This window comes from Pontibacter qinzhouensis, from assembly GCF_008017455.1.
GTDB lineage: Bacteria > Bacteroidota > Bacteroidia > Cytophagales > Hymenobacteraceae > Pontibacter > Pontibacter qinzhouensis.
In genome coordinates, this window is sequence record NZ_VRTY01000031.1 from 1 (window position 1) to 57671 (window position 57671).

At 41.1% G+C, this 57671-nt stretch carries 52 protein-coding genes; 41 read left to right on the forward strand and 11 right to left on the reverse strand.

What is annotated here, in order from left to right:
* From FVR03_RS09940 to FVR03_RS09965, 6 genes are all read left to right on the forward strand, one after another.
* Positions 1–1336, forward strand: a 1336-nt coding sequence (locus tag FVR03_RS09940; RefSeq protein WP_255474154.1) for a glycoside hydrolase family 2 TIM barrel-domain containing protein, incomplete at its 5' end; no start/stop codon positions are given.
* Positions 1337–1860: 524 nt separating this feature from the next.
* Positions 1861–2622: a nucleotidyltransferase gene (locus tag FVR03_RS09945; protein WP_147921598.1), complete on the forward strand. Its 762-nt coding sequence runs from the start codon at positions 1861–1863 to the stop codon at positions 2620–2622.
* A 4-nt stretch (positions 2623–2626) separates the two neighbouring features.
* On the forward strand, positions 2627–3376 hold the full coding sequence (locus FVR03_RS09950; protein ID WP_147921599.1) for a metallophosphoesterase family protein: 750 nt from the start codon (positions 2627–2629) through the stop codon (positions 3374–3376).
* 418 nt (positions 3377–3794) lie between these two features.
* Positions 3795–4871: a cytochrome-c peroxidase gene (locus FVR03_RS09955; protein WP_147921600.1), complete on the forward strand. Its 1077-nt coding sequence runs from the start codon at positions 3795–3797 to the stop codon at positions 4869–4871.
* Positions 4872–4957: 86 nt separating this feature from the next.
* Complete coding sequence (locus tag FVR03_RS09960) at positions 4958–6064, forward strand: cytochrome-c peroxidase (RefSeq protein WP_147921601.1); 1107 nt, start codon at positions 4958–4960, stop codon at positions 6062–6064.
* Positions 6065–6177: 113 nt separating this feature from the next.
* Positions 6178–6915: an MbnP family protein gene (locus FVR03_RS09965; RefSeq protein ID WP_147921602.1), complete on the forward strand. Its 738-nt coding sequence runs from the start codon at positions 6178–6180 to the stop codon at positions 6913–6915.
* Positions 6916–7241: 326 nt separating this feature from the next.
* Here the strand turns inward: FVR03_RS09965 and FVR03_RS09970 are convergent, their stop codons facing one another.
* The 3 genes from FVR03_RS09970 to FVR03_RS09980 form a co-directional block, all read right to left on the reverse strand.
* Complete coding sequence (locus FVR03_RS09970; RefSeq protein ID WP_147921603.1) at positions 7242–7520, reverse strand: GNAT family N-acetyltransferase; 279 nt, start codon at positions 7518–7520, stop codon at positions 7242–7244.
* 174 nt (positions 7521–7694) lie between these two features.
* On the reverse strand, positions 7695–8441 hold the full coding sequence (locus FVR03_RS09975) for an EcsC family protein (RefSeq protein WP_147921604.1): 747 nt from the start codon (positions 8439–8441) through the stop codon (positions 7695–7697).
* Positions 8442–8817: 376 nt separating this feature from the next.
* Positions 8818–10614, reverse strand: a complete 1797-nt coding sequence (locus FVR03_RS09980; RefSeq protein WP_255474155.1) for a M1 family metallopeptidase — start codon at positions 10612–10614, stop codon at positions 8818–8820.
* 822 nt (positions 10615–11436) lie between these two features.
* Here FVR03_RS09980 and FVR03_RS09985 point away from each other — a divergent pair.
* The 3 genes from FVR03_RS09985 (at position 11437) to FVR03_RS09995 (ending at position 14880) form a co-directional block, all read left to right on the forward strand.
* Positions 11437–13155 (forward strand): L,D-transpeptidase family protein, encoded by a 1719-nt coding sequence (locus FVR03_RS09985; protein WP_147921606.1) that lies wholly within the window; start codon positions 11437–11439, stop codon positions 13153–13155.
* Complete coding sequence (locus FVR03_RS09990) at positions 13139–13702, forward strand: plastocyanin/azurin family copper-binding protein (RefSeq protein WP_187270107.1); 564 nt, start codon at positions 13139–13141, stop codon at positions 13700–13702. Before FVR03_RS09985 ends, FVR03_RS09990 begins: the two co-directional genes overlap by 17 nt.
* Before the next feature lie 746 nt (positions 13703–14448).
* Positions 14449–14880, forward strand: coding sequence for a helix-turn-helix domain-containing protein (locus FVR03_RS09995; RefSeq protein ID WP_147921608.1), 432 nt, complete (start codon positions 14449–14451; stop codon positions 14878–14880).
* A 1058-nt stretch (positions 14881–15938) separates the two neighbouring features.
* On the opposite strand, the gene FVR03_RS10000 is transcribed toward FVR03_RS09995, so the two are convergent.
* The 3 genes from FVR03_RS10000 to FVR03_RS10010 form a co-directional block, all read right to left on the reverse strand.
* Positions 15939–16319, reverse strand: coding sequence for an Hpt domain-containing protein (locus FVR03_RS10000; RefSeq protein WP_147921609.1), 381 nt, complete (start codon positions 16317–16319; stop codon positions 15939–15941).
* 99 nt (positions 16320–16418) lie between these two features.
* Positions 16419–17783, reverse strand: a complete 1365-nt coding sequence (locus FVR03_RS10005; RefSeq protein ID WP_147921610.1) for a sigma-54-dependent transcriptional regulator — start codon at positions 17781–17783, stop codon at positions 16419–16421.
* Between the two features lie 629 nt (positions 17784–18412).
* Complete coding sequence (locus FVR03_RS10010; protein WP_147921611.1) at positions 18413–19258, reverse strand: DUF1206 domain-containing protein; 846 nt, start codon at positions 19256–19258, stop codon at positions 18413–18415.
* A 412-nt stretch (positions 19259–19670) separates the two neighbouring features.
* On the opposite strand from FVR03_RS10010, the gene FVR03_RS10015 reads away from it, so the two are divergent.
* Positions 19671–20258 carry a DUF4136 domain-containing protein gene (locus tag FVR03_RS10015; protein WP_147921612.1) on the forward strand — a complete coding sequence of 196 codons (588 nt, stop codon included), beginning with the start codon at positions 19671–19673 and terminating at the stop codon, positions 20256–20258.
* Between the two features lie 137 nt (positions 20259–20395).
* Here the strand turns inward: FVR03_RS10015 and FVR03_RS10020 are convergent, their stop codons facing one another.
* The 4 genes from FVR03_RS10020 to FVR03_RS24720 form a co-directional block, all read right to left on the reverse strand.
* Positions 20396–21046, reverse strand: a complete 651-nt coding sequence (locus FVR03_RS10020) for an HD domain-containing protein (RefSeq protein WP_147921613.1) — start codon at positions 21044–21046, stop codon at positions 20396–20398.
* Between the two features lie 115 nt (positions 21047–21161).
* Positions 21162–21746, reverse strand: coding sequence for a hypothetical protein (locus FVR03_RS24710; RefSeq protein WP_222707201.1), 585 nt, complete (start codon positions 21744–21746; stop codon positions 21162–21164).
* Complete coding sequence (locus FVR03_RS24715) at positions 21740–22108, reverse strand: hypothetical protein (protein WP_222707202.1); 369 nt, start codon at positions 22106–22108, stop codon at positions 21740–21742. The genes FVR03_RS24710 and FVR03_RS24715 overlap by 7 nt, the downstream gene beginning before the upstream one ends.
* Before the next feature lies 1 nt (position 22109).
* Positions 22110–22421, reverse strand: a complete 312-nt coding sequence (locus FVR03_RS24720; RefSeq protein ID WP_222707203.1) for a transposase — start codon at positions 22419–22421, stop codon at positions 22110–22112.
* A gap of 968 nt (positions 22422–23389) precedes the next feature.
* Between FVR03_RS24720 and FVR03_RS24355 the strand changes: the two genes are divergently transcribed.
* Positions 23390–23539 (forward strand): hypothetical protein, encoded by a 150-nt coding sequence (locus tag FVR03_RS24355; RefSeq protein WP_187270109.1) that lies wholly within the window; start codon positions 23390–23392, stop codon positions 23537–23539.
* 335 nt (positions 23540–23874) lie between these two features.
* Here FVR03_RS24355 and FVR03_RS10030 read toward each other — a convergent pair whose 3' ends face one another.
* Positions 23875–24678 carry an IS5 family transposase gene (locus tag FVR03_RS10030; protein ID WP_147921614.1) on the reverse strand — a complete coding sequence of 268 codons (804 nt, stop codon included), beginning with the start codon at positions 24676–24678 and terminating at the stop codon, positions 23875–23877.
* A 200-nt stretch (positions 24679–24878) separates the two neighbouring features.
* On the opposite strand from FVR03_RS10030, the gene FVR03_RS10035 reads away from it, so the two are divergent.
* The 30 genes from FVR03_RS10035 to FVR03_RS10175 all read left to right on the forward strand — a co-directional run bounded on the left by FVR03_RS10035 (position 24879) and on the right by FVR03_RS10175 (position 57232).
* On the forward strand, positions 24879–25682 hold the full coding sequence (locus FVR03_RS10035) for a polysaccharide biosynthesis/export family protein (protein ID WP_147921615.1): 804 nt from the start codon (positions 24879–24881) through the stop codon (positions 25680–25682).
* A 55-nt stretch (positions 25683–25737) separates the two neighbouring features.
* Positions 25738–28101: a GumC family protein gene (locus tag FVR03_RS10040; protein WP_187270110.1), complete on the forward strand. Its 2364-nt coding sequence runs from the start codon at positions 25738–25740 to the stop codon at positions 28099–28101.
* Between the two features lie 116 nt (positions 28102–28217).
* Positions 28218–28568: a transposase gene (locus tag FVR03_RS10045; RefSeq protein WP_147921617.1), complete on the forward strand. Its 351-nt coding sequence runs from the start codon at positions 28218–28220 to the stop codon at positions 28566–28568.
* Positions 28569–28643: 75 nt separating this feature from the next.
* Positions 28644–29015, forward strand: a complete 372-nt coding sequence (locus FVR03_RS10050) for a hypothetical protein (protein WP_147921618.1) — start codon at positions 28644–28646, stop codon at positions 29013–29015.
* A gap of 157 nt (positions 29016–29172) precedes the next feature.
* The gene (locus FVR03_RS10055) at positions 29173–29463 is read left to right on the forward strand and encodes a transposase (protein ID WP_147921619.1); all 291 of its coding nucleotides are present in this window, start codon (positions 29173–29175) and stop codon (positions 29461–29463) included.
* Between the two features lie 32 nt (positions 29464–29495).
* The gene (locus tag FVR03_RS24360) at positions 29496–29657 is read left to right on the forward strand and encodes a hypothetical protein (RefSeq protein WP_187270111.1); all 162 of its coding nucleotides are present in this window, start codon (positions 29496–29498) and stop codon (positions 29655–29657) included.
* Positions 29608–30330 carry an IS3 family transposase gene (locus FVR03_RS10060; protein ID WP_255474158.1) on the forward strand — a complete coding sequence of 241 codons (723 nt, stop codon included), beginning with the start codon at positions 29608–29610 and terminating at the stop codon, positions 30328–30330. The genes FVR03_RS24360 and FVR03_RS10060 overlap by 50 nt, the downstream gene beginning before the upstream one ends.
* A 148-nt stretch (positions 30331–30478) precedes the next feature.
* Positions 30479–31417 (forward strand): GDP-L-fucose synthase, encoded by a 939-nt coding sequence (fcl, locus tag FVR03_RS10065; protein ID WP_147921621.1) that lies wholly within the window; start codon positions 30479–30481, stop codon positions 31415–31417.
* Between the two features lie 331 nt (positions 31418–31748).
* Positions 31749–32861, forward strand: coding sequence for a GDP-mannose 4,6-dehydratase (gene gmd, locus FVR03_RS10070; protein WP_147921622.1), 1113 nt, complete (start codon positions 31749–31751; stop codon positions 32859–32861).
* 112 nt (positions 32862–32973) lie between these two features.
* Positions 32974–33840, forward strand: coding sequence for an ABC transporter permease (locus FVR03_RS10075; protein ID WP_255474157.1), 867 nt, complete (start codon positions 32974–32976; stop codon positions 33838–33840).
* A 9-nt stretch (positions 33841–33849) separates the two neighbouring features.
* The gene (locus tag FVR03_RS10080) at positions 33850–35139 is read left to right on the forward strand and encodes an ABC transporter ATP-binding protein (protein ID WP_147921623.1); all 1290 of its coding nucleotides are present in this window, start codon (positions 33850–33852) and stop codon (positions 35137–35139) included.
* Positions 35112–36341 (forward strand): glycosyltransferase, encoded by a 1230-nt coding sequence (locus FVR03_RS10085; RefSeq protein ID WP_147921624.1) that lies wholly within the window; start codon positions 35112–35114, stop codon positions 36339–36341. The genes FVR03_RS10080 and FVR03_RS10085 overlap by 28 nt, the downstream gene beginning before the upstream one ends.
* Positions 36338–37417, forward strand: coding sequence for a DegT/DnrJ/EryC1/StrS family aminotransferase (locus FVR03_RS10090; protein WP_147921625.1), 1080 nt, complete (start codon positions 36338–36340; stop codon positions 37415–37417). Before FVR03_RS10085 ends, FVR03_RS10090 begins: the two co-directional genes overlap by 4 nt.
* 5 nt (positions 37418–37422) lie before the next feature.
* A complete protein-coding gene (locus FVR03_RS10095) occupies positions 37423–38055 on the forward strand; it encodes an acetyltransferase (protein WP_147921626.1) in 633 nt (210 codons plus the stop codon).
* 5 nt (positions 38056–38060) lie between these two features.
* A complete protein-coding gene (locus FVR03_RS10100) occupies positions 38061–38963 on the forward strand; it encodes a glycosyltransferase (protein ID WP_222707204.1) in 903 nt (300 codons plus the stop codon).
* Between the two features lie 237 nt (positions 38964–39200).
* Positions 39201–40097, forward strand: a complete 897-nt coding sequence (locus FVR03_RS10105) for a glycosyltransferase family 2 protein (protein WP_147921628.1) — start codon at positions 39201–39203, stop codon at positions 40095–40097.
* A gap of 17 nt (positions 40098–40114) precedes the next feature.
* On the forward strand, positions 40115–41137 hold the full coding sequence (locus FVR03_RS10110) for a glycosyltransferase family 2 protein (protein WP_187270112.1): 1023 nt from the start codon (positions 40115–40117) through the stop codon (positions 41135–41137).
* A 28-nt stretch (positions 41138–41165) separates the two neighbouring features.
* Entirely contained in the window at positions 41166–42074 is a 909-nt protein-coding gene (locus FVR03_RS10115; RefSeq protein WP_147921630.1) for a glycosyltransferase family 2 protein, read from the forward strand.
* Between the two features lie 7 nt (positions 42075–42081).
* Positions 42082–43203 carry a glycosyltransferase family 4 protein gene (locus FVR03_RS10120; protein WP_147921631.1) on the forward strand — a complete coding sequence of 374 codons (1122 nt, stop codon included), beginning with the start codon at positions 42082–42084 and terminating at the stop codon, positions 43201–43203.
* Positions 43200–44345 carry a glycosyltransferase family 4 protein gene (locus FVR03_RS10125; RefSeq protein ID WP_147921632.1) on the forward strand — a complete coding sequence of 382 codons (1146 nt, stop codon included), beginning with the start codon at positions 43200–43202 and terminating at the stop codon, positions 44343–44345. The genes FVR03_RS10120 and FVR03_RS10125 overlap by 4 nt, the downstream gene beginning before the upstream one ends.
* A 1-nt stretch (position 44346) precedes the next feature.
* On the forward strand, positions 44347–45300 hold the full coding sequence (locus tag FVR03_RS10130; RefSeq protein WP_147921633.1) for a glycosyltransferase family 2 protein: 954 nt from the start codon (positions 44347–44349) through the stop codon (positions 45298–45300).
* Positions 45297–46241 (forward strand): glycosyltransferase family 2 protein, encoded by a 945-nt coding sequence (locus tag FVR03_RS10135; RefSeq protein ID WP_147921634.1) that lies wholly within the window; start codon positions 45297–45299, stop codon positions 46239–46241. The genes FVR03_RS10130 and FVR03_RS10135 overlap by 4 nt, the downstream gene beginning before the upstream one ends.
* Complete coding sequence (locus tag FVR03_RS10140) at positions 46241–47347, forward strand: glycosyltransferase family 4 protein (protein ID WP_147921635.1); 1107 nt, start codon at positions 46241–46243, stop codon at positions 47345–47347. Before FVR03_RS10135 ends, FVR03_RS10140 begins: the two co-directional genes overlap by 1 nt.
* Positions 47347–48354, forward strand: coding sequence for a CgeB family protein (locus tag FVR03_RS10145; protein ID WP_147921636.1), 1008 nt, complete (start codon positions 47347–47349; stop codon positions 48352–48354). The genes FVR03_RS10140 and FVR03_RS10145 overlap by 1 nt, the downstream gene beginning before the upstream one ends.
* Complete coding sequence (locus FVR03_RS10150) at positions 48351–49484, forward strand: glycosyltransferase family protein (RefSeq protein WP_147921637.1); 1134 nt, start codon at positions 48351–48353, stop codon at positions 49482–49484. Before FVR03_RS10145 ends, FVR03_RS10150 begins: the two co-directional genes overlap by 4 nt.
* 146 nt (positions 49485–49630) lie before the next feature.
* Positions 49631–50893, forward strand: a complete 1263-nt coding sequence (locus FVR03_RS10155; protein WP_147921638.1) for a hypothetical protein — start codon at positions 49631–49633, stop codon at positions 50891–50893.
* Positions 50894–51405: 512 nt separating this feature from the next.
* A complete protein-coding gene (locus FVR03_RS10160) occupies positions 51406–53178 on the forward strand; it encodes an ABC transporter ATP-binding protein (protein ID WP_147921639.1) in 1773 nt (590 codons plus the stop codon).
* Positions 53179–53475: 297 nt separating this feature from the next.
* Positions 53476–54468, forward strand: a complete 993-nt coding sequence (locus FVR03_RS10165) for a glycosyltransferase (protein ID WP_147921640.1) — start codon at positions 53476–53478, stop codon at positions 54466–54468.
* Positions 54465–55622, forward strand: coding sequence for a glycosyltransferase family 4 protein (locus FVR03_RS10170; protein WP_147921641.1), 1158 nt, complete (start codon positions 54465–54467; stop codon positions 55620–55622). The genes FVR03_RS10165 and FVR03_RS10170 overlap by 4 nt, the downstream gene beginning before the upstream one ends.
* 290 nt (positions 55623–55912) lie before the next feature.
* Positions 55913–57232 (forward strand): nucleotide sugar dehydrogenase, encoded by a 1320-nt coding sequence (locus FVR03_RS10175; protein WP_147921642.1) that lies wholly within the window; start codon positions 55913–55915, stop codon positions 57230–57232.
* Positions 57233–57671: the final 439 nt, after the last annotated feature.

Genomic DNA, 57671 nt, shown 5'->3' on the forward strand with positions numbered 1-57671 from the left:
TATGCCCTCCAGAGGAAGCTTTTTCTCCAGGTGCAGCGGGAATTCATTTATAACTATGCGTAACTCCTATCTTATTCTATGTAGCTGCGGCCAAACCGATATGCCCGAGACCAAATATACCAGCATGGGCAGAAAAGTCGAGATTGTGGAGCACGAGGGGCAGTTTACACTGTACCGAAACGGTGAGCCTTATTACATTAAAGGGGCCGCTGGTTATGAACATTACGATAGGGTACAGGCTTACGGTGGTAATTCTATAAGAGTATGGCATGCCGACAATGCGCAGCAAATACTGGACGAGGCGCATGCACTGGGCTTAACCGTTTCGTTGGGGCTATGGGTGGCCAGAGAGCGCGACGGCTTTAACTACTACGATAAAAAAGAAGTGATCAGGCAGGTGGAGTCGCTCAGAGAGGTGGTGCTAAAATTTAAAGACCACCCGGCACTGCTAATGTGGGGCGTAGGAAATGAGTTGTATGCCGAAAGCTCCAATGTTAAAGTGTGGGATGCTGTTAACCTGATTGCGGAGATGATTCATGAAGTAGACCCGAACCACCCCACCACCACAACTGTCATGAACGTTCCGCATAAAGTAATCGATTTAATAGTAGAAAAAGCCCCTGCTCTTGATGTACTCTCTATCAACTCTTTTGCCGCCATGCATAACCTGCACGAGGAGCTTTACAAAAGTAGCTGGAAAGGACCTTACATTGTGTCGGAGTTTGGACCACGTGGTTACTGGGAAGCCTTTACTACCGAATGGCTGGCACCGATAGAACAAACCAGTACCGAGAAGGCAGCTTATACCTTGCAACGCTACAAACGTGCCATCGAAGTGGATACCATTCGTTGCCTGGGCTCTTATGTATTTATGTGGGGCAACAAGCAGGAAACTACCCCAACCTGGTTCAGTATGATGTCGGAGCAGGGCGAGGAGACAGAATCGGTGCATCTGGTAAGGAAAATCTGGTCAGGGCAGGAGCCGGTGAACGCTGCCCCGTATATTGCCCCACTCATGCTCGATAACAAATATGCCGAAGACAACATTTACCTGGAGCCTGGCCAGCCGTATGTGGCTAAAGTAAATACATTCGACCATGATGGCGATTCGCTTCAACTGCACTGGGAAGTGCTGCCTGAGTCGGAGAAGAAAGACGGCAACAGCGATAAGCAGGTAAAGCCAACGCCACTGCCTGGATTGTTAAACCTGGCCGAAGCGCACAAGCCAACGCTTACTGCTCCCACAAAAGAAGGAGCTTACAGGCTGTTTGTTTACGTCTACGATGGCAAAGGAAACCTCGCCACAGCCAATGTACCTTTCTATGTCAGGAAGTAATCTGGAAGAAAATCTCTTCGTACCCTTGGTAAAAAAAAGGTCTTTTGGCTTCTGAAGGGCATTTTTATTTGAATAATTCCTGTTTAAAAACTAGTGAAAAGCTAAAAGGTAATGGCAGCCAGCTGCAATTAATATATTATCGCCAAGTGTTAGGTGCAGCCTCTCTATACAGCGCCTAAAATGTTAGGCGCTGTATAGAGAGGCCTCTGTTAGAGTAACAAACTAATATCAGCCGAATTAAAAATGTATAGTTTAATTAACCATTTCGGATAATTAACCCTGCATTAGCGAAGCTCTAAACAAACTTGAAGAAACAGCTATAGATAAACCTTTTAACTTCTGTTAGTTCAGAAAATTCTTCTTTAAAAATACTGCCTTCAGGAGCCACAGTATAACCAAATTAAGAATTTGGCAGTAAATGCTTCTACTTCAACTCGCAATTAATTTCAGTTTTAGTTGTAGCATCACATCAAAACACTTAACTGCAAGTGCTGAAGGATAAGTATGTATGGAACAGAAGCGAAATGGGAAAAAATAATAATAAAACGAAAAAACCTACTGAAAAGCAAATAGCTGCAGAGGCATTTTATAAAGAAGCCTTAGAAATATTAAATACCTCAGGGGTACCGTACCTGGTGGGTGGTGGATTTGCTCATAAAGAATATACCGGTATTTTCAGAGATACCAAAGACCTCGATATTTTCTGCAAGTCTGGCGACTATCCGCGCATTTTAAAAACGCTTGCCGAAAATGGCTACGAACTCGAAGTGACCGACGCACGCTGGCTGGCGAAAGTCAAGAAAGGGGAGCACTTCATCGACATCATCTTCAGTAATCCGGGAGGTTTATGTGCCGTAGACGATACCTGGTTTGAGCATGCGGTAAAAGGCGAGGTATGGGGTTTGCCCGTGCTGTACATGGCACCAGAAGAACTTATCTGGTGCAAAATTTATGTGCAGAACCGGGAGCGTTACGATGGCTCCGATATAAACCACGTAATGCTGCGGTACGGCGACAAAATTGACTGGAAACGGCTCTGGCTGCACCTGGAGCAGCATTGGCAACTACTGTTGGCGCAGTTCCTGAACTTCCAGTTCGTTTACCCCTCCGACAGAGATATTATTCCGCGCTGGCTGTTCGATGAGCTGCTGAAACGGGCGCAGGAGCAGTTCGATATGCCTACCTCGCTGGAGCGTGTTTGCCGCGGACCTTTAATTGATCAGACACAATACGCAACCGATAGCACCGAATGGGACTATAAGGTAGTAACCATGAGATCAGTTTAACACTATGGAGAAACAAAAAAAACAAGAAACCAAAACCCGGATCGCTGCCATTGGCGACATACATGTGCGTGAAACAGACGCTGGTAAATGGACCGACTTCTTTAAAGAGGTATCGTCGCAGGCTGATGTGCTACTGCTTTGCGGCGACCTGACCGACACAGGCCGGGAAGCCGAAGCAGAAATTCTGGCCAAAGAACTGAAAGCCTGTTCAATACCTGTAATTGGAGTGCTCGGCAACCACGACTACGATAAAGATGAACAGGAAGCTATCAGGAAAGCCCTTATCAGTGAAGATGTTCATATTCTGGATGGTTCGAGTGTGGTGATAGGCGATGTCGGTTTTGCCGGTGTAAAAGGTTTTGGAGGCGGTTTCGATAAAGGCATGCTCTCGATGTTCGGAGAACCCATGATGAAAGCCTTTGTGCAGGAGGCGGTAGACGAATCGCTGAAGCTGGATGGTGCCCTCGCCCGCCTCGATAGCGACTACAACGACCTGAAGAAAATTGTGCTGCTGCATTACGCGCCAATAAAAGCAACTGTTGTGGGCGAGCCGGAGCAGATCTTTCCTTTTTTAGGTTCGTCGCGTTTGGCAGAACCTCTGAACAGGCGAGGTGTTATTGCTGCCTTTCATGGGCATGCGCACATCGGCAGCCTGGAGAGCGAAACTTCTTATGGCGTTAAAGTTTTTAATGTTTCAAAACCAGTGCTGATACAGGAAGGTTATGATCCTTGTTTTTACCTGTTAGAAGTTTAAGGCCACCAGCCTTAGCTATAAGACTTCGTAAAACCTAACGTAGTTTGCAACGACACAACCACCTTTTACAGGACCTCAAATACAAGACATAAGACTGATATTTAATTATCCTGATGTCGAGCAAATTTGTAAAGTAGAGGCGCTGATTTTTGACGCTGATTATAGTTGGCGCAAATTATTCGAATGAAAAGGGCCTTCAGAAGCTTTCTTGTTTAAAAAGAGTCAAGGGTCAGTTAGCATTTGCCTTTACCTACAGCAGTTCCGGGCTGTACCTGACGAACAGGTGCCGCCCGGAATTTGTTTTTTTAGCCGCTACCAGCGTTCTTTATAAAAGGGTTTACCTGGCAGGTACAGGCTGAAGGGCAGGTACTGTGGCAGTTGCCTGCTTAAAATGTATTTGCTCTAAGTTGAAACTGGCATGTCGGTAGGTAGTATTGGTAAGTGGCTTTGGGTGGCGTTGCTCCTGGTTGCCTGCACACCGCAGCAGGAGCCAGAGGAGCAAGTCCGGGCGAAGCGGTACGACTTACAGGTGCCTGCCAACTTTCCGTTGCCGGAGTATTCTGCGTATAATCCACTTTCAGAAGAAGGTGTAGAGCTGGGTCGTATGTTGTTTTATGACAAGAGGTTATCGGGCAATAACCAGCTGTCCTGTGCCAGCTGCCACCACCAGGAGCTTGCTTTTACCGATGGGCATAGTTCAAGTAAACGCGGGGCAACCGGGGAGCAGTTGTTGCGGCACTCACCTGGGCTGGCCAACATGGCCTGGATGGAAGGCTTGTTTTGGGATGGCGGCTCCAAAAACCTGGAATCTCAAGCTTTTGGACCTATAACAGCTCCTGACGAAATGAACCAGAACCTGCAGGAACTGGTAAGCGAACTTCAGGCAGTGCCCGCCTATGTCGATAAATTCAGGGAGGTCTTTAACGACGATATTAAATCAGCTTACATTGGGAGGGCGCTGGCGCAGTTTCAACGAACCCTTGTCTCCGCCAACTCCCGCTACGACAAGTATATGCGGCAGGAGCCCGGTGGCCAGTTATCCGATCTGGAACTTCAGGGGCTACACGTGGTAGAGCAGAAGTGCGGCAGCTGCCACACAGCTCCCTTATTCACCGATAACCACTACCACAACAATGGACTCGATTCAGATTTCAGCCGCGACGATTTTGAAAGAATTTACCAGGGCCGCTTCCGCATTACGCACAACCCCGCTGATGTAGGTAAATTTAAAACACCTACGCTACGCAACATTCTGCTAACGGCACCTTATATGCACGACGGACGGTTCAAAACAATAGAGGAGGTGCTGGAGCATTACACGAAAGGTGTGCAGCAGTCGCCAACCTTAGATGCAGCTTTTAAGAACACAGCTACACGCGAAACGGGCCTAACGCTAACCCCTTCAGAAAAAAAAGCTATACTTGCCTTTCTGGAAACGCTGACGGATGATGAGTTTATTCAAGACAAAAAATTTGCTTCTCCCTTTGTTGATTAAAAAAGTTTGCCCAATTTTCTTATGTTTAAACAAGCATATATACCAGTTGCCAGGCTACAGCGTTACGTAAGGGAGGAGGAGAACACATGAATAAAAAATTACATAGCATTTATCTGAGTGTGCTGCTGGCTGCTCTTTTTTCCTGCTCTCCTGAGGCTAAGGAAGAACCAGAACCTACTACTCCCACACATCCCACTCCCTTTGAATTGGTGCGGCCCAGTATCTTTCCCAGAATTGAGAACATGCCCCCCGACAACCCGCTAACGGTAGAGGGCATTGAACTGGGGCGGCACCTATTTTACGAAAAACGGCTGAGCGGCAACAACACCATGTCGTGTGGCAGCTGCCATATGCAGGAAAAAGCCTTTACCGACGGAAAAGCACTGGCCATTGGTGAGCTTGGGCTGGCACACACCCGAAACACCATGTCAATTGCTAACCTTGCCTGGTTTAACCGCTTTAACTGGGACGGAAGCGCTTTTGTGCTGGAGGAGCAGGCAAGAGGGCCAATCGAGAACCATATAGAGATGAACCAGAACCTGGCAGAGGCAGTGCATGAACTCCAGGCCACTACGCGTTACCCCGGCATGTTCGAAAAGGCCTTTGGCTCCGCTACCATCACAGAACAGAATATATTAAAAGCACTGGCGCAGTTTCAGCGAACGCTGGTATCGGCCAATTCCCGCTACGACCAGCACATGATGGGTACTAAAAAGCTATCGGTGTTCGAAGAGGAGGGCATGGAACTGTTCATGACCCACCCGGAGCCAAGCATCAGCCTGCGCGGCGGTAACTGCGGCGATTGTCATGGCGGTACCCTCATCTCGCTCAAAACATTTCATAACAATGGCCTCGATGTTACTTTTGCTGATAAAGGCCTGGGCGCTGTAACGGGTAATCCGCGCCACGAAGGCATATTTAAAGCACCATCGTTACGGAACATTGCCTTAACCGCACCGTACATGCACGACGGCCGTTTTAAAACGCTGGAAGAAGTGCTGGACCATTACAACGACCACATGCGCTACGACAGCCCTGGTATTGATCCGCTCATAACAGAGGCATCGAACGAGGTAAACGGTAAAACGTTGCTGATTACAGAAGAGGAGAAACGGAAAATTATCGCTTTTCTGCATGCCCTCACCGATTCCAGTTTTATAACAAACCCTAATTTCTCCGATCCTTTTAAATAAGCTCAACGGCACTTTTAGCTGCACAATTAAATGCTGATTTCCTTTATTATGATGTAAAGCTGCTACTGTGCTCTGTAAATAAGATTCTGTTCACCTATTCAACCATGATTCACATGACCATTCCTTTTCGATTACTGTGTTTTGTCCTTTTCATAGCCCTTATTTCTGCGTGTAACGACAAAAAAGAAGAGCCGGAAGCAGCAGCCAGTGTACAGGTGAACTTTAGCCATGTGGTAGGCACCGAGCCGCTGCAGCTAGATGAAGTAGCCTATACCAGCCCTGCCGGCGACAGCTACCGGGTGAGCAATTTTAAGTACTACATCAGCAATGTGCAGCTGGTAGGAGCAGCAGGAGAGAAGGTTTATGTGGAGCCAGAAAGTTACCACCTGATGGCGCAAGGCGGCAAAGTTTCTTTCGAGTTAAAGGAAGTGCCTGTTGGAACGTATGAGAAACTGGTGCTAGCTATTGGCATTGACGAAGAGTTGAATCACCGCATCGATCACCAGGGAGACCTGGACCCCAGCAACGACATGGTGTGGGACTGGGACACCGGCTATAAATTTGTAAGCCTGGTAGGTACCTATACCGGCCAAACCAAGAGCGGAGGCCTGGTGTTTCATATCGGAGGCGACACCAATTACCGTACCCTGACTTTAGACTTGCCTCAGCCTCTCAACCTACAGCAGGACGGTACCAAGCAGCTGCAACTGCAAACCGATGTAAACCAGCTCTTTCAAGGGCCAAACCTGATCGATTTCGATACAATGAACTCCTCCGGACATGGCTCTTCTCCCAGCCTGATTGCTGCCAATTATGCACAGGGCTTTTTAAAAGTGGTGGCCGTGCAATAGCATTCTAATAGGCACTTTTATTAACTGATGTTACGCACATTTACTTAAGAGGTATGTCTAAGCTTTTTCCCAACTCTCTTAGCTGCTGCTTTTTCCGGTGCCCTTAAGCATTATTGTTTTATTAGTAGAGGTCTTAGCGCTCAACCCAAGAACTGGGATTTGTGCTATTAACTACTGTTACTGGGCCAGCCATAGTCTTTGGGTGTGCTACAAATGCAGTTGCTTTGTAAAGGGCAGTAGTGAGTAACATCAGTTATTAAACACAAAGCGAGGCTGACCAGATATGGCAGCCCCGGTTTGTGTTTAAGGTGGTAGCAACCAGGCTACTACACCTCTTCCATGTAAGAGTTGTATTCGGGGTGGCGTTTTACAAAAGCCTCTACCACAGGGCAAGACGGAATGAATTTGTAGTTTTTGCTTTTCACAAACTCCAGCCCCGATTTCACCAGCTCGTCTGCAATGCCCTGGCCGCGGTCCTTTTTTGGCACAAACGTATGATCAAAGTCTACAAGAGTATCTTCAGGGTAGGTGTAGGTAAGTTCTGCTTCTTCGCCATCTAAATCGGCATAAAACCGCAGGTCGTCTTCATCATGTATAACAGTCATGGTAATTGCTTTTAGAGTTGCTGTAGATGTACGGTTTCAGGTGGCAGGAGTTCTATCGAAGTAGCTGCCAGCGCTGCAACCCTTGGCCTCTAAAAGCCTTATTTGCCTTCTGAAGGCTGTTTTGATTTGAATAATTTAGTTCTTCAAGTAGGTCTGTCTGCCTGATCAGGAGCTTCAGGATGATGGTGCATTCAGCCGTTTATCTTCGTCGTGCCAGCGCAGGCGGTAGGCATTCATGGCGGTGGTGCCGAGTTTCTGCAGCAGGCGGTAATTCACCACGGCACCAATGGGGGCACCCACAATCGGAATCATCTGGGCCAGCTTCGGAATATCGATGTAGTCGCGGTATTCCTGCTGGAAGTTTCGCCAGTCGAATTGATGGATGTCGGAGGGGAGAAAATGCTTTTGTTCTTCCCAGTTCACCATTTTCAGGTACACGCCACGGCGTTGCTCCTGGCTGCTAAAGGCCAGCTGGAAAATGTAGAGCAAATAAATCCGTTCGCGGTAATCCTGCACATCGTAACCGTAATAGGTGGCAATATCGAACAGCATCTTTAGCTTCAGGCTCAGCAGCAACGGGAAATCGGCCAGCCCCAGCAAGATGCCGCCCACGCCGGTAACGCCACCCTCTGCAGCGGCGGCTTTCTTATAAAAATCAATCCGTTCCCGAATAACAGCCTCTTTCAGCTCCATGGTTATGTGCAGGAAAGGCTGTTGCGTGGTTTTTTCTGCACCGAAAAGCACTGCCCGAATCATTTGTTTTACAGCAGCAGTTACGGCCTGGTGTATTTTCTCCGGAATATAGCTGTTGAGCTTGTGCTGCACCTTCCGGGCCATTATACTCGCCAACGATGGCTCCTGCAGCATCTCGTGTTGCCAGCTTTGTAGCTCCTGCAACATCATTTCTTCATAGGGTGTCATGGGGTTCGAGAATTTAAGGTACTGCTCCTGCCTTTGCCATGGAAGCCTTCAAAAAAACAATATAAAACTTCCGCTGCCTCTATGGCTACCAGCTCATGAAAGAATCGTTTAGAGGTGAAGCGCTGAAATCAGAACTGTTTATTTACCTTTTTAGAAAAGATAACTGTACCTCAGCTTCAACATAACACTTAAACCATGTAGCAATCCATCCAACTAACAACCAGCAACCACCGATTATTCTAATGAAAATGACCTTCAGAAGCAAATTCTGCCCAAAATTGTCAAGGGGCTGCCTATAGGTTAAGTTTAAACCTCCTGAGCATAGCAGCCCGGCCTATAACTGGCGGGGCTGCTATGCTCAGGAGGTTTAAAAGTTTCATTTCAGCATCTCGTCTATGGTGCCAGTCGAAACGGCGTGGTAGTTAGGTCGTGCTTTGGCGTAAATGGCCTGGGCTTTTTTCTTGCCTTGCGGTGTTTTCAGAAGTTCTTTGTAGAGCGGTACCAAAAACTTGCGGCGACCTACTGTCGTCAGGAAGTTATCCAGGGCCTGATCGGCGGCGGTGTAGTTATTCCGGATGGCATGCAAAAACCAGGCGGCCAGTACTTCGGAGTTACCGGAGTTGGTAAAACCAAACGCCTTGTCTAGTTCTGTCAGTTGCTGCTGCGTTAATTTTTCCGGCATCATTCTGATAAAGTGCAGCCACTCATGGCTCGACCAGTCTTTGGTGGTTAAGGCAGTAGCAGGAGTGCCGCCTTCCCAGGACTTATACGTCTGCTCTACTTGTGCAAAGCGCGCAGAGGAGGGTACTACATGCTCCTCCGGCAGACCAGGCGAGTAAACCCAGCCATCTATGTTAATTTTTCCAGCAATCTGCTCATCGCCTTTTATAAGTTCTGTGCGCAGAAACTCCAGGAAACGATCTGTGTTGGTGCTCTTAAAGGCGAAGGTCTGAAAGTATTTGTTCAGGAACTGATCGAACCGCTCGCGGCCAACCGTTTTCTCGATGTTGAGCAGAAAAGCATTTCCTTTTTCGTAGGCTATTTCAGTTAAACCATCGTCCGGGTCACGGCCTTCCAGGTCCAGCTTCAGGCGGGTATCGTCCTTCTTCTCCATATCATCGAGGGTGTGCTGCAAGTCCTGAAAGCCGAGTACCTGTAGCATGTCAGCGTATTCCTTTCCGTAGAGCTCCTCCATAATGCGGCGCTCAAAATAAACAGTAAAGCCTTCGTTCAGCCAGAAATCGTTCCAGGTGCCGTTGGTTACCAGGTTCCCGCTCCAGCTGTGGGCAAGTTCATGGGCAATCAGGCTGGTTAGGGAGCGGTCTTTCGCTAAAACAGTAGGAGTCACAAACGTTAAGCGCGGGTTCTCCATGCCACCAAACGGGAAAGAAGGCGGCAGCACCAGCAGGTCGTAACGGTCCCAGCGGTAGCGGCCATACAAACTCTCTGCTGCAGTCAGCATCTGGTCCATTTCGGCAAACTCGTAGGCTGCCGCTTTAATGGTGGCAGGTTCGGCATAAATACCTGTTTTTTCGCCGATTGGCTCAAATACCAGATCGCCCACAGAAAGAGCCATTAGGTAAGACGGAATCGGCTGGCGCATAAAAAACTTGTATTCGCCGGTGTTGTTCTTTTCCTGCGGATTTTCGGCACTCATAACGGCCAGCAGCTCTTTGGGCACTTTAATAGTGGCGCTGTAAGTAATCCGGATGCCGGGGCTGTCCTGAATCGGGATCCAGGTGCGGGCCAGTATGGCTTGCGATTGCGTGAAGAGGAAAGGGTGCTTTTTACCGGCGGTCTGCTGTGGGGTCAGCCATTGTAAGGCAGCAGCTTCTGGCGTAGTGCGGTATTGTATTGTAACCGATTTTGTTTCAGGCCGGATGTCGATGAGCAGGGGCTGGCCCAGAAACTTTTCTTCCTTGCCTAGCCTAAAGTTAGTTTCGGTGAGACTGTCGCCCAGAAACACCTTTTCAATTTGCAGTCCTTTAGCATCGAATACAATCTGATCCGTCTGCGTCAGGTTCTCTATCTGGTAAGTGGCACGCCCGGAGATAATCTTCTGATCAAAGTTAACGGCAATATCAAGGTCCAGGTGTTTTGCTACGGCCTCGGTTGGGCGGGCAAAGCTATGCACATCGATAGATTCTCTCCCGATTTCGTTCTCAGTTTTCATAGTCTGATTCTCTTTTGAAGACTTGCTGTTGCAGGAAGCCAGTTGTAAGGCTCCGGCAAGGCTCAATCCAATGAATAAGGTGTGATAAGTTTTCATGTACGAAAAGTAGTTCCGGTGGTAAGTTAGGTTTTTTATGCCTATCGGGGCAACTACAGCTCTGGAGGAAATGTGCAGGAAAGGTAGCGGTGCGTTTAGATGTATTCCAGTAGAACTTTAAAAGTGATTTTGCAAAATGGTTACTTATAGATTATTGTGAGTAAATATAAGGTGAGGTAGTAGCATTGTACCCGATTGACTAACCCTTGAGGTCTTTTGATCAAAAGCGCTTTGGAAGGGCCATTTCATTAGAAAAATTGCTAAAGCCCTGGCAAAGTTTGTAGCTCCGGTAATTCAGGCTAACCATACAGTATGTAATTTTTAGAAAAGGGAGCGCCCAAGACCTTGCAGCATGCGCAGCTATTGCAAGCGTCTGAGGGAAAGGTAGCAGCAGCTCTCCCCAACGCCAAGCCCAGGAGCTGCAAGAGCTACCTTCGGAAGAATGATGAAGTAGCGACCACATCTGATAATTAATTAGTGCTTTAATTATGTAAAATAGAAGAGGTGGAAATTATCTGTTGAACCAGCTTCTCCTGAATCATAACAGAGGATAGGGCTGCCATAACATTTTTACTTAGAATGAAGTACAATGAACATTAATTCCCTTCCAGCCCTTTGGCAAATGATCTCCTGATGACAGTACATCGGGCTATTTTCTACTGCTTTTAGAAGGTTAAACCCTAAGGAGGAGCCCGGGAGGGAATACTACAAAACTTAAAGAAACAAATGAACCCAGCTTACTTAATCACCCGAATAACCTATGCCTTAGGAGCGGCTTGCCTGCTGCTTGCCTTTGGTTGTAACACTGGCTCCCGAGACGGGCAGGCAGGCAGCGCAGATAAAGACCAGATTCACACCGATAGTGTGTATGTTTTAAACTTTATGAATCAGAAACCTGTCCTGAAAGAGCATGCAGACCTGATGTTCCTGTTTTATGGCGAGCGCGACTACCGCCTGGCCTGGTTCCGCGACGACAAGTTAGTACCCGAAACAGAGAAATTTCTGGAGACCATCAATCAATCGAGTAAAGAAGGCCTGGACCCGGCCAACTATAAGCTCGTGGATCTGAGTGGTATGATCAGCAGGTTCAACGAAATGAAAAGCAAGGATACCGCGCGCGTGGAGCTGCAAAAGCAGATCGACCTGGCCTTATCGGCTACTTATTTTAAATACGCCTCCGACTTCTACACCGGCCGCCTCGACCCGGCCGGTGAAACGAAGCTGGACTGGAACGTGAAGCAGAACAATATAAAGCTCCATAAGGTCCTCCAGACGATTTTAAAGGAGCGGGAGAGTACTTACCCTTATTATGAGTTCGAAGCGCTACACGATGGCTATGTGCAGCTGCGCAACGTGCTGCAGAAGTATAGAGCACTGCAACAGCAGGGCGGTTGGCAGAAGGTGGAGCTTGGCAACCTGAAATCAATTAAGAGAGGCGATACGGCGCAGGCAGTGCTTTCGCTCCGGAAACGGCTAAACCCGGAAATGACCGCCAATGCAAACGACCCGAACCAGCGGCTCTACGATGAGAAGCTCGAGCAGCAGGTAAAAACATTTCAGCAGCTACATGGCCTGGAGCCGGACGGTGTAGTAGGCGGCAAAACCCTTGAGACGCTAAATGTGCCTGTAGAGAGCCGTATAGATCAGATTATGGTAAACATGGAGCGCTGGCGCTGGATACCCAAAAGACTTGTACCTAAAAGCATGGACCAGAAATTTATCTGGGTGAACATTCCGGAATATAAGTTGTACATCTACGAAGACCCGGATAATGACCCGGAGGCGGAGCGCAAGTACAAGAAAACGATGGAGATGCGCGTAATTGTAGGAAAGACCATGCACTCAACTCCGATTTTCAGTGATAAGCTGGAGTACGTGGTGGTGGCGCCGTACTGGAATGTGCCTAACAGCATTGTAGCCAACGAAATAAAACCTGCCATGCTGCGTAACCAAGGCTACCTGGAGGCGCAGAACATGGAGATTGTGACAAAGGAAAAAGATCCTAAGCTAATTGAAGCGTCGTCTATTGATTGGGAAAACGTGACGGAGAAAGATTTCCCGTATATGGTACGGCAGAAGCCGGGGCCGCGAAATGCCTTAGGCACCATTAAGTTCCTGTTTCCGAACGAATATGCAGTTTATTTGCACGATACACCAACCGGACAGCTGTTTAACCAGACATCGCGGGGCTTTAGCCACGGGTGCGTTCGGGTAGAAAAACCGATGAACCTGGCCACCTACCTGCTGCAGGATATGCCAGAGTGGAATGAGAGCAAAATTCAGGAAACCATCGAAAATGGAGAGGAAACCTGGGTTACGCTTCCTAAAAAGGTACAGGTATACCTGGTGTACTTCACCAGCTGGGTCGACGAGAATGGTAATGTGCACTTCAGAGAGGACATTTACGGGCATGACAAAAAACTGGAGAATGAGTTATTCAGCTAAGGCGAAAGGTAGTGCCATGTTCTCATTTGTGGCTGCCGGTGTAGCTTTGGCGCTTACTGCTTGTTCTTCTGGCTCCGGAGAGGAAAAGAATAGCCTGGAATCGGCTGCCCTCAACAATGACACAGCCCGAACAGAAGAGGTTGGTAACAAAAAAGCCATGCAGCCAGTGGTAGAAGTTACCATCAGGACGGTAGGCGATGAAAAGACAGGTAAGCACTACGACACCGATACCATAGAAGCAAAAGCAGGAGAGCTGTTAAAGATTTCGCTTGTAAACGAAGGTTCAGAGCAATCCATGATTCATAATATCGTTTTTACCAGGGCCGGAAAATCTACAGAAGTAGCCTTAGCAGGTGCAAAAGTAGGTGCACCTGGCAACTATGTTCCTGATGATACACTGCGGGTATTAGCAGCATCTCCTCTGGCTTTACCCGGGCAAACCGTAGTGCTGGAATTTCAAGTGCCCAAGGAGCCGGGACAGTACGACTATGTCTGCACTTATCCGGAGCATTACAAATTTATGAAGGGGGTGCTGCTTGTAAAATAAGCTTTCTCTTTGAGCAATAAGTCATCTTAAGAGGCATGTAACGTTTGTTATATGCCTCTTTTTTTTGTTTCGCGGACTCACGCTATTCTTAAAAACTCTCCCAAATTCATTCTTTCCTATAGCCAGCATCTTCCTAGCCAGTTAAAGTTGCCAGCTGACAGAGCTTGCCTTTCAGGGAGTTACTGTGTGCTGCAGGGAGCAAAATTTTCCTCTTATCTATTTTGTGATATTAGAATAATCTTATTTTCTAGTTAACTGGCAAAATATGTCATAGTACTACTGCTTTTTCTGTGGAAGATGTATGCAGGAGCCCCTATATTATGATTGTTATATCTACTTCAGCTACACCTGTACCGCTTTAAAACCATGATTTTGAAGGATATGTGGATAACTCGACTTATCCACATTCGCATCTTTGCTTTATGTCATTATGGCAGAGAACAGAATAAAGCCTGCTTTAACAACCGATTTGTAGCTTGTAAAGCATGCAAAAAAGGGTCTTTCATGTACCCATTTATAAACCTTAGATATATAACCTGCAACTGTTTACAATTGTATTTACATTTGTAAACAGTTGCAGGTGCGTTTAATTTCGCTGGTAATTAACTCATTCATAAACTGATTTATACGAACATAAATTAAACTTCTTGTTTAGTTTACCTTTTACTATAATGGATTTGTAAATTAGTTCAAATGTAAATACCTTGGGCCATGTGTTACATTTCTACTTACACTACCAGGCCGTTATGATAGACAGAATTAAAGAACTAATGGAGGCTAAAGGTTTGACTTCTACACAGCTGGCAGATGGCGTGGATGTGCCTCGGGCAGTAGTAAGTCATATACTAAGCGGTCGGAATAAGCCTAGTCTTGATGTGATGGTGAAAATCTTATCTGTGCACCGGGATGTGAATACGGAGTGGCTATTATTAGGTGAAGGCAGCATGTATGCTAAAAATTTTAGCAGCCAAATAACATCATCTAACTCCGAAAAAGCAGCTGCGGAGGCCGAAAATCTAATCGACACTATTCCAAGAGCTTCTCCTTCTCTTGAAAATATACCATCTGGGAAAGTGGTGCCTAACGTTCAACCTGCTGCAGCACAAGCTTCTAAAACATTAGAGCGAATCGTATACTTCTACAGCGACAAAACTTTCGAAGCTTATATGCCAGGGTAAAGGCTGCAGGAAGTTCTGAAGCTTTTAAACTTTGTATAGTGCCGCTGGATGTGGAAGCGTGATTCGGTGCAGGTAGTTTCCTGGTTTCTGTAACCTGAACCTTTACGTTTCAGATTGTCATCACTTATTGCGCTACTGGAAATTATTCTAATTAAAATGGTCTTCCAAAGGAATTTAGCTTCGTTATATTCAAGGGTTAGGTTAATAACTGATATTACGAACATTTATCAGGAAGTCTCTTTTAAGTTGGTTCTAATGCATTTGGTAATAGTTTCTTCCGGTGCCTTAGGCTTTACTGTTGCATTGTAGAAGTCTTAGCGCTCACGGCTGGGGAAGGAGCCCTATATTAGCGGGCCTCGTTCTTAGGCATCGCGCTGCTGCATTTTCCTGTCAGGGGTGCAGGGCCCCTTTTAGGCTCGCTCTCGCTCAGGCTGCCTGCGGCACCGGAAACCTGCAAAGGCGCTCAACCCAAGAACTGGGATTTGCACTACAAGCCTCAGCTACACCGCCAGCAAAATAATTTGTTGGATTCGGAAAATAAAATTTAATTGTATATCGCTAGTGCGTAACATCGGTTAATTAATTGCAAGTACAAAAGATAATAGCCTAACCACTGCCTTACACCTCTAATTTCCTTCGAAATTAAAACCAAGGACATTGCTGCAACGCCAGATATACCAGGTCATTTTTGAGGTAGAGACTCCGGGAGGCAGGGTAATTCGATGTGCTGTTGCTGGTCCTGCTTAGCGTGCTGGTGGTAACGCTGGAGAGTGTGGTGGCCTTGCACCGCGACTATTAAAATTACTTCAGGGTGCTGGAGTGGTTTTTTGCAATCATTTTTACCGTAGAGTACCTCCTTCGAATTTATTCTTCTCCCAAGTCCTTTCAGTATATATTTTTTCCTTTTGGAGTTGTCGACTTTTTGGCCCTTGTGCCTACTTAGCTGAGCTTATTTATTGTTGGCTTCCAGTATTTTGCAGTAGTAAGGGTGTTGCGGCTATTATGTGCCGCCTGCATAGTAAAGCTAGTGCTTCATTAACGAGGTTATCTAAACAGGCTTAAACAGCAGCTGCCAGTTCTTCTTTAAAGCTGTCGGTTACCTGGCTCATTACAGCCACGATCAGTTCCAGGTTGCTACCCATCAGGTGCAGGTTGGTTTGTTCTTTTGCGTCCTGCTCCACCTGCCTGATGATTGTTTTCAGCGATTCTATACGCAGGGCATCGATGGTGGCTTTAAGCTTATGTGCCGAGGCACTTACTGTCGACCAGTCAGCTGTATCGAAACTACTCTGTATTTCTTGCAGAGTCTGCGGCACCGTGTCCACAAACAGTTGCTTCGTTCTTCTCAGAAATGCTTCGTTGCCGCGCGACATTTTATGAATCATGGTCAGGTCGTAAAGCGGCTGAGGGAGAGTGGCTAAAGTCGAAGGCGCAGTCATAAACGTAAACGATTGATGTTGTAAGGCGAGGCTGTAAAATACTTGTTAAACTATTGGTTATGTTTTTGATTATAAAATTTTGAAATGCAGGCTGTTATTCTACATTTTAACATAGAGCTCCTTGTTCTGAATCATGCGGTAAACCGTTGATTTTCCGATGTCCAGTTTATCGGCTACAAGAATAACATTATAATCGTATTTATCAAGATAATGCTGTATAATATCTTTGTTGTAATCTTTCAGCGATCGCTCCCTTGTCAGAAAATCTTTGTCGGAATTGCTGTTGGCCTGGAAGTTAATGTGGTACTCCTGTATGGCCTCATCATCAGACAGCACCACAGCCAGTTCTACCACCGCCTTTAGTTCCCGCACGTTACCCGGGAAGGAATAGGAGAGAAGCTTTTCCTGTGCCTCCGATGACAGCTTTTTGCGACCAAGCCCGTTTTCTTTGGCAAAGCCTTCGATAAAATGTTTGGCAAGCACCAGAATGTCGCCGCCACGCTCCCGTAGAGGTGGCAGGTTAAGTGGCAGGCCCAGTAATCTGTAGTACAAATCTTCCCGAAAGGTTCCTTTTCTTACTTCTTCTGCCAGGTTTTTATGCGTAGCGACAATTATCCGAACATCTACGGGCACAATGGAGTTGCCGCCAACACGGGCAATTTCCTTTTCCTGAAGCACGCGGAGCAACTTTGCCTGCAGGCTAATGTCGAACTCCCCGATTTCATCCAGAAAAATGGTGCCTTTGTTAGCTTCTTCAAACTTACCGAGCCGACGGGCCATGGCACCAGTAAAAGCACCTTTCTCGTGCCCAAAAAGTTCGCTTTCGATAAGTTCTTTCGGAATAGCGGCCACGTTAACGGCCACATAAGGCTGCTTTTTGCGCGGGCTGTTGTAATGAATGGCTTTTGCAACCAGCTCCTTACCAGTTCCTGTTTCGCCGGTAATAGATACGGTTATGTTGGTTTTGGCAGCTTTGTCCATCATGGCAAACAGGCGCTTTATGGCTTCGCTGTTGCCGATTATAACATTGCCGAAATCGTATTTCTGTCCAATCTCTTCGCGTAGCTGCTTTATTTCTTCGCGGAGCGAGGCATTTTCCCGAATTTTTTGGATGGTGTTCCAGAGTCTTTCGGGTGTGTCTTCGTCTTTTACAATGTAATCGTAAGCGCCTTTTTTAAGCAAGTCTACAGCGGTAGCCACATCCTCCTGACCAGATATTACCACCACCTGCGTATCCGGGCTCTGCTCTTTTATCTGTTTTAGGACCTCCGAGCCATTTTTATCGGGCAAGCTATAATCGAGGGTAAGGGCATCGGGGCGTTCGTGCAGGGCAGCCAGGCAATCTTTAGCCGCATGAAATTTCCGGATCTCGTAATCGGGGTTCAGCGATAAGTGGTACTCTAAAAGATCGCTGTACCAGATATCATCGTCAAGAATAAAGATTTTAAAGGTCGTATTTTTCATGAAGGCCTGCAAGCACTAACATTTCTCAAACATCAAAGTTACTATAATTTAGTTGTGTTAAAACAACATTTTAATTGGAAACTTTTTGAATTGTAATGAAAGCTATCTCTGGCCTGAGTACTGGGCTATAAGGATGCCTTTCCTGGAGAGGCTTTCAGAAAGCTCTACAGAAAGAGGAAGTTAAATGGTAAGTGTTTCTGCTTGATTGTTCGTTTTAAGAGAAATTTTGTTGGCTGTTTCGGCCATAAAATTCCAGTTTAAGCTGGTTACGTGGTTTAGTAGCCAGTGTACAAAAACTGACCCTTGGATAGAATTTGATGAAAACTCTTCTGAAGGCCTAAATCATTTAAATAATTTGAGTAGATACCTTTGAAGGGGGATACATGCAGGCGTTCCGAACAAATAAGTGTAATCCTGCCGCAATTTTAAAGATGCGCAGCTAACGATTTAGTCTGCCAATAAGGTTTAAACTGCCATAAATTACCTGCTATTCATACTTCGCAAGTTCAAAACTTGTTTCCTTATTCCGCAAGTTACGGCTGCGCCAAAACTCCTGAAATAATAAGTTTAAATTAGATGTCCTCTAAGGTATGTTTTGCACTAGATTGAATTCAGTTAGCCTATAATGTTTAGGCTGCTTTAATGATTTCGTATTTTGCTCTCACAAACATAAAAACACCGTAGCAGAGCAGGCCTAGTGCTACAGCACCAAGTAAAAAAGATCCATAAGCCGAACTTTCCAGGAACTGGAAGGCACTTTGGCTGCCTCCGGCCTCGCGGGAGTTAGCCTCCAAAGCCGCTCGCAGAAACATGTAGCCGATGATGAGCCACACCACGCCTCGCGCAACATAACCCACTTTGCCGGCCCTTACCAACAAGCCCTTTACTTCCTGCCGTATTTCGCTTTCTTTTATTTTTTTCTTGTAGCTGCCGGAAAATGCGCGGTAAAACTGGTAGATGCCCATGCCCATCATGCCTAAGGCGACGGCTCCTGCCAGCCACTGGCCAAAGGGCTGCGACAAAAGTTCGCGGGCCAGCGTTTGCCTGGAGTCTTCGCCCTGACCACTGCCACCGCCGGAGCCAATAACCAACTTGGCCGCATAAAATGCAAAGGAGCCGTACACCACGCCGCTGGAGGCATAGCCAATGCGGGAGCCTAGCCCTTTGGCATCAGAGCCTCTGTTGTCGGTGTCTTTTATGGCCTGTATAAGGCGCCAGAGGGTATAGCAGAGCATACCGACCACCACCACTGCCAGCAGCGCTTTTCCGAACGGCTGCTTCAGTATAAACCTGAACACATCCTGCTTTCCTGCCTGCTGATCGCTGCTATCGCCCAACTCAAAGGCAGCCATAAAGGCCAGTATGCCTACCAGGCAGTATACTACGCCTTTGGCAGCCAGTCCTAGTCGGGCAAACCGGATAACCCATGCAGGCTGCGGCGAAGGCAGTCTTTGCGCCATGTTAGCTATGTTCATAGTTTCAGATAATCAGCTGTATGAATGGTGATTAAACACTCTAATCTCAATTAAAAAGTAAATATAGTTTTACACTACCTACGTATAGGCCTCGGAGATTTATAGCTTCAGAATAAGGCTTTAACTTTTAATTTCTTTGTTTCTATACACTTAGCTGACCTAGTTTACCCTTGGCACAAAAACTCCTTTTTTCCTTTGGAAGGCTGTTTTTATTTGAATAATTGGTTGTAATAATAATCCTTAAGGTTTAGTATGGATGAAAAGGTATGTGGTAAACGGCCCGCTACTTTTTTCGTTTCAGAAAAATGGCTTCAGAAGCAGCTTCTTTTCAGGATCTTATTTAACTTTGGAAGTATGGCTGTTCAGGCTATTTTGAAGCAAGGTTACTTCTCTTACATCTGCTACTATCACTATGAAAAAACGTATCCTCCCGTGGCTGCAGGCTGCTTTGTGTATCTTCCTTTTATCAGGCTGTGTGGCTACCTCCGGCATTACTACAACCCATGCTATTACCGCCTCCGGACCACAACCAGGCCGCTATACCACCTACAGTTGGTACCAGGAACAACCGCAGCAGGATCCTGATTTTATAAAGGACTTCGATAAAGGATTAGACGAACATATCAGGAAAGCCATTGAAGAGGAACTGCAAAAGAAAGGTTTACGCAAAACCTCGGGTAACCCGGATGTATTGGTAGCTTACGATGTAAGTGTGTCGGTGCCGAAGGAGAAGGATATTGCGGCAAACTTTGCGGATGGCTTTGGCTACAGCTATGCGCATATGGCAGGTTATCGGTACAATTACCAAAGCGCCGGAATTCCAGGTTATCGTGCCGTTGACTTATTTAAGCAAGGGACCTTTATCATAGATTTAGTTGACCCGGCTTCCAGTCAGTTGCTCTGGAGAGGCTGGACAGAGGGAGCCATCAGTAACTTCAACGCCGGCTATAAGAAAATTCATCGGCAGGTAGAGGCAATTCTGGCGAAGGAGTTTCGGTAAATTCAAAATTAGAAATATTGAAAATATGATTTACTAGCCCCTCTGGAAGCAGTTTCATCTGTTTTTAGTTGAGAGTTGCTGATTGTTTACAAAGCAATATTTAGTATCTGTTCGCCTTTATTTCCAGATCTTTAAAATTACAACCCATCCCATTCGTGGTAGAACTGCTTCAGAAAAGCTTCCATAAACTGGTGCCGCTCTTCCGCCATTGCTTTTGCTGTTTTGGTATGCATCCGGTCTTTCAGGAGCAGCAGCTTTTCGTAAAAGTGGTTGATAGTAGGAGCAGAGGCTGTTTTATAAGCTTCAAAGTTTTCGTGCAGCACCGGCTTTATATCCGGGTTATACATTTCGCGCCCTTTGTGGCCACCAAAAGCAAAAGCGCGGCCTATCCCGATTGCCCCAATGGCATCCAGGCGGTCAGCATCCTGCACAATCCGTCCTTCAAGTGTGCTCATGGCTGAACTGGTGCCTGCTCCTTTATAAGATATTTCTTTAATGATGAGGCAGATATGTTGAATAGTAGGTTCCTCTACCTGAAGCGATTCGAGCCAGGCTCTGGCTGCTCTGGGGCCTGCTGTGTCGTCGCCGTTATGGAATTTGTGGTCGGCGATATCGTGCAGCAAAGCCGCGAGTTCTACAATAAACAGGTCGGCCTGCTCGTTATTGGCAATGGCTTTGGCATTCTGCCAAACGCGATACACATGCCACCAGTCGTGGCCGGAGCCTTCGCCGGATAGGAGGGATTGGATGTGGTTGGCGGTTGTTTGGATGAGGGGGGTGTGCGGCATTATTGTAATGTGTTTGCAGAAATGAAACGTAAAGTTAAGGCATTTGATTTCTTAGTTTCAAAGGATAGCGTAATGGAGAGAAAAAAACCGACCGGTTCTAAGCTCGACTTTAGCATTAAGCAGCATTAGCCAGCCTATGCTGAAACTGGTGTAGCAAGGGTTGTGGTATTTTCACCATCTCTGTGTGTATATCAGAGGTTGAAAAATCAATTTTCTGCCATAGAAGCCTTCTGACAGCGGCAACCGCATCCCTGAAAGTAGGCTTCTCTTTTTTATACCATGTCGCCTCATCTTCCAGCAGCATTCCTTGTTGATGCACCCTCTCAGCCAGTAGCTTGACGATAGAGAAAAGACCCAGCAGCACCGGTGTAGTACGTTCAACAGCTTTCTCTGACCACTGCCGTTGCGTCTCCACGCCCAGGTGTGCCTGTGTCTCCTCCAACTTTACTTCCAGTGACCATCTTCTGGCGAAGTAGACGACTACCATCTCTGCCGGTAATTCCAGGTCGGTAGAAAGCAGGGCCACCGGGGCCAGCTTCCCTTCCGGGTCGCGCAGCAGCACCCATTTTAGAGGCACCACTGGCTTTCCTCTGTGGTACCAGAGAGCTGTCGCCGTGGCTATCTCCATTTCTTTCTGACTATGGCCATACCAGTTGGTCAGCGTCACCTTCCGCCATTTTGTAGCAGTACTCTTTAACACCTGCTGCAGGGTGGGCTGCCTTTCTCTCTTTTTTCTATTGCGCCCCGGTTTGCCCGGCACTCGGGCCGGAGCAGACTCATAAAGTGCTGCATCCAATCCAATACAGTATAAGAACTATCTCCCACGGCTATTACTTGCCTATTGGGAAGCCAGCGCTTTAACTGCAGGAGCATCTGGCGGGCCCAGTCGGTGATTTTCTTGTACCGCTTCCCGGCTTCTTGGGCATAGCGCTTACTCAGGGCCAGCAGCGTCAGAAAAGGCAGCGCCCAAACCCGCCCGGCCCAATTCATGGGCATCAGCAGCATCAGGCTTACCCACCGAAGGCCGATGCGCTTGAGAAAGTGCGAGTGGCTGCTGCGCACACTATCTCGATAGATGACCTCTCTTTTTTATCTTACTACCCCACCTTCGCTCCACCGTCTCGTCTATCCCCACTACTACACGACCCTCTGCCAGGAAAGCATCAAGCAGCTGGCCCAGCAGAATACGGTCTCCTTCCAAGGCACACCGCCTGACCAGGCTCAGCACCCGTTGGTAATCGTGAAACTTGGTCTCTCCGCTCAGCCCCAGTACCCGTAGAAAAGAGGTAACGGTTCGTTTGCCAGGAACTAAGATGGCCCTGCCAAAAGACGCCGGGCATGGACAAAGACCGGTTTGGAAAACAAGCCGGAACATCCTATTATCAAACTAACGAACTCATCAGGGAGGGTAAACATGGCATAAGTTTGTTTAGTCACATCTTAACTATGCCCTTTCTTGGTGAGTTCTATTTTCGTATAGAAAATGCTAAAGTCGAGCTAACAGTTTATAATAGAATTCTTGCCTTTATATAAAGATACATGTTATTATAAAGAACCTGTAGCACCTAAACCGTAAATATGGGGAGGATAAATGGTTAAGCATGTGTTATAATTAAGGGCACTTCTAAAAACTCAACTACTTGATTCTTACTTGGAGAGGTATTTTATTTGTAGCTACTATAGGCAGAGAAATAAAGAAAAGCTTTTAACGGCATAAACCCCTAGGTCTCTTTGACGAGGACTTTCGGTGAAGCAAGCTAAGTACAGTGGGCGACACGCTGGAGAAGCAAGCTGGCAGGGGGCATCGATTTCGAGCTCTTCAGTGGAGATGCCAAGCTTCTTGAGGTCCTGCCACCAAAGAGGAATACTCACCCCCTGACAAAGCACGCTCAGGGTAAGGAAATGATACTTGCGGCCGCCCCATTTCCAGAATCAGGTGCAGGCTCTTTGTCTCCAGCAGGCTCATAGTATGCCTGCAACATACCCATCCAAATGCTCTTGTCGTTCCTGAAAGACCATAGCCATAGCTTTAGCCCTTGGTAGTGCGATCGAGCGTCTGTGACGATTTTGCCCAAAAGCTTGCCTACAGTGCCTTTCAGCGACCATAAATTAACTGTTTTTTCTTCCAGTAACAGTGCAACCATCAAAAGCGTATTCTATAACTGGGAGCGTTTACAAACTTGAGCTAATTCCGCAAATTTATCTAATACGTGAGCGTACATAACTTGTCATTTTGGTCCTACTCCATAACAAGTTTTTGCGCCTCACTTATTTATTTTGTACTGTAGTATAGTAAATTGTACATCTAAAGAATTAAGGAATACAGTTGTCAGCAACGGATTTATGCATTCCAGAGTAAACCTACATCGGAAGCAAAGGCTTTGTTATGAGCCATTTGTGCAGTTGCAGAACGACCAGACACGCGGGTTAGATCTCCAGTCTCTGACCGGAGCAGGTATTCGGTTGGCCCTGCTCCGGTCCGATGAAGTGTAGCTATAAGCCGGCACTGGACTTATGCACGAATACGAATCCTGGAAAACCCCAGATAGGGAGGGGGTACTGCATAGGTCTGGCCTCCTGAAAAGTACCAAATATTCCAATATAAGGGAAAACCTAAATGAGCTTGTAAGTACGAGTACCATCAGATACTACCAGACCGGCTACGATAAGGTTATAATAGGCTTTGGATCAGGTTAAACAGCAATATAGGCCTTGATGTGAAGATTTACGGAAAATTAAGCCTACGCACTAATTTTAATTTTACTTTCGAAGATGAAACAATTGTTCCGGTAACTAAGAGCGTGCTTAAATTTTCAAGTTGTTGTTCGTCAGGCAATTCTGTTAAGAATCAGCTGGCAGTTGTGCCATAACACCCATGCTTCTGCACTCTGAGTGGTCTTTTCATGGTCTTTATCGAGCCTGCGGAAGAAGTTGAAGAGGCCAAATGCCCGCTCGCTCACCCACCGCCACTTAACCGGAACGAATTCTTTTGTCCCTGGGGGATTAGAAGTGATTTCTAACGCCACACCAAGTAAGTTTTCCTCGACCCACCCCTTAAAAACCTTCTCATATGCCGCATCGGCCAGTATCTTTTTCATGCGGTCCATGTAACCCAGCATCGGCTCTACCACCCGTTCAGCCACCGCTCCGTCGGCCTTGTTGGCAGCATGCACCACCACCCCCCAAACCAGCCCCAGGGTGTCTGTGATGACATGGCGCTTGCGACCGTTTATCTTTTTGTTGCCGTCCACCCCTGTCTCCTCTTTGATGAATGGGGCTACTTTAACGGACTGTGAGTCAATGCAGAACAGGCTGGGCACGGCCGGCTTGTTAACCCGCTTCCGCTCCAGTTTATTAAGCGACCAGTTCAAGCGTTTGAGCGTGCCGTCCGTCTGCCACTTTCTGAAATAGTAGTAGACAAGTTGCCACTTAGGGAAATTGTCGGGTAGATTCCGCCACTGGTTTCCGACGCGAAGGCACCAGAGAATGGCATCGACTATAACCCTTAAACTATGATCGCGTTTGCGATGAGTAGGGAGCGTTTCTCGGATAGCTCCCCACTGCGAGTCAGTAAGTCTCTGGTAGTGAGATTGCATAAGTTTTATGGTTTGGTTACCCTTTTGCTTACGCATTCACTCGCTTTTGTATGACCATTGGCTAATATTTAAACATGCTCTAAGTTGATCTATTCAATCAACAACGGGTTTAATTATGAGTGTCAATAAATTTATTTTTATAAGGAGGTGAAGCATATCCTAATTTATTTCCTAATTTCGCCATTTCAGATTAATGAATTAACCGTCAATTTAAGCTGACATGTTCTTAATTAGCAATGTTCAAAATCGAGAAAACATACCCTATTCTTTCCCTTATCTGTTTCTTTGCAACCCTTCTGATGATTGGAGGCTGTGTACCACAAAGGAAAATAAAATTGCTACAGGAAGAAGCAAATGTAAAGGATCAGGCGCAAGCCGATGTGTTGCTCAAAATCATAAAATTACAACCGCCAGTTTATACCCTAAAGCCTGGTGATGTGCTGTCTTTACAAATTCGCACTACTACACCCGCTGAAAATAACTTTCTGGCAGCACCCGCCACTACCTTTGGTACGGAACGGGATCCGCTACTTACTGGTTATACACTTGATGAAAATGGAAACTTGAACTTGCCGGTTATCGGTAATGTTAATCTACTTAACCTTAGCATGCAAGAAGCAAGAGTTAGAATTTCTTCGGTATTACTTCCTTACTTTGAATATCCAACAGTAAATCTAAGATTACTAACATTCAAATATACTATCGTAGGTGAGGTTTTAAGGCAAGGTCAGTTTACTTCACTTCAGGATAATTTAAATTTGATGGAAGCATTGGCCAGTGCAGGAGGTATGACACCTTTTGCTAATAGGGGGCAAATTAGATTAATACGGCAGGAAGGTGGAGAGGCAAAAATTTATATGCTTAGTCTTTTAGAAGATGATATAATTGGTATGAAAAATTATTATATACAGCCAAATGATATGATAGTAATAGATCCTTTACCTGCCAGATTCTTCAGAGAAAATATAGTGCAGAATTTTACTTTGATGCTTTCCGTTGTATCGTCTATCTCGTTGTTAGTCTGGAGATTTACTAGATAATTTTGTTATATGAAAGAATTTAATTCGGATTTCTTTTTTGTATTAAGCTTTGAAATTGGAAAATAATAGTTCTCAACAAGAATCCCAGGGTTTAAATATCCAAAAGTTAATTAGTAAACTACTGGCTTTTAAGTATCTAATATTAGGATCGGCATTTGTCGCGCTGATACTTGCTTACCTCATTAACAGGTATACAGAACCTATTTATGAGGTAAGATCTTCTGTTATGGTAGGAGCTGGAAATACTGAGGGGATTTCTGCGTCGGCTGTTATGGCGAATACCGAAATGTTTAGAAGTAGTCAGAACTTATCTAATGAATCTATAATACTCAAAAGTAAATCCTTAGCCCTTAAAACGATAAAGAAACTAGATTTTGATGTAAGCTATTATATAAAGGGTAATGTAAAATTAACAGAAATTTACAAGGATCATAACTTTAAGGTAGAATTTGATGCTGCTTCAGAAGTACCCTATGGTGTTATGTTCACTATTAATTCAAAAGATAATGGAGAGTATACATTGACTAGTGAAAGTTCCAGCTGGCGAAAGTTACTAGAAGATAAGACTTTTAAATCCGGTCGTTTTTACAATATTAAAGACTTTAAATTTAAAATCTATATTCCAGCTTCAATAGGATCAGAGGAGGAGCAGTCATTATTTAAAATTAATGACCTTAGTCGATTGGCTCAGACTTATGCTAATGCCCTTGATATTTCATTCCCTAAGGATGCATCTGCTCTTCTTGTTATAAAGCTTAGAGGTCCAACTCCTAAAAAGGATATCGATTTTCTGAACGCGCATATGGAGAGTTACCGGGAGAATAACTTGGCCATTAAAAATACACAGGCTGAGAACACGGTTAACTTTATAGATGATCAGTTGCTTCAAATATCTGATTCGCTTTATTTTATAGAAACTAGACTCGAGGACTTTAAGAAGAATAATATCTCCCTCGATATCCGGAACAGTGGCAGTCTGATAGATTCCGAACTTCGGGAACTACAATCAGCCAAGGCTGTCCTGCTGCTCAATCAAAAGTATTATGATTATCTAATCAATTACATAAATACCAGAAAGGATTACAATGATGTGATTGTGCCTTCTAGTTTTGGAATTAGTGACAATGTCTTAAGCTCTCATATTACTAGGTTACTTGATCTCCAGGTGCAGATAGATGTGCTATCGCAGAGCAGAACTTTAGCAAATCCTATTGAGGCCAGAAGGCTGGAAGAACTAAAACGGGAATTAAATGAACTGATTCCCAATTTGCTTAAAAGCATTAATAATGCTGTGGTAGCTAACAACATAGAATTAAAAGATATAAATGGACGTATGAGCAGAGTTTTAGGCTTACTTAAGGAGATTCCTTCAGCGGAACGCCAACTTGTAAATATTCAACGTCTTTATAGTCTGAGCGAAAATTTATATGTGTTCTTGCTCCAGAAGAGAGCCGAGACAGGTATTGCAAAGGCGGCCAATACTTCAGATATCACGATTATCAACGAAGGAAAAATATCAGCTCAGATTGCGCCTACCGACAGTAAAAATTATATTACAGCTTTACTCTTAGGTTTAGCTCTTCCTATCGGCCTAATCTTCCTTAAAAATTATTTTAACAACAAAATAAATGAGGTAGATGACTTGCGACGCTTAAGCACTATACCATTGTTGGGAATGATCGGCCATAATAAAAAAGAGCAAAAAATGCTGATGGAGCAAAATTCAAAATCTGCGCTGGCTGAATCGTTCAGAACCTTGCGTTCTAATCTGAAATTTATGATCAATTCAGATTCCGGATCAGGTAAAATTATCGTAATAACTTCTTCTATCAGTGGTGAAGGAAAAACGTTTTCAGCTAAGAATTTAGCTTATATCCTGGCAATTTCGGGCGAAAAGACTCTACTGGTAAATGCCGATATGCGCAAGCCAAACGATAATGCCGACCTTGGCGTGCAATCGCCTGTGGGTTTAAGTAATTTTCTAGCCGGTCATGCCAATTTAAATGAGGTCATTTTTCCTTCAAAAGTTAATGGGCTATTTGTATTACCTTCCGGCGATATCCCTCCAAATCCCTCCGAACTGCTTTTAAGTGAGCGAAACGAAGAATTAATCACGTACATCAAAAAACAATTCGACTATATCATTCTTGACACACCTCCGGTCGGCATTCTTTCCGATGGATTGGAACTTATGCAATTGGCAGATGTAAATGTGTATATGGTACGGCAGGAGTATACCCCAAAACAATTTCTCGCTCAGATACAGCAGCAGTATGAATCTGGTAAAGTAAAAAATCTTGCTATTCTTTTTAACGACGTTAACTTTTCTAAAAGTGGCTACGGCTACGGCTATGGTTACGGTTATGGCTATTATGCCGAAGACTCTGAGGATAAGGCGTGGTGGAAGCGCCTTGGTTAACAATGGAATAGTAAAATTTTTTTATATGGCAATGATAGCCCACGTTAATCAATATATAATTAAGGTTTGATGAAAAAGGCTTAAGGATCTCTTTTTAAGTGTATTAGGAGGTGCATTTGTTTTTAAAGTGCACAGATTTTAGTAATTTATGTTCAAAAAGCTTGCACCAGATGATCCGTTACACGCCCAGCAACCAGCTCAGCATAGTGGAATTCAAGACACCCTTCCAGCTGCATCTGGACAGGCAGAACAGATGGGTAAAGCTGGCAGCTGCCATTCCCTGGGACAGCCTGGCCCAGATTTACTACCGGTGCATGAGCGCCGATAAAGGCGCCCCCTCGCTGGATGCGCGCATCGTCATCGGCTCGCTTATCATCAAGCACAAGCTCAAGCTCGACGACCGGGAGGTGGTCGAGACGATCCGGGAGAACATGTACCTGCAGTACTTCCTGGGCCTGAGCTCCTAACAGCCCGAGCCCCTGTTCGACCGCAGCCTCTTTACATCCTTCCGCTACCGGCTGGGTGCGGATAAGTTCGATGAGATGAGCCAGGAGCTTATTGCCAGCGCGCTCGGTATTGCCGGCCCGGCAGAGCAGGCGGCCTCAGCAGAAAAGCAGCCCCCAGAGCAGTCAGACCATAAGCCGGAGCCTCCGGCGGAGATTACCCCGACAGAGAGCCAATCCCTGGAAGAAGAGGCAGCAGCGGACAGCCCGGCCAAGAATCAGAAACGGGAGGGCAGTCTCAAGCTAGACGCCACCGTGGCTGACCAGCTGATCAAGTACCCGACCGACCTGGACCTGCTCTCCCGGAGCCGGGAAGAGAGCGAGCGCCTCATTGACGGGCTGTGCCTGCATCTGAGGCTGGCTAAAAACGCCACGCACCTACCGGGCGCAAGGCCCGCCGGGACTATCTAAACACGGCCAAGAAAAAGAAGAAGAGCAGGAAGGAAATCTGCAAAGCCATCTCCAGGCAACTCAACTACCTCAGGCGCAACATCAAGAGCTGGAGTTGCTACCTTTGAGTGGAGACCTTTTTTAGGCAGATTTAATTAAATGCTTAAATTTGAAAAAGATGGATAGACGTGTATTTGACGCCTCCTTTAAACGGATGGCCATTGACCTTTCCCATGCGAGAGGATCAGTAAAAGCGGTAGCAGACGAGTTGGGTATAGATCCGGGTCGATTGAGCAAGTGGCGGCAGAAGGACAGCTCAACGGTACGATCTACCGAAGGATTAAATGACGAGCAGAAAGAGATTAAGCGGCTACAAAAAGAGTTGAAGGAGGCGCAGTTGGAGCGCGATATTTTAAAAAAGGCCATCAACATCTTCTCCAGGGGAGACGGGCGGTATACGGATTCATAAAGGAGCACCGCAACCAGTTTCCCGTTAAGAAGATGTGTAAAGTACTGAAGGTAAGTAGCAGCAGTTACTACTATTGGCTTCATCACCCCGTGAGTCTGCGAGAGCAGAAAGAGCAGGAGTTGGTGGGTGGTACAAATAAAGGAGGTGTATCAGCAGAGCAAGTGCCGCTACGGGAGCCCCAGGATCAGTTTTGAACTTGGGGAGCAGGGAATCCGGGCCTCCCGCCCAAGAGTAGCCCGTCTCATGCAGAAACATCAGATACAAAGCATCATCAGAAAGAAGTATAGGATACAGACCACCGACTCCAGTCATGTCTTTACCGTGGCAGAGAACCATTTGGCAAGGGATTTTCAAGCGGAAAGGCCGGCCGAGAAGTGGGTGTCCGATTTGACCTACATCAGGACGCTGGAAGGTTGGCTTTACCTGACGATCGTACTGGACCTGGCTGACAGAAAAGTGGTCGATTGGGCGCTGAGCGAGACCATGGAGGCGGAGATGACCACGGTAGCTGCCTTTCAAATGGCTATCAGAAACAGGCCGCTATTTCACTCTCTTTTGTTCCATTCTGACCGGGGCGTACAATATGCCTGCAGTGCTTTCCGGGAGCAACTGGAGAGCAAGCCGGTCGTGCAAAGTATGAGCAGGAAAGGCAATTGCTGGGACAATGCTGTGGCAGAGAGCTTCTTTAAAACAATGAAAACAGAGATGATATATCACCATCAATTTGCCACCATGCAGGAAGCAAAGCTGGCTATTTTCGAGTACATTGAAAGCTTTTATAACCGCAAAAGGAGGCATTCTACACTCGGTTACCTGACCCCGTACCAGTATGAAGAACTCCTAAACAATCAAACAGTGGCCGCCTGAAAAAAGTCTTCAGTAAAACATTGCAAGTCCATTTTAAAAATTTACAGGTTAGTCTAAAATATAGAACCTCTTAACAGATTTCCCGTTACAGTCGAAGTAACATTTTCATGTATATTGACATATGATTGACTAATACTCTAAATTAACCATGAATAAAAGTTCTAAAATCTATGTTGCAGGGCATAGGGGAATGGTGGGTTCTGCCATATGCCGCAAGCTGGAGCAGGATGGATACACTCACATTATTACCAAAACATCTGCGGAACTGGATCTTCGGGATCAGCAAGCGGTTCTTAGTTTTTTTGAAAGCCAAAAGCCTGACTATGTGTTTCTGGCTGCCGCCAAGGTAGGGGGCATCCATGCAAACAATACCTATCGGGCTGATTTTTTGTACGATAACCTAATGATACAGGCTAACATTATTCATGCAGCCTATGTGCATCGAGCTACAAAACTTCAGTTTCTTGGCTCCTCCTGCATATATCCTAAGATGGCACCCCAGCCACTTAAAGAAGAATACTTGCTGACTGGTACACTTGAGCAGACAAATGAGCCATACGCCATAGCCAAAATTGCCGGCATTAAGCTCTGTGAAGCTTACCGCGACCAATATGGCTGCGATTTTATAAGTGTTATGCCTACTAACCTTTATGGCTACAACGACAATTACGACCTGAATAACTCGCACGTATTGCCAGCGCTAATCCGGAAATTTCATGAGGCGAAAGACAACGCAGCTCAATCTGTTACCGTATGGGGCACAGGCAGTCCCAGAAGAGAATTTTTGTTTGCCGATGATCTGGCCGAAGCATGTGTCTTTTTAATGGAAAATTACAGTGGACGTGAGTTGGTGAATATTGGAACAGGGGAGGATGTGACCATTAAAGAGCTGGCACTATTGGTAAAAGAAGTGGTTGGTTTTAAGGGTGAACTTGTTTTCGACACTACCAAACCCGATGGTACCCCCCGCAAACTAATGGATGTTTCGAAACTGCACCAGTTAGGCTATAAACACAAAACTGAACTGAGAGAAGGCATTGCCCTGTCTTATGCCGACTTTAAAGAAAAGTATGTAACTTCACTTTAATGTGCTAACGGTCTAAGGTGCTGATGTGCTAATTATAACATTAAAGACACGCCGCATTTTAGCGAAACTACTTAAGAAAAAATTATCCAAACACCCTTCCTTTTTTCAAAGAGGAGATATGGACAATGCCATCAACTTAGGGAACTCGAAAGGTCATCCCGAGCGTAGCCGAGGGAACTATTAAATATAAACCGGTTCGAAATAGATCCTTCGACAAGCTCAGAATGACCTCATCACAAGCTCAAGTAAACGGTATTGGTGGTAAGGAGTGGTTTTTAACACTGAGATCAATAAACATAATTTCTAATTTTGAATTTCTAATTTATATAAAATGAAAACAGCCCTCGTTACTGGCATTACAGGTCAAGATGGTGCCTATTTAGCTGAATTACTACTAAGCAAAGGATATAAAGTTCACGGTGTAAAACGTCGCAGTTCCCTTTTCAACACAGACCGTGTAGATCACCTGTACCAGGACCCGCATGAGAAGAACGTAAACTTTAAGATGCATTATGGTGACCTGACGGACTCTACTAATATTATCCGGATTATACAGGAAACCCAGCCGGATGAGATTTATAACCTGGCCGCCATGAGCCATGTAAAGGTAAGCTTCGATACGCCGGAATATACGGCCAATGCAGATGGCCTGGGAACACTGCGAATTCTGGAGGCCATCCGGATTTTAGGTCTAACAGAGAAAACCCGCATTTACCAGGCTTCTACTTCAGAATTATATGGTCTGGTGCAGGCTGTGCCACAGTCTGAAACTACTCCCTTTTACCCTCGCTCACCGTATGCTGTTGCTAAACTTTATGCCTACTGGATTACGGTTAATTATCGTGAAGCATATGGTATGTATGCCTGTAATGGAATCCTCTTCAACCATGAGTCTCCATTGCGAGGTGAAACCTTTGTAACCCGTAAAATAACAAGGGCTACCTCCAGAATTGCGCTGGGGCTGCAGGATAAACTCTACTTAGGAAATTTGGATGCTAAGCGTGACTGGGGGCATGCTAAAGATTATGTAGATGCCATGTGGCGCATTCTGCAGCAGGATACTCCTGAAGATTTTGTAATTGCTACCGGCGTTACGACTACGGTTCGTGATTTTGTGAAAATGTCTTTTGCGGAGGTTGGCATAGACTTGGAATTCAGAGGAGAAGGTGTAGAGGAAAAAGGATATGTACAAGCCTGTGCTAATCCCGACTATCAGGTGGAGATTGGCAAGGAGGTAGTATGTGTGGATCCTAATTATTTCCGCCCAACCGAGGTGGAATTGCTTATAGGAGATGCTACGAAATCAAAAACTAAACTTGGTTGGGAACCTAAATATGATCTGGCTGCTTTAGTTAAAGATATGATGCAGGCAGATATAGAACTCTTTAAGCGTGACACCTACCTGGCTGAAGGGGGACATCGTATATTAAATTATCATGAGTAGGTAAATATTTTACTTATAAGAGCATTCCGATCTTAAAAGTATTCATGTATCTTTGCAGGCAGAATAAAAGCATTTTAATGAAAATGCTTTTATTCTGCCTTATTTTTAAAACATGATAACAAATTTAATGAAAGAGAAAGAAGAAGACTGGTCTCTGGTAATTGAACCAAAATCCAGCCTATTCGACCTGCAACTGAAAGAGGTTTGGCGTTACAGGGACCTTTTGCAGATGTTTGTAACAAGAGACTTTATTGCGGTATACAAGCAGACTATTCTTGGGCCTATCTGGTTCTTTTTACAGCCTCTTTTTACTACTATTACCTTCACCATTGTCTTTGGTAATATTGCAGGAATTTCTACAGGAGGTGTGCCGCCACTTCTTTTCTACATGGCTGGCATAACCTGTTGGAACTACTTCGCAGCCTGTTTAACAGCTACTTCAAATACATTTGTGGGCAATGCCAATATCTTCGGTAAAGTATATTTTCCTAGGGTAATAACACCGCTTGCTATTGTTGTTTCAAACATGCTGAAGTTTGGTGTGCAGTTTGTATTATTCCTGCTTCTCCTTTCTTACTATATTTTCACTGGTGCTGACGTGCAGCCCAATGCTTACCTGCTGTTGGTCCCACTGTTGGTTGTTTTAATGGCTATTATTGCCATGGGGTTTGGAATGCTTATTTCTGCCATGACAACAAGGTACAGAGATTTGCAATTTCTAATTGGTTTTGGTGTGCAATTGGCAATGTACGCTTCTACTGTAATTTATCCTGTTTCCGGAATTCCAGAAAAGTACAAAACTTTTATAATGGCAAATCCAATGTCTTCTATCATTGAGGTTTTTAGATTTGCATTTCTAAGTTCAGGTTCATTTCAATGGATGTATGTTATATATCCTACCGTCTTTGCAGTTGTGATTTTTATTCTAGGCATGATTGTCTTCAATAAAGTGGAAAAGACGTTTTTGGATACAGTTTAAATTTAAAAAATGAGTACAGTAATAAAAGTTGAAAATTTATCTAAGCAGTATAGGTTAGGGGAAGTTGGTTCAGGAACTATATCGCACGACCTGAACAGGTGGTGGCACAAACTAAGAGGAAAAGAAGACCCTTATATTAAATTAGGTGAAGTCAATGACAGAACTATAAAGGGGACCAGTGATTATGTTTGGGCACTCCGGGATATAAATTTCGAAGTAAAACAAGGAGAACTATTGGGCATTATAGGTAAGAATGGTGCCGGAAAGTCTACCCTGTTAAAACTGCTGTCACGTGTTGCATCACCAACTCTCGGTACTATAAAAGCAAAAGGCAGGATAGCCTCTTTACTAGAAGTGGGAACTGGTTTTAACGATCAGTTAACAGGCCGTGAGAATGTATTTCTTAATGGGGCCATCCTGGGTATGACAAAAGCTGAAATTCGCTCCAAGTTAGATGAAATTATAGCTTTTTCGGGAACCGAAAGATATATAGACACACCTGTTAAACGCTATTCTTCAGGTATGCGTGTCAGATTGGCTTTTGCTGTTGCAGCTCACCTTGAGCCTGAAATTTTAATTGTTGATGAAGTATTAGCTGTAGGTGATGCAGAGTTTCAGAAAAAAGCCATAGGCAAAATGCAAGATGTAAGTAAAGGCGGAAACAGAACAGTTCTGTTTGTGAGTCACAATATGGCTGCGATTCAAGCTCTTTGTTCAAGAGCAATTCTGCTTAAGAACGGAAGCGTCTGGAATCAAGGTAATGTTAAGGATATGATTTCCTATTATTTAGCCGACAATGACGGAGCTGAAAGAAAAAGTTACATGCATTGGAAAGAAGGGTCAAGGCCAGGAGGAGAGTCTATAGAAATTATTTCAATTCACCTTGAAGATTCTCATTCAAATAACAATGAGGAATTTTATCTGGATGAAGAAGTTTACATTAAAATTAGATTCAAATCGAAATCTGAAGGAGCTAGAATCAACTATTCAATATCAATTTATGGTAAAGGAGAAGAATACATTTTAGCATCTCCTTCTATCAATGATCCATATTACAGAATCCCATTAGAAGAAGGTATTTATGAATCTTGTTGTGTAATTCCAGCAAACTTATTTAATGAAGGTGACTTTAATATAAGTGTATTATTAGTAAATAATGTCAATAGAGTCATTTGCCATTTAGAAAAGATTATTACTCTCTCTTATATTGATAACGGTAAGAAAAGAGGAAATTATTTTGGTACCTGGAATGGTTTAATAAGACCTGAACTATGTTGGAATACAAAAAAAGTAGAATAAGGGACAAAGTTAAACATAGTTTCAAATTAATTACTAATGCCCTTAGAGGTTCGCATTATTTTAAACCTTATATAGGGTTCAAGAAGTACAACCTCATTATTTATGATGATATTTTTCCTTCTGAAAAATCACTCTTTAGATTTATAGAGTTTAACTATTATATTTCTGCTTTTAAGAATACGAAAGTATTATCTACTGGATCGGCATTAAGATTTCTTGAAGGAACTGAATCTTTTAATTCGATCAGAAATGAGTTTTTGCTTAAAAGAAAAGATGCAAAAGTTTACTTTTATAAGGGATTAGTAAATTTTAATACACAACTGTTGTATTGTGTATTCTTAAGCAATGCTTATAGGATAATTGATTTAGTAGATTACTACAAAATTCCATTTGTTTTTACATTGTATCCTGGAGGTGGTTTTAGATTACATAACGAACAATCAGATATAAAACTAAAGAGAATCTTAGAGTCACCTAATTTGAAAAAGGTGATTGTAACACAAAGAATTACACTTGACTATCTTCTTGCAAAAGGTGTATGTTCTAAGGATAAAATAAGTTATATATTTGGAGTAGTTGGTGATGTAGAAAGTAAAACAAATCATTTGCCTAAACAACGGTTAGGAAGTGAGAAGCATACTTTTGATATTTGTTTTGTTGCTGCTAAGTATACCCCGTTGGGAATCGATAAGGGGTATGATACTTTTATAGCTGTAGCTAAAAAGCTAGTTAAAATATCTTCTATATTTCATTTCCACGTTGTGGGTGGGTTTAACAGTGATGATATTGATATTTCTGAAATTAGTAATAATATAACCTTCTATGGATTTCAAAATATCAATTTCTTAAATACTTTCTTTAAAAGTAAAGATTTAATCCTTTCCCCAAATATACCTTTTCAATTAGCTGACGGAGCTTTCGATGGATTCCCACTAGGTACATGTATAGAAGCTTCTCTAAATGGTGTAGCAATAATGGCGTGTGACGAATTAAACCAAAATGATGGCTATATCAATGAAGAAGAAATTATTATAATAAAGCCTCATGTATCTGAAATAGTAAACAAAATTTTAATTTATAAAGATAATTATTCTAAGTTATTGGCAATTAGTGAAGGAGGTAGGAAAAAAACTTTAGAACTGTATTCTCATGATAAGCAGCTTAATACAAGATATACGATTCTTAAAGAATTTATAAAATGATAAATGTTACAAAGCCATTTTTACCTCCTTTGGAGGAGTATGAAAAGCAGATTAAAGGGATCTGGAAAAGGGAATGGCTAACTAATAATGGTCCTCTGGTAAATGAACTTGAACTAAGTTTAAAAGAGTATTTCGATGTGCCTCACCTCTTTTTTGTAAGTAATGGTACAATTGCATTACAGTTAGCCATTAAAGCACTAGGACTCTCGGGAGAAATAATAACCACTCCTTTCTCTTTTGTAGCTACTACAAGTAGTATCGTGTGGGAAGGATGCGAACCTGTATTTGTTGATATACATCCGGAAACCCTAAATATTAATCCTGCTCTAATAGAATCTGCAATTACACCGAGAACAACAGCTATATTAGCAACACATGTCTACGGTAATCCATGCGATGTTGAGGCTATTGAAGCAATAGCCAAAAGACATAAGCTCAAAGTTATTTATGATGGCGCCCATGCTTTCGGCACAAAATATAATGGAAAATCTGTCTTTCATTTTGGAGATATAAGTACCTTAAGTTTCCATGCTACTAAATTATTTCATACTACAGAAGGTGGCGCTATCATTACACATGATACAGCAATAGCCAAAGAAATTGCTCACATGCGTAACTTCGGGTATGACGGACCAGATAAGTTCCATGGCTTAGGTATAAATGGCAAGAACAGTGAGTTTCATGCTGCTATGGGTTTATGTAATCTGAAATATGTTTCAGAGATATTAAACCGGAGACGAGAAATCTCCGAAAGGTATAATAAAATACTTCGTCCACTTAGAGCCTTTAGACCGGTAATACAAGCTAATGCAGAATTCAATTTTGCATATTATCCGCTTGTATTTGAAAGTGAAGCTGCACTCCTAAAAGCTGTCGAAGCCTTACATGGAGTTTATGCATATCCAAGAAGGTATTTTTATCCATCATTAGAAACACTTAATTATGTAACACCGCAGGAGGTGCAAAATTCAAGTGAATTATCTAAAAAAGTGCTCTGTCTTCCCCTTTATCATGATTTATCTTTTGAAGAGGTAGACATGATGTCAAGAGCTATATTACGAGCCCAAAATTACTAATTTAAATGATAATTTTAGGAGCTAAAGGCCATGCAAAAGATGTGCTAAGTGTATTAGCGAAAAATAAACAACTGCAGGATCTTTACTTTTTTGATGATGTGTCTAAAGATTTATCAGAAAAACTTTACGGCATTTATCCTATTATTAATTCAATCGACGAAGCAAAATTGGTGTTACAGCAGTCACCAGAATTTGCCATAGGACTCGGTAGTCCTAAAAGCCGTTCCTTTCTATGTAGTAAATTTTTAAGCTTGGGAGGAAAACTTCAAGCAGTAATTTCTACAAGTGCTAGCATAGGACAATATGATGTTGAATTGGGGCCTGGTTTAAACATCATGGCAAATGTTTATATTTCGAATGGAGTTAAATTAAGTACTGGAGTACTTATAAATGCAGGTGCCTTACTTCATCATGATGTTAGTATTGGTCGATTCTCTGAAATATCTCCTGGGGCTATTATTACTGGAGAAGTAACAATAGGAGACTTTGTCTCTATAGGTGCTGGTGCAACGATTTTACCAAAAGTCAAGATAGGCAATAATGTTGTAATAGGTGCAGGAGCTGTTGTAACTAAAGATATACCTGATCATACAGTAGCAGTTGGTGTTCCAGCAAAAATCATAAAATCAAACTATTAATGGAAGTGAGCCCAATTGTAAGTGTTTGTATGATAACCTATAACCATGAGCGTTTTATTGCTCAGGCAATAGAAGGTGTATTAATGCAAAAGACAGAATTTCCTATTGAGCTAATAATTGGTGATGATTTTAGCACCGATAGAACCAGAGAAATTTGTATAGATTACCAGAAGAAATTTCCAGAGATTATTAAATTACGCTTACCCCCCAAAAACTTGGGAGTAATGCCTAACTTTATTCAAAATTTACAGGCTTGTAAGGGAAAATATATTGGTATCTGTGAAGGAGATGATTTTTGGACGGATCCGTTTAAATTACAAAAGCAAGTTGATTTTTTAGAAGCTAATCCTGATTTTTCATTGTGCTTTACTGATGCTACAGTTGTAAATGAATTTGGAGTATGTATTGGTAAGAAGCTAACTTCAAGGTACAAAAGAAATCTAACACAAACTGATATTTTATCTAGCACTACCCCACCTACGCTGACTGTTTTATTCAGAGAAAAGGTTTTTTCTTCTATGATCCCTAAAGATCTAAAACTGGTTTTAAACGGTGATACGTTTCTATTTAGCTTGTTAACATATAATGGAGATGCAGCCTATATGGATTACTGCTCAGCTGCTTATCGGGTTCATAACGGTGGGGTCTGGTCTATGATAGATAAAGAAAAGAAATTGAGAAATTCAATTCGTACATTTACCCATTATCTTGAAAGCTCTCCTGTAAAAAATAAAAAAGCTCTAATAAGGAATATTAATTCATTATACAGAGACTATGTTAACTTAAGTATAGAAAATAAGAACAATAAATTAAAGATGGAGCTTTTACGTCAATGCACAGTCTTTAATTTAAAATACAAGAATTTTTATTTTCTAACATTGTTAAAAGTAATATTCAGAAATGTTTAGTACCCATAGATTTATACTCGCTTTGGGTTTAAACCTTTTATATGATTTTACACTTATAGATCAATTGAATTACTATAATTTTAAAAATTTATTTAAATGATAACATATGGTAATTAGTAACTTATAAGTAACAGCTTTAGTATGAGTAAAAGTGAACAAAGATTATAAAGAATAAACAACACTTTTATTTTGTTTAAATAAACTTTTGGAACACAAGGACTTAAAAGAATATTATAAGTGAGTAATATAGTGTTAATAATCCCGACTTATGGTAGAAACTCCTTATTAGAGAGAACCTTATTAAGTCTTTCTGAATGCCATTTTCCTGCTTCTTATACCAAAACTATTGTTATCGAAAATGGTCCAAAAGAACAAGCGGAACAGGTTTGTAAGAAATTTACCAATATTAAATGTGAGTACCAGTACACAGAAATAGCCAATAAGAGTTCCGCACTAAACCAGGTTATCAGCAGTCTTCAGGAAAACACGTTTATTATCTTCTTAGATGACGATATCAGGTTATCAAAAGATTTTCTTACGTCATATGCTAAGGCATTTGAAGATTCTGGTGACGGTTTTATTTACGGAGGTCCACTTGATATTGATTATGAAAAGGAACCGGCTAAATATTATAAGACGTTTCTGCCCATGTCTGCTAAAGGGTGGAAATTGAAAGAAGGAGAAGATTATAAAATTTTTAACATTTTTGGTTGCAATTGGGCTGTTTCATTAAATAAGTTAAATTTGGTCGGTGGGTTTAATCCAAGGTTTGGTCCAAATTCTACCACTGGAGCAACAGGCCAGGAGCACCAGGTTATGTTTAAATTGCAGGACCTGGGGCTCGATTTATGTTATGTTAAAGAGGCGAAAGTATGGCATTACGTTCCAAAAGAAAGAGCGACTATAAAATTTTGTTTAATGCGGAAATATAAGGGTGGCATTAGTACAGGGCTTTTAGAGCCATCTAAATACAGTAAGACGCTCTTATCTTTTAAGATATATAAAAATGTTCTTTCAATGATTATCTACGCCATACTATTCTCCAGAAGCAAATTCATTACTAAATTATTTGACTCTTTCCATATTGCTGGTATCATTAAAGGCCTGAGGTTAAGCAAAAGCACAAATGCCTAAATAAAACAATATATAAATTGATAATAAGCAATCCACTAGTTTCTATAGTAATTCCACTCTTTAACGGGGAGAAATATATCCGGTTTACCCTTGAGTCAATTCTTAAACAGTCCTATACCTTTTGGGAGTGCTTAATTGTTGATGACGGGTCAACGGATCATTCTGTTTCGATTGCGGAAGAGTATGTTCGCAAGGATGGCCGATTTAAAATTATAATCAGGAACAGACTGCCAAAAGGGGGAGGGAGTTGCAGGAATTTAGGTGTATCAAACGCAAAAGGTAAATACCTTATATTTTTAGATGCTGATGATTTTTTAGAGCCCTTTTGTTTAAAACAGAGGGTGAGAGAAATGGAATCTAATCCTGACCTCGGGTTTGGTTTATTTAAAATGTTAAGTTATTACGGATCAAAGGAGAATGCCATTGATGACTGTTTACGAGTATTTCCTGGCTACTCGGCCAATTACATCAGCCGATTTATAAAAGCTGACTCTCCATGGGTTATTTCCTGCCCCATATGGCGAACAGATGTAATAAATGATAAGCCTTTTGACATAAATCTTGCCCGGCTGCAGGATACAGATTTTCATTTAAATATTCTTCTCAATTATCCTGATATCTTGTTTGGGATCTTTGATAGCTTGCCCGCGGATGTGTACTATAGAAAAGAGCAAGAGAGCAGGAATAGATATAAGGATCATAAATTTTTGGATAGAATTATCGAAAGCCGAATCTATTTTATCAAGAAGTATATTAACCTTTGTTTAGCCACAGAGTCTAAAGCTCAATTCTTACCGTACTTAAAGGCTAACCTTATAGATCTTGTTGCGAGGCATACACTGGCTCATAATACAAGTCATGATGAAAAGTTACAGCAGTTAATATCTAGCTCTTATCAGGATGGGGTTCTCAATGGCACGGAATACTATTTATTAAAAATCAGCTATTTCACTTGGAAAAATACATTTACTAGTAAACTTCCATTGCTTAAAGGAGTTTTTAGAACTCTACTTTACAAGCGTGTGAAATTAAACGCCTAATATAGCTCCCTCTTTCCTTTCATATCGTATGGATCCGTTAGTCTCCGTTATTGTTCCCAATTTTAATAATGCCACCTATCTTGAAGAATGTATTGATTCCATTTATAATCAAACCTATTCAAAAATAGAAGTAATATTAATAGATGATGGCTCTACAGATAATTCTTATGAGATTATTAAAAAGTTAGAGGAAAAGCATAGAAGTTTAAAAACCTTTTTTAAAGAAAATGGAGGTCCTTCGTCTGCAAGAAATCTTGGGTTGCGTAAAGCTGTAGGTGAAGTACTTGCATTTATTGATGCGGATGATATTTGGCTTAAGAATAAGTTAGAGAACCAAATATCTGTCTTATTATCAAAAAAGTCTGACATTGCACTTTCAGATTATAATTTACTTATAGAAGGTAAAACTACACCGAGTCATGAGCAGGCACGAACCGACTTTGATAATATCTCACCATTAGAATTTTTTTATGACAACCCTCTAAAAGGTTCTGCCTCTAATGTTATTATTACCCGAAGAGTATATGAGGCAGTTGGCGACTGGGACACGTATTTGAGGTCTAGTGAAGATCCTGACTACTGGCTTAGGTGTATCTTAAATGGCTTCCAAGTATCATATTCTAACACAGTTGATGTGTTAATCAGAAACCATAGCAATAATGCCCGATCTGATAACTCGCGAATGTTCTATTTTCAGTTAATGAGCCTAGACAAATGGATAAAGTTATTAGAATTGCATCAAGTACAAGTTCCTGAGAATTTATTAAGAAAAGCTGTTAGAGCCAGGTTATCGAGAATTAGATATTATGCTAATAAGATGGGAAGACACGATTTAGCTATTTCTACTTTTTTTATAGGGTTAAATTATTTTGGCTTTCGTTTTTTCGATAAATTGACATTTATGCAATTTTTGAAAAGTTTAAAAAAAAATATTTAATAAAAATATGCGTATTGCTGTTGTACTGCCATCCAATGAACCCTTCTCTCCTTTAAGAGGCGGGGCTTTGGCAAGGTGGGTTTACGAAGTATACAGGAGAATAAATGTAGACTGCTTAGTTTTTGCTGCTCCAGACAAGAATGCATATACTGGATTGAATCTGTACCAAGTTCCTACTGAAAATTTCACAAAGTACTTAAAAGGAAGCAAGCAAGTATCTCATCACTTGAAATACAATCTTTATCCTCTTGTCATTGCTCTTTACTGTAAATGGAAAAATATTAATACGATCCATATTCTTAACAGACCGGCTTATGCACTGGTGTTTCGTAAAGTTTTACCCAAGGCACGTATCATTTTACACATGCAAAATAGTCATCTGCTCAGTCTTCCAGACAAGCTATTGGCTGATGTGATGAAGTCTAACGATGAAATTATTTCATGTAGTAAATTTTTAAACGATGAGATAAATGAAAGGACCCAATTTTCATTTGATAAAAAATTAAAAGTAATATTTAACGGGGCAAATACCTATAATTCTGCAATGCTTGCTAATCTGCAAAGCGCCAGGTCGAATAGCGAGAGAAGTATCGTTTTTGTAGGTCGAGTTGTGCGGGAGAAAGGAGTGCTTGAACTGATTAATGCCTTTAGTGAAGTTTGCAAAAGTTTAGATAATGTACATCTGTATATAATTGGCGGCCATCATTTTGGAGATGATTATGAAAGCGATTTTATTCATGAAGTAAAGTTTGAGGCATCTAAATTAAAGGACAAAGTAACATTTACAGGATATTTAACTCACGATCAAATCTTACCCATATTAGTTAATGCTTCTATTTTTGTTTGTCCGTCTACATGGGAGGAACCTTTTGGAATGGTATTAACGGAAGCTATGGCTGTTAAACTTCCTATTATTGCATCAAACAGAGGAGGTATACCAGAGGTAATAGGGAATACCGGTATTCTTATAGAACCTGAGAATACCAATCAATTCGCGGATGCTATTATATATTTATTAGAAAACCCAGATATTGCTAAAGAGCTTGGCTTAAAAGGGCATGAAAGGTTACATAAACATTTTACTTGGGAGCAAATTTCCTCTGAGTTTATATCTTTAATTAAATCATGAATTTATTATATATCAACGGAGGGCTGTCAGTCTCTGAAACATTTATCAAGGATTTACTATTTTCACTTGCAGAAACCACCTCTTTAACATTCTTAACGAGTAGTAATTTTGAGATAAACAATGATAAGGTTAAAGTTAAAAATTTAAGTTATAACCAGACTCGCTCCCCTTTAGCTAACAAGCTGCATTTTATCACGGGGAATAAGTATAAACTTAAATCAGATATTTCTTATGTAAAAAAACGATGCACAGATTTCCTGAGGAAGAATAAGTTTGATGTTGCGTATATTGAATATGGCACAACTTCTGTACTTTTCAGTGAACTCTTAAATCATTTTAACATTCCCTATGTCGTACATTTCCATGGATTCGACGCTTCGTCTGCTTTTAGTAATCCTTCTTACAAACACGAAATTCAGAAGGTATTTCATTCAGCTGCCTCAATAATTGTACCTTCACAACATCTTAAAAGACTTTTAATTCTTCAGGGAGGGGATGTGAATAAAATTTTTGTTGTCCCTTATGGAATTAACAATGATATTATTAAGCCTCATGGCTGGGACAAAAGATTTGAAATATCTCCGAATCCTGTTTTAACATTTGTCGGAAGATTAACGCCTAAAAAGAATCCTATCGCACTTTTATATGCATTCCATACAATAAATCAAAATTTTCCTGATGCAGAGTTAAATATTGTGGGAGATGGGCCCTTAATGGCTGATTGCAGAAAAAAGGTTCATGACTTAGATATCAAAAATGTAAAATTATGGGGAGCCCTTCCAAGACAAAAAGTTTATGAAATATTAAACAAGAGCTGGATTTATATGCAACATAGCGTAACAAGCTATAACGGAGATCAGGAGGGATTACCAAATAGTATTTCTGAGGCATCTGCATTTGGACTACCAGTCGTGTCAACTATTCATAGTGGAATTACTGAGAATGTTTTGGATCGTGAAACCGGTTTCCTGGTTAAAGAATATGATTATGAACAAATGGCCGAAAAGGCAATGACACTTTTAAAAGACAAAGATTTGGTTGTTCGAATGGGAGGAAAAGGAAGAGAATTTATTTTAAATTTGTGTAACCATAAGAAAAGGGTGGAGCAGGTTTATAATTTATTACAAAAGGCAGTTAATTAAAATGAGCAATCCACTAGTTACCATCGGTATGGTAACCTACAATTCTGAAAGATATATAGAAGATGCTATTACAAGTGTTCTTAGCTCAAGTTATACTAACTTTGAATTAATTGTTTGTGACGATTGCTCAACTGATACTACAATCGATAAAGTTAAATCTTTTAAAGATCCCAGAATAAAACTATACACAAACAAAATTAACTTAAAGGAGTATCCTAATAGGAATAAAATAATAACCCTAGCGGATGGAGAATATTTTATTTTTATTGATGGCGATGACATGATTTACCCTCATGGTTTGGACTTCATGGTTAGAATGCTTCATGCTTTTCCTACTTGTGCAATGGCACTGATGGCAAAGCGGAGTACACGATTTTATTATCCTATAGTAGTTACACCACACCAATTTTATGTTAGTCATTTCTTAGGTGAGTCTTTTTTGCGAACAGCTTTTACCAGTATATTATTCAGAACATCTGTACTAAAAGAAGTAAGAGGCTTATCTGAAGACTATCCTAATGGAGATGATTTTATAAGGTTAAAAATTGCTAACAGCCATAATTCTCTTGTAATAAATGATAATATAACCTGGTGGAGACAAACGCCTGGGCAGGCGTCTTCAAACTTGAGCAAGCATCTTGAATTTTATTTTTTAAGACAGAGGATGTATCATTACTTCTTAAATGATACATCCTGTCCTTTATCAGAGGACGAAAAAATGGATGCTTTCTTTAATATAAGAAGAGTTGAGTGGCAGATAATAATAGGTAAAATAAAACGCTTCAAATTTACAGATGCACTTAAATTAATAAAAGGTCTAAATTTGCCTATTCATACCATAACCTGTTATTTTAAATCAAGAAAGATTAAGGATCCGTTTTCTGCATATTCTCCAGTTAAACCATTAAGAGTAAGTTTTGCGGACAATCCATTTAGTAATATCTATTCAAAATGAATTTACCCTTAGTCTCAGTATTGATTCCTGTATACAACTCTGGAGAATATATTTCGGAATCACTTAATTCTGTGTTAAATCAGACTTGGGAAAATGTAGAAATTATTATTGTTGATGATGGTTCTATAGACAATTCTTATACAGTTGCTAAGGCTTTTGAATCAGAAAAAGTACGGGTGTTTAAACAGGAAAATAAAGGAGCATGTGCCGCACGGAATTTTGCATTTTCTGTTTCAAACGGAGAGTTCATTCAATATCTGGATGCGGATGATTTGCTTTCTCCTGATAAGATTGAAAAGCAACTTTATTTAATTTCAAACACTCCCAAATCTGTTGCCTCATGTACATGGGGGAGGTTTTATGATTCTATTACAGATTTTAAACCTGAAGTAAAAGTAGTCAATAAAGATTATGAAAAACCAGTTGAATGGTTAATAGATTCTTGGAGTGGAAGGGGAGCAGCACAGACCTCTGTTTGGTTAACTCCAAGAGAAATAATCAGCGCGGCTGGAGGGTGGAATGAAGAACTTAGCCTAAATCAGGATGGGGAGTTTTTTGCAAGGGTGCTGCTACAAACCGAAACCATAAAGTTTTGCCCATCAGTATTCGTTTATTATAGATCAGGCAATAAAAATAGCATATCCAAGATAAACAATTCTGAAGGTAAGGCTGAATCGCTTCTTAAAAGCTTTGAGTCTTATAAAAAGGTGGTGATGCAAAAATATGACTCACCAATGATTAGAGCTGCACTTGCAATAAATTTTTGTAATTTTATCTACATGTATTCGCCTGCCTATCCTCATCTTGTTGAAAGAGCATGCTTACAGCTAAAGAATTTGTCAGTCAATTGTAGAACTTCAATGGGGGGACCACTATTCAAAGTTCTTGTAAAGCTATTTGGCTTCTTTAAAGCTTTAAAGCTTCGAAACCTATTGAGATAATGAAGATTAATTTCATAACAAATTTATCACTAAACGAGACCTCCGGAGGTGGTTCCGCTGTAAATGCTGCTACCTATCAGCAGTTAAGCCGCTTCTTTGATGTTAACTACTGTGGCCCGATTAATTTACCAATTGATACAGCCTCAAAATTTACATCAAAGCTCAACAGAAGTATTGGTTTACCGGGGAATTATCATTTCTTTTCTGACAACAGGCTGAAGCAAATTGCAGCTAAAGTAGCCGCTGTTAATAAGAATGACTCTGATGCCAACTTCTTTCATGGTTTTACTTCCTGGATTAAGTATAAAAGTAGCCTGCCTTACTATGCTTACGCAGATGCTTGCTTTGCTACTTATGTTTCTATTTATAATAAAGGTATTAAATTTTCTGGATCCGATTTAGAACGTATTTATGCAGCAGAAGCAAAGTGGTTAGATGCTGCTTCTCAAATTTTCTTTAGAAGTAAATGGGCTCTTAACGAGACAAAGAAGCATTATGGTTTAGATGGGCATAACTTTAGTGTAGCTGGTTTAGGTGGATTTATTGATATCCCAGAGTCTTTCCAGAAGATAGTAGATTTCCAGTTCTTATTTATCTCTAAAGAATTTATTCCTAAAGGAGGTGACTTATGTGTTAAGGCTTTTGAACGGTTGCGTGAATATTATCCAAATGCTACAATGATTATAGTTGGAGAGGAACCCCCAAAGGATATTCTTGTTAAGAAAAATGTGGAATATGCAGGCTTTCTTAGCAAGAGTAAGCCAGAGGAGTATGAAAAGCTAAAATGTATTTTTAGTAATAGTTTTGCATTAGTCCATCCTACTAGTAAAGACACGAATGCATTAGTTATAAGCGAGGCGGGTTACTATGGATGTCCATCCATAGCGCCAGCTTCTTTTGCTATACCAGAATTAATAAAAAATAATATAACAGGGCTACTTCTACATACTCCCATTTCTGTTGATGATGTGTATGAAAAGATGAGTTACCTATGTTCTCAACCGAGTAAATATTTAAAAATGAGAGAAAGTGTAAGACAATTTTCAATATCCAATTTTACATGGGAAAAGGTAGGAGAGCACTTTTTTAAAACAATTATTAAATAGTGGCTCATATCCTTTACATTGGTCAATACACAGCAGGTTCTACATCTAGAATGAGAGCCGATAAATTTAAATCATTATTACCTGACCACCAGTTTCACGTTATTAATAGTGATATTCCATTTTATGAATGTAATAAATTCAGCAGGAGTATTGGCTTTAGATTTAAAGTTGGTCCTTTAATTAGCAGTATCAATAACTATATCAAATGTAACGTGAAAGAGCTGGCTTATAAGTTAATTTGGATTGATAAAGGGATATTCATAAATAAGGATACCCTTAAGTTTTTAAAAGCAAGAACATCTAAGCTTATTCATTATACTCCTGATACTGCATTTTTCCAAAATAAATCTTTTTTGTTTGAAAGCGGAATCCATTACTACGATCTATTGATTACGACAAAATCTTTTGATAAAGAAAATTATTTAAAATTAGTGAACGCCGATAAGCTCATTTTTACAACACAAGGATTTGATAAAACAATACACAAACCATATCATTCCTTTTATGAAAAGGAGAAAAGTATAGTTTTTATCGGTTTATGTGAGCCTAGTCGAGAAAGAATACTAACTCACCTTTTGAATGCTGGATTATCTGTAAAATTAGCTGGTTATGGTTGGTCTAAATTTTTGAACAGTAACCATAATAACTTAAAATTTCTAGGTGAAAAATTAGTTGGTGAAGAGTATGCGAAAGCTATTTCTGGTAGCTTGTTTGGATTTGGTGCTTTATCTAAAAAGTTTCCGGAATTGCATACAACAAGAACATTTGAGATTCCAGCTTGTGGAACGGCGCTATTGACAGAAGCGAATTTTGAAACAAATACCTTTTTTAAAAATGATGAAGCTATTTTTTACAAAAATATTTCTGAACTAATTTCGAAAATAAAATATTATTCTTGCAATTTGTCTGAGCTACAAGTGCTAACAGATAGAGGCTATAAAAAGGTAATGAGGAAATACGAGTATGGAGATTTACTGCAGGAAATTGTTAAAGAAATAATCACGTGAAAAAAATAGCCCTAATACATTATCAACCCTTAGAATATTACCCTCCTGTAACAAACTTTTTAGACTATTTAGAAAAGAATTTAAATCATAACATAGAATTAAAGGTCTTTTCATCAAAAAATCAACACCAAAGAGCAACTCATGTTTCAGAAAAAATTGTAATAAAACGCTCTCCTTTTCCGAAGAAAAATGAGAGTTCTGTTGTTAGCTTTTTGAAGCAAATATATTTTAATATCTATACGCTTCTTCAACTACTTAACTACAAACCTGATACAATCTTGTATTATGAAACTTATTCTGCTCTTCCCGCCTTCTTCTATTTAAGATTTATTAATAAAAAGGCAAAATTGCTTATTCATTTTCATGAGTACTTTTCTAAAGACTGGTATGAAGGAGGGATGAAGCTTGTTAAGCTTTATCATAGAATAGAAGTTAATTTTCTTTTTAAAAGAGCTTATTCTATTTCACACACAAATGAATATAGGATGAAATTCTTTTTGGCTGATTACCCATTTTTAAATAAAGACATGCTTTGGGTTTTACCCAATTATCCTCCACTTGTTTGGTCGGATCAATTGAAAAATAAAGTTTTAAAATTTCCAGGTGATGAAAAGGAGCTTAAGTTAGTTTATGTGGGGTCATTGTCACTTAAAGCGACTTATATAAAAGAATTTTGTACATGGTTAGCTTCTTGTAAGTATAAATTTACATTTGATATTTATTGTTTTAATCTAGACCCAGAAACTTCTGATTATCTCAATACTTTAGATATGCCTCAATTTAATTTTTATTCTAGTGGTATAGAATATTCAGGTCTTCCATCAGTATTGCAGAATTATGATATCGGGGTAATTCTTTATAAAGGCTTATCTAATAATAGCAAATATTGTGCTTCAAATAAACTGTTTGAATATTTAGCTTGTGGTTTAGATGTTTGGTTTTCTGATAAAATGCTAGGCACTTATCCTTATATTACAAAAAAATCTTATCCTAAGGTTATAGAAGTTGATTTTGAGAACTTAGCTAGTTTTGATGTTTATGAAGCTTTCAATAGAGATGGTTTAAATATGAAAGATAGTATTTTCTTTGCTGAAAATGTTTACACTAAGTTCCTTGAAGAACTTGTTTAACAAAAATATAAATGGTATTAACTGAACCTTTACGAAATAGGTCTATTACGTCTTTAGGGGCATTATACCTAATTAAATACCTTCTTGTTTTTCTTTTTTGTTATGGATTCATCAGTATTTATTTCAACCTTAACAGTTATTCCGTTATGGCTTTGAGCTTATGGTTTATAACATTAATAAATTTACTGGAAGAACTAGATAGGGAGATTGCCATCAGAGGATTGATAGCCTTTATGTATGCTTTTCAGCTGCTACTGGGCCCCATTCTGAGTTTTAAATATTTGCCTAATTGGGATTATTATTCAATTCCTGTTACAGAAGATGAATATTTCAGTTTTGCTATTCCGGCAATTATAGCCTTAATAATTGGGCTTTATTTCCCTCTATTTAAAGGCAAGTTTAGTTTTGGGCTTTTATCTGCCACAAAAACTTATTTAGCAGATAAGGAAAAAGTTGCTTTAATTCTAATCGGGATTGGTCTAGTATCTTCCTACTTAGTTAAAATAGTTCCTGGTGGGCTAGCTTTCTTTTTCTTTTTACTAAAGAATCTGAAATTTATAGGTGTCTTCTACCTATTCTATTCAAAATCAAATAAAAAGACTACATTATTTATTTTAGTTTTTGGACTATTAGCAATTAATGCTATTACTAGCTCCATGTTCCACGACCTGATTCTGTGGACGATGTTTGTAGGTATGTTATTTACACTTACTAAAAAAATCCCATTTTTTATTAAACTATCGGCGGCTGCAGCAGGCTTTTTTGTTTTATTCTTAGTTCAATCTGTTAAAGGTGAATATAGGAATGCACTTTGGTTTGGCAGTATACCTTCTGGTCAGGAAACTGAGTATTTTCAAAGTTTAATTGAGGAACGAATTTCTGATATGACTACTCTCTTTTCAGACAAAAGTATAAATGGTTTTATTTATCGTATTAATCAAGGATGGATTGTCGGTAACGTATTATATAATGTGCCAACTTGGGAACCTTATGCAAATGGCGAGACGATAGTTGATGGAATTTCAGCAAGTATTCTTCCTCGATTTCTTAATCCTGACAAATATGTGGCAGGTGGTAAAGAATACTTCACCAGATTTTCCGGATTAGTTTTATCATCTGGCACAAGTATGAATATCAGCCCGCTGGGGGAAGCCTATGCTAACTTTGGGTCTTCTGGAGGTGCGCTCTTTATGTTTGCTTTTGGTATGATTTTTAATTTTATACTTGCTTCAATTTACAAATTTTCAAAATTTTATCCTTCTTTAATTCTTTGGCTTCCACTTATTTTCCTACAAGTTGTAAAAGCTGAAACAGATTTTACAACAGTTTTTAATCACCTAGTTAAAGCTTGCTTTATTACTTGGATATTATATAAGTCATTTCCCAGATTTTTAAAATTAAAATTATAGTTCAAAAGTCAACCTCTTCTAAAGATATTGTGAAGAAGTCTGGAGAAGAAAGAACTATTTTGATCACTATGAATTAATAATTCCTAAGAAGCTGTTTTAAAACCTTCTCAAACGGATAAAGTAAAATTTGGGAAATAGGCTAAATAAAGCAGAAATGGACTTTATAGATTTAATCCCGGTTTCTAAAATAGCTTTCAAATAGGTTTTAAAACAGTTTCTTAGCAAGGTGATGAGCTTAATCATGTTTTGTCTATCCAAGGTTACTGATTAAAGGAGGAAAATTGGTAAATTTGGAGGACATCACTAAACCATTGAGTTATTAGTTGGGGGCGAATATATAAATATTATCATGTAAAATATAATTTTAAGCAGATTTGAATTTTAGCCATCCAATACTTAAGAGTAGGGGAAAATGAAAAGCGTTGGTGGCAATTTATATTTTGAAGCTGTTTATTGCAGACATCAGTGAAATATATATCGGCCTGACACATATTAGTGAGTAATCATAAGAAATGCTTGACAACATTTTAGCTATAACGCTTCAGAAGGTTTATCTACTTTTACCTGTTAAAATAAGAGGTAGTGCGTTAGGTATGATGGTATTGTTATTATTTAACTCAATCCTCGAAATTGTTGGGCTTGCTGCCATTCTTCCTATTATTATGATTCTGCTGCAAGACAATATTATCGAAGATATAAAAGTTTTCCGTTGGCTTTACCAATTGTTTAGCTTTGAGTCTCAGACAAATTTTCTAGTTATTTTTGCCGTGTTAGTTATGGCTTTTATGATCGCAAAAAATGTATTTAGTCTTTTGATTTACAAACAGCAAGCAAAATTTTCCTTTAAACTTTACACATATTTCTCATTAAAGCTATTTAAAGCTTATCAGAATAAGGATCTAAAATTTTTTAAATCCCATAATCCTAGTATTATTATCAGGGATATAAATGAAATACCTTATAATTTTGTTTACAATATAATTTTAAATCTAATAACTATTCTTAATGAGTTTATTATTATTGTAATTATATTAATCACAATCTTCTTATATGATCCTCTTTTAGTGCTATTCCTGTTAGTGTTTGTGGTCCCTATCCTTACTATATTCTACAGAGTAGTTAAAAATAGATCTAAAGCTATTCAGCAGGAACTAAATGAAGAAAATCCTAAACTAAACATCAATTTGTTCCAATTTATATATGGATTTATAGATGCTAAAATGAATAACTCGGAAAAATATTTCTTGGAAAACCATAGAAAGCATCTTGTTAAAGTTTCAGAGTTAAATATGCTTGATAGGGTTTTTCAGCAGGCACCTACTAAAGTTATAGAAACAGGTTTGATGGCTACTATAACTATCGTTGCACTTTACGGGCTGCTATTTGTGCGGGATAAACAGCATATCGTAGGGTTACTATCTGTTTTTGCTCTTGCAGCTTATAGAATTCTTCCTTCCATTAACAGATCTATGATAGCCTTAGTTGGGCTAAAAGGTTTTCAATATACTTTTGATGTATTAAATCAATTGACTCATAGTGATACAACTTCCAGCAAAGCTATTTTAGTAGATATTAGTTTTTCTTCTCATATAAAGATAAAAAATGTTTCATTTTCCTATAATAGTGATAAGGGTGTGTTGGATGATGTTTCTTTTAAAATAAAGAAAAATAGTATAACTGGTTTAATTGGTAGATCTGGTTCCGGAAAAAGTACGCTGGTTAATCTTCTGTTGGGTTTTTATGCTCCTACTTCTGGTGAAATATGCATTGATGACGTGCCACTTGAAGTAAAAAATATAACTAGTTGGAGAAGGAAAAATGGCTACGTACAGCAGGACGTTTATATTTTGGATGCTACTTTGGCAGAAAACATTGCTTTTGGTGTGCCCAAAGAAAAAATTGATGCTGATCAACTCGCCCGGGCGATGAGCCTGGCGAGTTTGTCTGATGTTGTGAACCATTTACCAGACGGTGTTAATACCAATTTGGGTGACAGGGGCTCTCTGTTATCGGGGGGGCAAAGGCAAAGAATCGGAATTGCAAGGGCCTTATATCATGGTGCAACGCTGTTGATACTGGATGAAGCCACCAGTGCTTTAGACGCTACGACTGAGAATGAAATCAACGAAGCAGTCAGTCGGTTAGCTGACAATAATATGACCGTTATTATTATTGCTCATAGATTGACTACCTTACGCCGGTGTGACTCGATTATTGAGCTGGAAAGCGGTAAAATAAAGAGAATTTGTTCTTATGGAGATTTGATAAATAAACCTGTTGAGTAGTAATTGATACGCCAGATAGAAATTAGAGATCATGAATTAGAAATAATGCTAATGCGGATATGAACTGGCTGCAAAAAGATTAAAATAACTCTAACAATAAAAATTGAGGCAGCGCTATAGACTGCGTCATAACTTATCGGAAATTGAAATTGTATCTCTCCAGGAAACAGGATACAAGTATCACGACTCAAGACATATGACTTTTTTTCTTTTGTATTTTTCGTAAAACTTTTTTCCAGGAAGTACTGTCGCTGTCTATATATCGTCTAAAAATAATCTTTACAAATTTATGCTATTTTGAAAAAAGGAGTTACTTTCTTCTTCCGTAAGCCTCGCGAGGGTGCCTTTAGTATTGAGAACCTGTTTAGTATCGTGCAGCAACAGCTACAGGGCCAAATACGGTTTCACAATCATTATATGTCCTGTCACAGCTCCGGTTTAAAAAATAGGCTAAACTTACTCCGTGAAGCTGCTAAAAATCACAAGGGGCTTAACCATGTGACGGGTGATATTAATTTTATTACGCTGGCGCTTCCTAAAAGGAAAACAATTTTAACCATACATGATATTGAGTCATTAGAAAGGAAGGGTGGATTAGCCAGCCATTTGCTTCATTTTTTCTGGCTGGTTTTGCCGGTCAAGGCGGCAGGCAAAATTACAGCAGTGTCTGAGCATACAAAATCAAAGTTGCTTCAAAAGGTTTCTGTGGACCCGGATAAGATTATTGTCATCCCTAATCCTGTTTCAGGTATCTATCACTATACACCTAAATCATTCCAGAAAGAGAAGCCACGCTTGTTGCAGATCGGGACCAAGTATAACAAGAATCTGGAGAAACTGATACCAGCCATTGCAGGACTTAGTTGCAGGCTTACCATTGTCGGTAAACTAAGTGAATCTCAAGTAAAGATGCTGGAGCAGCATAAAGTCGATTTTATAAACAAGGTGGGCTTGAGCAATGAAGAATTGCTGCAGGAATACCAGCAGGCAGATATCATAACGTTTGCATCTACTTTCGAAGGTTTTGGGATGCCTATTATTGAAGCCAATGCTGTTGGCCGGGTGGTGCTTACCAGTAACATCGGAGCCATGGCAGAAGTGGCGGCTGATGCGGCCATGTTAGTAGACCCATTAAGCATGGAAGATATCCGGAGAGGTATTGTAGAACTGATTCAGAACGATCAGTTGCGGGAGCAACTCATTCAGAATGGCCTGCAAAATGTGAAAAAATACCGACCTGAAGTTATAGCAGCACGTTACCTGGAGCTATATGATAGCATGTCATTATGAAGAAGAAAACCCGGATCTTACTTACGATCGACTGGTTCCTGCCCGGCTATAAAGCTGGAGGACCTATCAGATCCTGTGCCAACCTGGTTGATCACCTGAAGGAGGAATTCGAATTTTTCATCCTTACCCGCAATACAGACTATAACTCAACAGAGCCATTCCCTGGCATAGAGCCTGATACCTGGCAAAAGCTGTATGGGATAACTATTTATTACTTCTCATCCGGAGAGCTTAGCTATCGCACCTTAAAGCATGTGATGAAGGAGGTGCAGCCGGATATTATCTATATCAATGGAATTTTCTCACGCTACTTCTCCCTCTATCCGCTCTTAATCTCTCGGTCGTTGAAAGCCAGGAGAGTAATAGTGGCGGGAAGAGGAATGTTTGCGCCAGGAGCAAGGGAAGTAAAAGGTGGTAAAAAACAACTTTTCTTTAAAATTGCCCGGTATGTTGGGCTTTACAAATCGATTTTGTTTCATGCAACCAATGAGTTGGAGGCCGGACATATACGTCAGGTACTGGGTAAGAAAACGCCGGTTATAATGGCATCGAACCTGGCTGCTAAGTATAACGGGCAGGGTAAGTCAGTGAGCCTCGAAAAGAAAGTAAATCAACTCAGGCTGGTAAGCTTTGCCCGTATCTCTCCTGAAAAGAATACCCGCTATGGTCTGGAGGTATTGGCCAGTAACAGGTTCGAGGGGGAGATAACGTATGATCTGTTTGGGCAAATTAATGATACGGCCTATTGGAATTCCTGCCTGGAAATAATAAAAGTATTGCCTGCCAATATTCAGGTTACTTACAGAGGAAGCATAGACAATACGGAGGTACCTGCTGCCTTGCAGCAATACCATGCCCTGTTTTTGCCTACCAAAGGAGAAAATTTCGGACATGTTATTCTGGAGAGCCTGACGGCAAGCCTGCCGGTGATAATCAGCGACAAAACCCCCTGGCGAAACCTGCATGAGGCTGGTGTAGGGTTCGATTTGCCACTGGAGCAACCAAATAAATTCCATAAAGCTATCGAAAACCTGCTTAAAATGCCGCAGGAAAACTTTATAACTATGCAGGCAGCTGTCGCAAAATATGCTCTAGAGGTGCTGCAGGACGAAGAAACTTTGACAGCTAACATAGCCTTATTCAGTTTGGAATAAGAATGTAAAGTCAGCAACTCCTAAATAAAAACGGATTATAAATGCTCCTATTAGGGCCATTGAAGTACATTTTTCAGTATTTATAATTTGGCGAAACTCCATGATAAAAGTTAAGAGGCAAACTTTACCTTATTCTGGGTCTTTTTAGGTTGAGTTTCCATACTAGCTCTCCTTAACATTTCTGCATCTCACTACAACAAGTTTTTTAATTCAAAGGTGGTCTAAATTAAAAAAATGCTAAATTCGCACCGGTATTTTAAATAGTGCTACAATTCCATTAATCTATAAGAATGAACAACAATAATAACCTGGTAGTTGAAAACGCGAAGATTGCTGTCATTGGGCTTGGCTACGTTGGTCTGCCGCTTGCCATAGAACTAAGCAAGAAATATGATGTGTTAGGGTTTGATATAAATGAAGTACGGGTAAAGGAACTGGGCGAAGGCCAGGATCGTACCCAGGAAGCAGATGTGCAGGACCTGGAAGCTGTCATGGCTCTGAAGGGAGTTGACAGGAAGGGGAGAATCGGGCTGTATTTTTCATCTGACACAAAGGAGCTGCGGAAGTATAATACCTTTATTGTAACAGTTCCTACACCTATAGACCAGTTTAAAGCACCAGACTTAAGACCATTAATCAAAGCCTCTGAAATGCTTGGTAAGATTTTAAAGCGTGGTGACTTGGTGATCTATGAGTCTACGGTATACCCGGGCTGTACGGAAGAAGATTGTGTGCCTGTGCTGGAAAAAATTTCAGGCCTCCAATTCAATAAAGATTTCTTCGCCGGATATTCACCGGAACGCATCAACCCTGGCGATAAAATTAATACCCTCACAAAAATTAAGAAAGTGACGAGCGGCTCCACACCTGAAATTGCGGAGCGGGTAGACGATATTTACCGTTCTATTATTGTAGCAGGAACCCATAAGGCTCCAAGTATAAAAGTGGCGGAGGCTTCGAAGGCAATTGAGAACGCCCAGCGGGATGTGAACATTTCGTTCGTTAATGAGCTTGCCCTTATTTTTGACAGGATCGGTATTGATAGCCACGATGTGATTGAAGCCGCAGGAACGAAGTGGAACTTTCTGAAGTACAAACCCGGCCTGGTTGGAGGGCACTGCATTGGTGTGGACCCCTATTACCTGGCGCACAAAGCGGAGTCCCTGGGTTACCACCCGCAGGTGATTCTGTCAGGACGACGTGTAAATGACAACATGGGGCAGTTTGTTGCCAATAAACTGGTGAAGCTGATGATCAACAAAGACCAAAAGATAAAAGGGGCTAAAGCGCTAATAATGGGTTTTACCTTTAAAGAGAACTGTCCGGATGTGCGGAACACACGTGTAATTGATATTTATCATGAACTGGTTCAGTTTGGAATGGATGTTGACATTTATGACCCTTGGGCAAATTCAGAGGAAGTGCGGCATGAATATGGTATACAAATAGAAAGCAACCTGAACGAAAACCATGTTTATAATGCTATCGTTGTGGCTGTTGCTCATAATGAGTTCCTGAGCATCGACTTTGCCAAGTTGAAGCGAGATAATGCCGTTATTTTTGATACAAAAGCATGTTTAAATAGGGATCTGGTGGACGCGCGTTTGTAAGATGAGTTTTGTTAAGGTGAAGCAGCAGCCTTGACCTCACAGTGTTTTCAAGACTTGTGGGTGCCTGGGGTAAGGGCAGCAGGAAATTTATCGAAATAGGAAACCCTCATTAACCACCCCTGCATCTCCTTGAAAAAAGGAATTTGATTAGTATTTTTTGCTGAAGTTTACTCGAAGTAAAGCTATTCTAACAATTTGAGTAACTCCCCTAAGGAAAATGGATAGAAATGCTTCTAGATATGTCATTACATACCTTATTTTAACATTTCTAATGTTGCTAAATATCATATTTCGTGTTGGGAAGGAATAATACTAAGGTAGTGTTTAGCACTTCCATAGTGTTTTCCCTAATCATCTCTTTTCGCAGTCATGTATAGTTTCCGGCCACAAGATCTTTCCAAAATGACAGAAAAATAAATATAGTTTTGGAATGAGGTTT

What these genes read in the sequence shown, in the direction of transcription:
- FVR03_RS09945 (WP_147921598.1), top strand. Translation starts at nt 1,861, where the DNA reads ATGGGAAAAAATAATAATAAAACGAAAAAACCTACTGAAAAGCAAATA.
- FVR03_RS09950 (WP_147921599.1), top strand. Translation starts at nt 2,627, where the DNA reads ATGGAGAAACAAAAAAAACAAGAAACCAAAACCCGGATCGCTGCCATT.
- FVR03_RS09955 (WP_147921600.1), top strand. Translation starts at nt 3,795, where the DNA reads ATGTCGGTAGGTAGTATTGGTAAGTGGCTTTGGGTGGCGTTGCTCCTG.
- FVR03_RS09960 (WP_147921601.1), top strand. Translation starts at nt 4,958, where the DNA reads ATGAATAAAAAATTACATAGCATTTATCTGAGTGTGCTGCTGGCTGCT.
- FVR03_RS09965 (WP_147921602.1), top strand. Translation starts at nt 6,178, where the DNA reads ATGACCATTCCTTTTCGATTACTGTGTTTTGTCCTTTTCATAGCCCTT.
- FVR03_RS09970 (WP_147921603.1), bottom strand. Translation starts at nt 7,520, where the DNA reads ATGACTGTTATACATGATGAAGACGACCTGCGGTTTTATGCCGATTTA.
- FVR03_RS09975 (WP_147921604.1), bottom strand. Translation starts at nt 8,441, where the DNA reads ATGACACCCTATGAAGAAATGATGTTGCAGGAGCTACAAAGCTGGCAA.
- FVR03_RS09980 (WP_255474155.1), bottom strand. Translation starts at nt 10,614, where the DNA reads ATGAAAACTGAGAACGAAATCGGGAGAGAATCTATCGATGTGCATAGC.
- FVR03_RS09985 (WP_147921606.1), top strand. Translation starts at nt 11,437, where the DNA reads ATGAACCCAGCTTACTTAATCACCCGAATAACCTATGCCTTAGGAGCG.
- FVR03_RS09990 (WP_187270107.1), top strand. Translation starts at nt 13,139, where the DNA reads ATGAGTTATTCAGCTAAGGCGAAAGGTAGTGCCATGTTCTCATTTGTG.
- FVR03_RS09995 (WP_147921608.1), top strand. Translation starts at nt 14,449, where the DNA reads ATGATAGACAGAATTAAAGAACTAATGGAGGCTAAAGGTTTGACTTCT.
- FVR03_RS10000 (WP_147921609.1), bottom strand. Translation starts at nt 16,319, where the DNA reads ATGACTGCGCCTTCGACTTTAGCCACTCTCCCTCAGCCGCTTTACGAC.
- FVR03_RS10005 (WP_147921610.1), bottom strand. Translation starts at nt 17,783, where the DNA reads ATGAAAAATACGACCTTTAAAATCTTTATTCTTGACGATGATATCTGG.
- FVR03_RS10010 (WP_147921611.1), bottom strand. Translation starts at nt 19,258, where the DNA reads ATGAACATAGCTAACATGGCGCAAAGACTGCCTTCGCCGCAGCCTGCA.
- FVR03_RS10015 (WP_147921612.1), top strand. Translation starts at nt 19,671, where the DNA reads ATGAAAAAACGTATCCTCCCGTGGCTGCAGGCTGCTTTGTGTATCTTC.
- FVR03_RS10020 (WP_147921613.1), bottom strand. Translation starts at nt 21,046, where the DNA reads ATGCCGCACACCCCCCTCATCCAAACAACCGCCAACCACATCCAATCC.
- FVR03_RS24720 (WP_222707203.1), bottom strand. Translation starts at nt 22,421, where the DNA reads ATGTTCCGGCTTGTTTTCCAAACCGGTCTTTGTCCATGCCCGGCGTCT.
- FVR03_RS24355 (WP_187270109.1), top strand. Translation starts at nt 23,390, where the DNA reads ATGCATTCCAGAGTAAACCTACATCGGAAGCAAAGGCTTTGTTATGAG.
- FVR03_RS10030 (WP_147921614.1), bottom strand. Translation starts at nt 24,678, where the DNA reads ATGCGTAAGCAAAAGGGTAACCAAACCATAAAACTTATGCAATCTCAC.
- FVR03_RS10035 (WP_147921615.1), top strand. Translation starts at nt 24,879, where the DNA reads ATGTTCAAAATCGAGAAAACATACCCTATTCTTTCCCTTATCTGTTTC.
- FVR03_RS10050 (WP_147921618.1), top strand. Translation starts at nt 28,644, where the DNA reads ATGAGCCAGGAGCTTATTGCCAGCGCGCTCGGTATTGCCGGCCCGGCA.
- FVR03_RS10055 (WP_147921619.1), top strand. Translation starts at nt 29,173, where the DNA reads ATGGATAGACGTGTATTTGACGCCTCCTTTAAACGGATGGCCATTGAC.
- FVR03_RS24360 (WP_187270111.1), top strand. Translation starts at nt 29,496, where the DNA reads ATGTGTAAAGTACTGAAGGTAAGTAGCAGCAGTTACTACTATTGGCTT.
- fcl (WP_147921621.1), top strand. Translation starts at nt 30,479, where the DNA reads ATGAATAAAAGTTCTAAAATCTATGTTGCAGGGCATAGGGGAATGGTG.
- gmd (WP_147921622.1), top strand. Translation starts at nt 31,749, where the DNA reads ATGAAAACAGCCCTCGTTACTGGCATTACAGGTCAAGATGGTGCCTAT.
- FVR03_RS10075 (WP_255474157.1), top strand. Translation starts at nt 32,974, where the DNA reads ATGATAACAAATTTAATGAAAGAGAAAGAAGAAGACTGGTCTCTGGTA.
- FVR03_RS10080 (WP_147921623.1), top strand. Translation starts at nt 33,850, where the DNA reads ATGAGTACAGTAATAAAAGTTGAAAATTTATCTAAGCAGTATAGGTTA.
- FVR03_RS10085 (WP_147921624.1), top strand. Translation starts at nt 35,112, where the DNA reads ATGTTGGAATACAAAAAAAGTAGAATAAGGGACAAAGTTAAACATAGT.
- FVR03_RS10090 (WP_147921625.1), top strand. Translation starts at nt 36,338, where the DNA reads ATGATAAATGTTACAAAGCCATTTTTACCTCCTTTGGAGGAGTATGAA.
- FVR03_RS10095 (WP_147921626.1), top strand. Translation starts at nt 37,423, where the DNA reads ATGATAATTTTAGGAGCTAAAGGCCATGCAAAAGATGTGCTAAGTGTA.
- FVR03_RS10115 (WP_147921630.1), top strand. Translation starts at nt 41,166, where the DNA reads ATGGATCCGTTAGTCTCCGTTATTGTTCCCAATTTTAATAATGCCACC.
- FVR03_RS10120 (WP_147921631.1), top strand. Translation starts at nt 42,082, where the DNA reads ATGCGTATTGCTGTTGTACTGCCATCCAATGAACCCTTCTCTCCTTTA.
- FVR03_RS10125 (WP_147921632.1), top strand. Translation starts at nt 43,200, where the DNA reads ATGAATTTATTATATATCAACGGAGGGCTGTCAGTCTCTGAAACATTT.
- FVR03_RS10130 (WP_147921633.1), top strand. Translation starts at nt 44,347, where the DNA reads ATGAGCAATCCACTAGTTACCATCGGTATGGTAACCTACAATTCTGAA.
- FVR03_RS10135 (WP_147921634.1), top strand. Translation starts at nt 45,297, where the DNA reads ATGAATTTACCCTTAGTCTCAGTATTGATTCCTGTATACAACTCTGGA.
- FVR03_RS10140 (WP_147921635.1), top strand. Translation starts at nt 46,241, where the DNA reads ATGAAGATTAATTTCATAACAAATTTATCACTAAACGAGACCTCCGGA.
- FVR03_RS10155 (WP_147921638.1), top strand. Translation starts at nt 49,631, where the DNA reads ATGGCTTTGAGCTTATGGTTTATAACATTAATAAATTTACTGGAAGAA.
- FVR03_RS10160 (WP_147921639.1), top strand. Translation starts at nt 51,406, where the DNA reads ATGCTTGACAACATTTTAGCTATAACGCTTCAGAAGGTTTATCTACTT.
- FVR03_RS10170 (WP_147921641.1), top strand. Translation starts at nt 54,465, where the DNA reads ATGAAGAAGAAAACCCGGATCTTACTTACGATCGACTGGTTCCTGCCC.
- FVR03_RS10175 (WP_147921642.1), top strand. Translation starts at nt 55,913, where the DNA reads ATGAACAACAATAATAACCTGGTAGTTGAAAACGCGAAGATTGCTGTC.